Source organism: Ochrobactrum teleogrylli (assembly GCF_006376685.1).
Lineage (GTDB): Bacteria > Pseudomonadota > Alphaproteobacteria > Rhizobiales > Rhizobiaceae > Brucella > Brucella teleogrylli.
Genome location: NZ_VEWL01000009.1, coordinates 115,344 through 171,044 on the forward strand (window position 1 = coordinate 115,344; position 55,701 = coordinate 171,044).

Sequence of the window (55,701 nt, forward strand, 5' to 3'; positions counted from 1 at the left end):
GAATTGCTGTTGAAAAATGGTGTACCTGCGCGCGTTGAACTTGGATTCGATGTAGATCCTCTGGATGCGGCAAGAGATATACTGGCCTTTTTTGCAGGCTTCGTTCCTGTCGTCGGGTCTCTGTTAAAGACGCTCGTGAACACGTTCTGGCCAAAAGACGCGCCGGATGTCTGGGCCCAGATCAAGCAGGAGGTTCAGACGCTTGTTGGTGAAGAGATCGACCAGAGCCAGTGGGGTGTATTGCAGGGCAAAATTGCCGAATGCGGCGATAAGGTCAGAAGCTTTTCCGAGGTGCTCAACGCGGGAGACAAGGAACAAGCTCAAAAATTATATAACACCTACACAGCATATTTTATAGGATTGGAAAAAAACTTTGAACTGAAAGGCCATAAATATGAGTATTTCTTTTCTCCGGCCTATTGTGCTTTAGTCAATATTATCATCGCATTTCGATTGGAAGTTATTCACAACGGAGATAAAGTTTCCATTAGCGATGGGAATATCGAGTATGAAAAAAGAGCTCTCAGAGACCTGATAGATTGTTCAAAGAAATACATTTCTTCCGTAAAAATAAAGCATGATGATTATATAAAAAAATCATTAGAAACTGGAGGAGGTGCTGATTATTATAACTCCTTATTTAAAGTAAATCATTTTTTCCAGGCCGGTGCGATCGTATATTTGCAGATATGGAATATTGAAGCTTTTCTGGAGAAAAAAGATATTGAGGTTGATCTGGCTTTGCCCGGCCTCATTATCCAAATCCCATGGTCCGACGGTGGGGACAATATGAAGGGACCGGCGATATGTCAGTCCATCACCCCGGCATTGAAAGACAACAAGATAAAATCCGTCACTTTGGGGGAAAGTGCCGAAAGCGATACCTATCATGTGCGGCCGACAGGTCTCATGGTCTGCTATGAAAACCACAAGGATCAAATGGGTTATTTCGGACGACCGAGAGATATGCAGGTTCGTGAAAAAGTGCTCGATTGTTCAACGACCAAATGGGACCATCTCAGCAAGATCAGCGGTAACAGCAGCGGTTTCGTGGATCTGTTGGAGTTGACGACTGACGAAGGAAAATCAGTCACAATCGGTCATAACAGGTCTGGCCCGATGAATACCGCCAGTCTGGAACTCAAGTGGCCGTACCGCGTCGGCAAGATTTACGTTCCTGATGATGACGTCGGCTATCGTTACCGTCATTCCGGGCATCAAATGGGTGCGGCGGGTTTTGGCATTGTCTATGATAATGATCTGGCCAGAGAAACTGCGAAGCGCCTTGTGAGCTATTTCTCGAAAATCGATTAACGCAAGCTATTCGCGACTGCGGACTTATTGTCATAATAGCCCGCAGTCACTTTAAGACAGTTTTTGGTCTGCGGCTTACGGCGCTTCCTGAATGTCGGTGATGAAGCGGGTATTATCCACCATATCGTAGATGATGATGACCTTCATGCCCTTGTTGATGGCGCTGTAATCGAATTCGCCGGGCAGTTTGTAAGTCTTGCCGTCATCGAGTGAAAGCGTTTCGCTATCCTTGTTGATGGACGTGATCTTGCCTTCGGCATCGTCGGCCATGGCGACTGTCGAAAACAGCGAGGCGAGAATGAGGATCAATCCGACCAGATACTGCATGGTTTTCCGTTCCTTTGCCCGCTCTTTCGCCCGGTTTCATTGTCGTGAAGCAAGACTTCACCGAATCGACACCACGTCGCCATTTGTTTATTAGCGACTTGCTCTTTGTTGCCCTCAATCTAGCGTGTCGAATGTGTCAAAAAAAATACCGGAACGGGATGATCCGAAGGAAATTTCGGGTCGGCGGTGGCCATGATTTGACCGATCCCGAAAAGCTCAATAAAACGCCCGGTGAAGTAGCTAGTATCCTGCCCGTCAGGGTTCGCCTCCGGGGCGTTCCGGGGTCATTTTAGTCAGGCGTCGCGCATGTCTCATAATAGTTTCGGTCATCTGTTCCGCGTAACCACCTGGGGCGAAAGCCACGGTCTGGCGCTCGGTTGCATCGTGGATGGGTGCCCGCCCGGCATCACCTTTACCGAAGCTGAAATTCAGTCCTATCTCGACAAGCGCAAACCTGGTCAGTCCAAATATACCACCCAGCGTCGCGAGCCGGATCAGGTGCGCGTGCTATCCGGCGTTCTTCTCGGCGAAGACGGCGTGACCATGACCTCCACCGGCACACCCATCTCAATGATGATCGAAAACACCGATCAACGCTCCAAGGATTATGGCGAGATCGCCCGCCAGTACCGTCCGGGTCATGCCGATTACACCTATGACGTCAAATATGGCATTCGCGATTATCGTGGCGGGGGCCGCTCGTCGGCGCGGGAAACGGCGGCCCGTGTGGCGGCTGGCGCCATTGCGCGCAAGATCGTGCCGGGCCTTGAAGTCAAGGGCGCGCTGGTCGCCATGGGCGTACACGGCATCGACCGCCGCCGCTGGAACTGGTCGGAAGTGGACAACAATCCTTTCTTCTCGCCGGATGCCGGGTCGGTCGAATTGTTCGCGGATTATCTCGACGGCATTCGCAAGAGCGGATCGTCGGTCGGCGCGGTGATCGAGATCGTGGCCGAAGGCGTGCCCGCCGGTATAGGCGCGCCGATCTATGGCAAGCTCGATCAGGATATTGCCAGCCTGCTGATGTCGATCAACGCCGTGAAGGGTGTCGAAATCGGCAATGGCTTTGAGGCTGCCCGCCTGACCGGCGAAGAAAATGCCGATGAAATGCGGATGGGCAATGACGGCACGCCGCTGTTCCTGTCCAACCATGCCGGCGGCATTTTGGGGGGCATCGCCACCGGCGCGCCGGTGGTGGCGCGCTTTGCGGTCAAGCCGACGTCTTCCATTTTGACGCCGCGCCGCTCCATCGACAAGGACGGCAAGGAAGTGGACGTGATGACCAAGGGACGTCACGATCCATGCGTGGGCATCCGCGCCGTGCCGATTGGCGAGGCGATGGTCGCTTGCGCCATTGCGGATCATTATCTGCGTCACCGCGGCCAGACTGGCCGCGTCTGAGGAAAATACGGCCAAGGCAGGCGGATTTAACAGAGGTGTATGTCGATGAGCTATAATCAGAAGCAGGTTGTGGATGCATTGCGCGCTTTCGAGCGCGGCGAGATCGTCGTCGTCATGGACGATGATGGCCGCGAAAACGAAGGCGACCTGATCGTTGCCGCCGTGCATTGCACGCCGGAAAAGATGGCCTTCATCGTGCGCCACACATCGGGCATCGTCTGCACGCCGATGCCGCGTGAGGAAGCGAAGCGCCTCAATCTCGCGCCGATGGTCGCCGAGAATGAATCCGCCCACACCACCGCTTTCACGGTCACGGTTGATTATCGCCATGGCACGACCACCGGCATTTCGGCGGAAGACCGCACGCTGACGGCGCGCAATCTGGCGAACCCGAATGCAGGTGCGGATGATTTTGTGCGTCCCGGTCATATTTTCCCGCTGATCGCGCGCGAAGGCGGCGTTTTGATGCGCTCGGGCCATACCGAAGCTGCCGTCGATCTTTGCAAGCTCGCCAATCTGCCGCCCATCGGCGTCATCTGCGAACTGGTCAATGATGACGGCTCGGTCATGCGCGGCCCCGATGTGACCGCTTTCGCCGAAAAACATTCGCTGCACCGCGTGACGGTGGCAGACCTCATCGCCTATCGTCAGCGCAAGGAAACGCTGGTCAAGCGTGTCGGCGATGCGGCGATCAAGACCTGCGCTGGCAATGCCCACGCCTACACTTACGAACTGCCATGGGAGCCGATGCAGCATGTGGCGGTGGTGTTCGGCGATATTCGCGATGGGGAGGAAGTGCCGGTGCGCCTGCATCGCGAAGACGTGCTGAACGACGTGTTCGGCAAGGGTGGCAGCAATCTTGACGCGATCATGGAGCGCATGGGTAAGGAAGGCCGGGGCGTTCTGGTCTATCTGCGTGAAGGTTCGGTCGGTGTTCGCGCCGATCATCACGATGCGCGCGCCCGCGATAATCTGCCAGGCGAGCATGAAAGCCATGCGGAAGCCCGCGCCCGTGAAGAAGAATGGCGTCAGATCGGCCTTGGCGCGCAGATCCTGAAGGATCTGGGCATCACCTCCATCGTGCTGCTGGCCTCGCGCGAGCGTCACTATGTCGGCCTCGAAGGTTTCGGCATCGGCATTGCCCGCACCGAAATCATCTGAAGATTGCAAGCAGGATATGCACAGGGCCGTCATGGTCATGTGCTCGCCTGATGCTATAGTGTACGCATGACGACACGGCTTTACTGGCATCCGATCTATCTGGAACATCTGACACCGTCCGGGCACCCCGAGCGCCCGGATCGCATTCGCGCGCTGATGAGCGAGCTGGAAGGGCCGGATTTCTACCGGCTCGACCGGGTCGAGGCATCGAAGGCGAGCGCAGACGCGATCCTTCTCGCCCATCCGGAAGAGCATCTTGACGCGGTGCGTGCCAAAATCCCGGAGCCGGTCGAGGATGAAGAAGCGCCGCAGCCCGTCGTGAAGCTCGACGGCGACACCTATGTCAGCCCGAAAAGCATGGAGGCGGCACTGACCGCCATCGGCGCGACGATGGGCGCGGTGGATGACGTGTTTTCAGGCACTGCCAGCAACGGCTTTGTCGCTGCACGCCCGCCGGGCCATCATGCCGAGCGTGAGCGCGCCATGGGCTTTTGCCTGTTCAATTCGATTGCCATTGCGGCTCGTCATGCGCAGCGCCGACACGGTGCCGAGCGGGTCGCCATCATCGATTGGGACGTGCATCATGGCAACGGAACGCAGGATATTTTTCAGGACGATCCAAGCGTTCTGTTCTGCTCCACGCATCAGTTTCCGCTCTATCCCGGCACGGGCGCGAAGGATGAAACCGGCGTCGGCAATATCGTCAATGCGCCGCTATCACCCACTACGGGCAGCCGCGAATTTCGCGAAGCATTTAATAGTCGTGTATTGCCCGCTTTGGACAACTTCCGGCCAGATTTGATCCTTATTTCGGCTGGCTTCGATGCTCATTTTCGCGATCCGCTGGCCGAGATCAATCTCGACGAGGCGGACTTCGACTGGGCGACCGGCAAACTCATGGAACGGGCGGAACGCTTCTGCGATCACCGGCTCGTGAGTGTGCTGGAGGGTGGATATGATCTAGAGGGCTTGTCGCAGTCTGCATCTACGCATATTACGCGGCTGTTGAAAGGATGAATCATGGTAACCGAACCGTCCAACGCCGATATTGCGGTCATGAGCTTCGAGGATGCCCTCAAGCAGCTTGAAAAGATCGTCGATGATCTGGAGCGGGGCGATGTGCCGCTGGAAGAATCCATTCGCATCTATGAGCGCGGCGAAGCGCTGAAGAAGCATTGCGACACGCTGCTGAAATCGGCGGAAGACAAGGTCGAAAAAATCCGCATCGGCCGCGATGGTCAGCCTGTCGGCACGGAACCGCTCGACGCGGAATAGTTAGAACAGCGCCCTGAGTTGAGAGACATAGGGCGCGAGCACGCCGCTCAGCAAATAGGGGCCAAGGCCCCAGCAGAGCGTCCACCCGGCAGCGCCGATCACATTTGCAGCCAGAAAATGCAGCGGGTTCATATTCATGGAGCCCGCAACAATGCCGTTGAGCTGGCGCAACAGAACGACGAAGCGCGCCGTCGCGACCACATAAAACCCCTTGCTGTCGAACAGCTTTTCAAATTGATCGAGCCTTTCCGGCGTGAGCTTGACCAGATGGCCATAGCGCAGGATCAGCTTGCGCCCGCCGAAATGCCCGATCAGATAGCCGGTGCAATCGCCCAGCACCGCGCCGATAAACACCGCCAGCAGCACGGCTTCGATATTCAGCGTGCCGTGCAGCGCCAGAAGCGAGCTTGCGATCAGCGCGCTTTCGCCGGGAAGCGGCGCGCCGAACGACTCGAAATAGACGATGACGAACAGCGCCAACGCGCCATAGGCTGTGATGTAGGGTTCGAGAAAGCTCATAAATTCAACATCTTTGCTGAGAAACCGCTGGTCCTGAAACGCAAACGGCTCCGGCGCGGACCGGAGCCGGAAACATATAAATCAAAATATCAGCCGATAGAACGTTTGCCGGTGATGGCGTGATAGGCCCAAAGCACGATGACTGCGCCGACAATGGCGATGATAAGGCTGATCGGATCGAATGCGCCGGTGACGCCGCGCCCGAACAGTGAAGATGAAAGCACGCCGCCGACGATTGCGCCGACAATACCCAATGCGATGTCAAAGAAGACGCCTTGACCGCTTTTATTAACGATTTTGCTGCCGACGAAGCCAGCAATCAGGCCGAGTATGATCCAGCTTATTACAGACATCTTATATCTCCCGAAGCGCAGATAAACATTTGTTTCGCGCTCGCGGAAAATTTTCATATTTATTGCGCAGAGGCAAGTTAATATGCTTGTCAAAACGAGAAATCGTTTTAACTTCAACTTACCGCATGCACGTCAAGCTGCATGGGATAACAGGGAGTATTGCGTCATGGGTAGTTACGACGATAACTCAAACGGTTCGCCGATCCCCGGCGGCAGTCTTGCCAAGCCAATCATGATTGCACTTGGCGCGTTGCTGGTTGGCAAGATGCTCGGCGGCAGCAAGGAAGAACCCGCACCGACGCAGGCGCAGCCGGTGCCTGACCAGTCTCAGGCTGGCGGCGGCTTGGGCGATCTTCTCGGTGGCCTGCTTGGCGGCGGCGCTGCCGGTAATGCTTCGGCTGCACCGTCTGCGGGTCAGGCTGGCGGGCTTGGTGGTGGATTGCTCGGTGGCATTCTCGGCGGGCTTGGTGGCCTGCTTGGTGGCGCTGCTGCGGGCAACGCATCGGCAGCACCTTCCGCGCCGGGTCCGCTCAGCGGTGGCCTTGGCGGCCTGCTGGAACAACTGAACCAGGCAGGTCTTGGTGAAAAGGTTGAATCTTGGGTCGGCCAGGGGCAGAACCACCCCATCGAGCCGGGCCAGCTTGGCGATGCTATTGGCCAGAAGACGCTTAGCGAAATTGCCCAGCATGCAGGCATTGACCAGCAGGAATTGCTGAACCAGCTTTCGCAGGTGTTGCCGGGTCTGGTGGACAAGCTGACCGCCAACGGTCAGGTGCCGGACACCAACGCGCTTTCCAAGCTGTTGCAGGGTCGCTAAAGCATTTCCAGCAAAAGTGCGTAGCGGTTTTGCGTAGGATAATGCGTAGGAAAAAGCTGTTTCCAGCAAAAGTGCGTAGCGCCTACGCGGGGAAATCAGTCCACTGGACTGATTTCTGATCCCGCTTCAATGCGTAGGATAATGCGGCTCTGGAAAAGCGTGGAGCTAGCGCCATATTGATGAATGCGGACCGCACCGGCCTGCCGGTGCGGTTTTGTTTTGAACAGATTTGATCGGCTGGTTTTGCGGCTGATCCGGTTGGAAAGGATGTCTCATGAGCTTTTTCCCCTGTCCCGATCCGGTGCTTGGCGACAAGACGACAGTGGATGCGATTGAGACGCTGGTAATTCCGCGCACAAGCGACATTGGCGGGCTGGAAGTGCGCCGCGCGCTGCCGACCGTTCGCCGCAGGCTGGTGGGGCCGTTCATTTTCTTCGACCGCATGGGACCGGCAGTGCTGCGCGATGGCGATGCGCTCGACGTGCGCCCGCATCCTCATATCGGTCTTTCGACGGTGACCTATCTGTTTGATGGTCATATCCGTCATCGCGACAGCCTCGGCACGGAAATGGTGGTGCGGCCCGGCGATGTGAACCTCATGACAGCCGGGCGCGGTATCGTGCATTCGGAGCGCTCGCCCGAAGAAGAACGCAATGGGCCGCTCTCGATTTCCGGCGTGCAGACATGGCTGGCGCTGCCCGATGCGCTGGAAGAAATCGACCCGCATTTCTATCATACCAATGCGCCCGATCTGCCGTTGATGACGGATCCCGAATTTGACGGTCGCCTGATCATTGGTTCGATGCATGGGCTGAAATCGCCGGTCATCCAGCATGCCGATACGCTTTATGCCGATATCCGCATCAAGCCGCATGGTCGTTTTCCCATCCCGCCGACAGCGGAAGAACGCGCGATCTATACGCTGAGCGGCAATGTGGGCATTGGCGGCGAAGTGTTTCCGCCCGACCGGCTGCTGGCCTTCCGCCCCGGTGACGATATCGTCGTGCAGGCCGGGCCTGAAGGCGCGCATATCATGCTTTTCGGCGGTGCGGCGCTTGGCTCGAAACGTTACATCTGGTGGAATTTCGTTTCATCCTCCAAGGAGCGCATCGAGCAGGCCAAGGAAGAATGGCGCACAGGTCGTTTCGATATCGTGCCGGGCGACGAACAGGATTTCATACCTTTGCCTGAATGATAGCCTTATGGTGTTAGCTTGGGCATATTGGCCCAGATCGGCCTGCGCTGCTTGATCTGGCCGCGATGCTGCTATACCGACGACCAATCCAGATAATCCCAAAGACAGGTTGTTTAGATGTCCCGACCCAACACCCCATTGCTCGACAAGGCGCCGACCCCGGATCGCCTGCGCGCTTTGCCGGAGCAGGACCTGCCGCAACTGACGGCAGAACTGCGCGCCGAGCTGATCGACGCCGTGTCCACCACGGGCGGGCATCTGGGCGCGGGACTGGGCGTGGTCGAGCTGACGGTCGCGCTGCATCATGTCTTCGACACGCCGCATGACCGCATCATCTGGGATGTTGGCCATCAGGCCTATCCGCACAAGATCCTGACCGGTCGTCGCGACCGCATCCGCACGCTGCGGCAGGAAGGCGGCTTGTCCGGTTTCACCAAGCGTTCCGAGAGCGAATATGATCCATTCGGCGCGGCGCATTCCTCGACGTCGATTTCCGCCGGTCTCGGCATGGCGGTGGCCAGCGATCTTTCCGGCGAAAAGCGCAATGTCATTGCCGTCATCGGCGACGGTTCCATGTCGGCGGGCATGGCCTATGAAGCGATGAACAATGCCGGTGCGCTGGATGCGCGGCTGATCGTGATCCTCAACGACAACGACATGTCGATTGCGCCGCCGACCGGCGCGATGAGCGCCTATCTGGCGCGCCTCGTTTCGGGCCGCACCTATCGCAGCGTCCGCGAAGCCGCCAAGCAGGTAGCGCAGAAACTGCCGAAATTCCTTCAGGACAAGGCGCGCAAGTCGGAAGAATATGCCCGCGCATTCTTCACCGGCGGCACGCTGTTCGAAGAGCTGGGCTTCTATTATGTCGGGCCTATCGACGGGCATAATCTCGACCATCTTCTGCCCGTGCTGAAAAATGTTCGTGACACGCAAAAAGGCCCGGTGCTGATCCATGTGGTGACGCAGAAGGGCAAGGGCTACGCGCCTGCGGAAGCTGCTGCCGACAAATATCATGGCGTCAACAAGTTCGATGTCATCACCGGCAAGCAGGCGAAGCCGCCCGCAAATGCGCCGAGCTATACCAAGATTTTCGGCACCAGCCTGATCGAGGAAGCACGTCACGACGACAAGATCGTGGCCATCACCGCCGCCATGCCGACCGGCACCGGGCTTGACCTTTTCGGCGAAGTTTTTCCGCAGCGCACCTTCGATGTGGGCATTGCCGAACAGCACGCGGTTACCTTTGCAGCGGGTCTCGCCAGCGAGGGCTTCAAGCCGTTCTGCGCCATTTATTCGACCTTTCTGCAGCGCGGCTACGATCAGGTCGTGCATGACGTGTCGATCCAGAACCTTCCGGTTCGCTTCCCCATCGATCGCGCCGGTCTGGTGGGTGCCGATGGCGCCACCCATGCAGGCTCCTTCGATACGGGTTTCCTCGCCGCTCTGCCGGGCTTTGTCGTCATGGCGGCTTCCGACGAGGCCGAACTGCGCCATATGGTGCGCACTGCCGCCGAATATGACGAAAGCCCGATTTCCTTCCGCTATCCGCGCGGCGACGGCGTTGGCGTCGATCTGCCGGAGCGCGGCTCGGTGCTGGAAATCGGCAAGGGCCGCATCGTGCGCGAAGGCACCAAAGTAGCGCTGCTATCCTTCGGGACGCGGTTGCAGGAATGCCTTGCCGCCGCCGATGAACTGGGCGCTGCCGGACTTTCGACGACAGTTGCTGATGCGCGCTTTGCCAAGCCGCTCGATCACGATCTCATCCGTCGTCTCGCCCGTGAGCATGAAGTGCTGGTGACGGTCGAAGAGGGTGCGGTAGGCGGCTTTGCCTCGCATGTGCTGCAATTCCTCGCCACCGATGGTTTGCTGGATCGTGGCCTCAAGGTTCGTGCGCTGACGCTGCCCGATCTATATCAGGATCACGGCAAGCCGGATGCGATGTATGCCAGCGCCGGTCTCGACCGCGCCGGTATCGTGCACACGGTGTTTTCCGCGCTTGGTCGCGAAGATATCGCGACACCGTTCCGTGCCTGATTTCAGGGCGCGCCTTGACCAGTTGCTGGTGGAACGCGGATTGTTCGCCACGCGCTCGCGCGCTCGCGATGCGATCCAGCGCGGCACGGTCAAGGTGGATGGCAAAGCCGTCACCAAGCCGGGCCAGACCGTGGCGCACAACGCGGCAGTCGCGGTGGACGATCCTGCCAGCGCCTATGTCTCCCGCGCCGCGTTGAAACTGATTGCGGCGCTTGATCATTTCGACCTCGTTGTGAAAGGGCGCACGGCGCTCGATATTGGCGCATCGACTGGTGGTTTTACACAGGTGCTTCTGGAACGCGGCGCAAGCCATGTCATCGCCATCGATGTCGGACACGACCAGTTGCACGAGCGCCTGCGTGGTAACGCCCAAGTCACCAACAGGGAAGGCGTTAACGCCCGCGCGCTGGAGCTTATCCATCTCGATGGACGCGACATCGACTGCGTCGTTTCGGATGTCAGTTTCATCTCGCTGAAGCTCGCTTTGCCCCCAGCATTGGCCTTTGCGCAAAAAGATGCTATCTGCGCGCTTCTCGTGAAGCCGCAATTCGAGGCAGGACGTGAAGCCATCGGCAAGGGCGGCATTTTGCGCGACACGGCAGACGGCGAACGCATCGCAGAAGAACTCAAACTTTGGCTTGAGACGCAGCCTGGCTGGCGCGCGCTCGGCCTTTGCCCGTCGCCCATCGAAGGTGGTGATGGCAATCGTGAATATCTCTTGGCAGGAAAGAAAGACCAATGACGACGCCAGTAACGGGGCAAGTTAATATCCGCTCGATTGGTGCGGGCGGCGATGGCGTCGCCAATCTTCCCGATGGTCAGATTTATGTGCCTTTCACCCTGCCGGGCGAAGTGGCCAATGTGGCGCGCGACAAGAACCGCGCGACACTGATGGCCTTGCTGGAAGCCTCGCCAGAACGGCAGGACCCGGCCTGCGAGCATTTCGAAGCCTGCGGCGGTTGTGCGCTGCAACACTGGCAGGACGAACCCTATCGCCTTTGGAAGCGCGAACTGGTGGTCTCGGCCCTGAAGGGCAGGGGCATCGACGTAGAGGTTGAACCGTTGGTGGCTTGCGCGCCGCATACGCGCCGCCGGGCCGTTTTTGCGGTGCGCAAGACCGAGAAGGGCGTTCTGCTCGGCTTCAATCGCCATCTCAGCCACGAAATTATCGATATTGTCGAATGCCCGGTCACCGTGCCGGAAATCATCGCGCGCCTCGACGATTTGCGCGATGTCGGCGCTTTGCTGGCCCCCGGTTCCAAACCGTTCAAGCTGGCGGCAACACTGACGGCATCCGGCCTCGATCTGGCGGCAAGCGGCTGCGGTGTGCTGGATGACGACCAGCGCCGCGCCCTGACCGCGCTGGTCATCAAGAAAGGCTTTGCGCGTCTTTCCCACGAGGGCGAAATCATCGTCGAGCCGAAAAAGCCACTGATCCATTTCGGCAAGGTTCCGGTGCCGGTGCCGCCCGGCTGCTTTCTGCAAGCGACGGCTGAAGCCGAGGAAACCATGACGGCGCTGGTGCTGAACCATGTCGGCAAGGCGAAGCGCGTCGCTGATCTCTTCTGCGGCGTCGGCACGTTTGCACTCAGAATCGCAGAGAAAAGCGCTGTCCATGCGGTGGAAAGCGACGCGGCTGCTCTGGCGGCGCTCGATCGTGGCGTGCGCCATGTGCAGGGCTTGAAGCCTGTCTCGGTCGAGCGGCGCGACCTGTTCCGCCGTCCGCTGATGCCGAAGGAATTGCTGCCATACAACGCCGTGGTCTTCGATCCGCCGCGTGCGGGCGCCGAAGAACAGGCGCAGGAACTGGCTAAGTCCAAGGTGGAAAGGGTGGTTGCCGTGTCGTGTAACCCGGTGACGCTCGCCCGCGATCTCGCCATTCTGCTGAAGGGCGGCTATCGCATCCAGCGCGTCACGCCCATCGACCAGTTCCTGTGGTCGCCGCATGTGGAAGCGGTGGCGACGCTGGTGAAGAAATAATGCGATAAATGCCGGGCAGAGCGCCCGGCATTTTTATTTCGATCATCAGGGTCAGTTGGCTAGTCCGTCGAAATTCGTCAGAATGGTGGTCCAGCCTTTGATGTGGCCGTCGCGCGCTTCGGGGCTGCGGAATTTGACCTGCTTCAGCGTGATGTCCGTGGTGTTCGGGTCCACTTCCTTCAGGTCTATCGTCACGACGCTGTCGTCCAGCGAATGCGGCGAATTCCACGTGAACGCCAGATGCGCATGGGGGTCTATTTCCAGATAGGTGCCCGAATGCGGCACGTCGCGGTCGACCATGTGCATCAAAATGGAAAAGCGACCGCCTTTCACCGCATCCGTGCTGACATCGGACGGACCGGTGCTGTCGCTTGATGCGCGCATGAATTTCGCCAGCGTTGCGGGCGAGAGCCATGCATTGAAAACCTTCTCCCGGGGAGCGGCGATCCTGCGATTGACTGTCAGTTCAAGCTCACTCATTTTCCTGTTCCTTCGAAACGAGTACATCCTCCAGCGCCGTCAGGCGCAGTTCCCAGACAGACTTCAGTTCCGCAAACCAGTTTTCCACTTCCCGTACTGGTTCCAGTTCGGCGGCAATGAAATGCTCGCGGCCCAAAGTCTTGCGGGTGACCAATTCTGCCTCCTCCAGCACCTTGATGTGCTTGGAGACCGAGTTGAGCGACATGTCGAAATGAGCGGCGAGCGCAGTCACTCTTGATGGCCCCTCCTGTACGAGCAGCGTCAAGATATGCCGTCGCGTAACGTCTCCGACGGCTTTGAGAATATGTGACAGAGCATCTTCGTTCATTATTCACCCGTAAGGTTGAATATACGTCATCCATGGAAATAGTCAACCATATGGGTGAATGTTTTTCAATGGGCCGTGGTGGCGGTTGCGTGCTTAGAGCGCCGATCTGAATGAATCAGATCGGCGCTCTAAGCTTCTATATTTCAAGCATAATCTTATCGATCCTCGTTTCACTCCGGGCGGATTATGCTTTAAAAACAAAACCATCTGTACGGGTGGTACAGATGGTTCAATGCAAAACGAATAAGAAGGCCGCCCTTGCGAGGGGGAGGGCTCACATCTTTTCGATGATTTCGGGATCGCCTTCGCGCGGCTTACCATTGGCGGCGATGATGGCCGGCACAATGTCTTCCGCCCGGTCGATGACCAGCGGCTGTACCTGATGGGCGGTATGGAGAAACCCTTCTGCGCGCATATGGTCGAGCAGCGACAGCATGGGCTGCCAGAAATTGTTGATATTGGCGAAGACCATCGGCTTGCGATGCTTGCCGAGCTGTCCCCAAGTCATCATCTCGACGATTTCCTCGACCGTGCCGATGCCGCCGGGCAGTGTGACGAATGCATCCGACTTCTGGAACATCAGGTGCTTGCGCTCGTGCATATCGTCAACGACGATCAGTTCGGTCAGCTGTTCCGCCTTTTCGAGGCTTGCTTCCTTGTCGAGCAGGAAAGTCGGGATGATGCCGGTGACTTCGCCGCCAGCTTCCATCACGCCCTGCGACACCGCGCCCATGATGCCGCGTGTGCCGCCGCCATAGACAAGGCGCAGACCATGCTCGGCAATCGAGCGGCCAAGCGCCAGTCCCGCTTCGCGATAGATGGGGTTCTGGCCCATGGAAGAGCCGCAATAAACGCAAATGGATCGAATCTCAGACATAGTGCTTTTTTGGGCTTTTGCTGCGTAAGCGTCAAGTCGGGCGTCACGCCGCAGTGGCGTAAAATCCGTTCATGTCCTGTACATTGGCGGCGGCTATCCTAACTCCTGTATTTCAAATCTAACCGGAGTGAATTTGAAAATGTTGTCACCCATGAAATTGTCCGTCGCACTTTTTGCACTGTCTCTGACCACCTCGGTGGCATCGGCTGCTGAAATTACCATCAAACTGCCGGACGATACGGCGGTGACGACCAATTCCGTCCTTTATAAATGCGGCGAAAAGGACGTGTCCGTTACCTATTACAATGCTGGTGATATTTCGCTTGCCGAGCTTGAGCTGGATGATGAAACCGTCGTCGCTTCCAACGTCATTTCCGGCTCTGGCGCGAAATATGCCGGTGGCGTTTATGTCTGGTGGACCAAGGGCCCGGAGGCCAGTCTCTACAATCTTATGGACGACCCGGAGCAGGAAAAGCCTACAAGCTGTGCAGAACAATAAGCAAGCTAAGAAAAACCCTCGTAGCTTTCGCTAATTCGGTGCAGATTTGTTGTGGGGGGAAGCCAAAAGCTATAAACCCGTTCTAGAGAGCATTTCCAGCAAAAGTGCGAAGCGGTTTTGCGTTGGATAATGCGACAGGGGAAGAAGTTAGCATTTCCAGCAAAACTGCGTAGCGGTTTGTGTTGGATGATGCGCAGAAAAAAAAATAGATAGCGCGGTTCCAAAGTCTCCGTTTTAACCGGAAACGCGCAAGTCTCTGGCGTGGGTTTCGAAACGAAATGCAGAAGAACAGCTTTGGATTGCTCGGCGCTGGCGTGATGGCGGTTATTGTCGGGCTCGGTCTTTATTGGAACGCGAAAAAGACAGAGCCTGATACAACTAAGGCCGGCGTTTCTGCGCCCGCCGCTTCCGGCGGCGGACAACAGGCAGCACAGCCGCAAACGCCCCAGACGGAAACACCCCCAGCGCAATCCGCTGCGGCTGCGCCAAAGGCCGATAAGCCGACCACCCCTGCCGAACAGGCTGCCGTTGAACCGGAACAGCAACACCAGACGCCGATCTTCGACGTCTTGCGCGTAGAACCGGACGGTTCCGTGGTGATTGCAGGCAAGGCCATGCCAAATTCGGATGTCGAAGTCGTGGCGGGCGCCAGTGTTCTCGGCAAGGCCAAGGCAGGCCCCAATGGCGATTTCGTCGTGGTGCTGGACGATCCTTTGAAGCCGGGCGATCATCAGCTGGTGCTGCGCGCCTCGGGGCAGGACAAGGTTGCCACTTCCGCCCAAACCGCCATTGTCTCCGTGCCGGATTCAAAAAGCGGACAGGTTCTGGCGCTGGTTGAAGAGCCGGGCGCAGCAAGCCGCCTGATCACCAAGCCCGAAGCGGCTCCCGCGCAGCCCGCCGACAGCGCTTCCGGTCCGTCGAATGGCGCGGCTACAGCGCCGACACCGGGCGAAAGTTCGCAGGCCAAGCCTGCGGAAGAACTTCCGATTGCCATCGAAGCGGTGGAAATCGAAGGAGACGCCATCTTCGTGGCAGGCAACGCCAAGGGCGGAAACCGCGTGATCGTCCATGCCAACGATATTCTGATCGGCTCCAGCGCCGTTTCGCCGGAAGGCCGTTTCCTCGTGCAGAGCACGCAGCCGCTGGCTGTTGCCGATTACATCATTCGCGCCGATCTTCTCGACAATGCCAATCGTATCGTCGCAACTGCGCGTGTGCCGTTCCGTCGCGAGGCTGGCGCGAATATTTCGGCGGTCGCCCCCGCCGCCAGCGGCGCTGCGCCCGCGGAAGCCGGTGCCGAGGACAAGGCCGCGCTGCAAAAGGTCGATGGTTCGGTGATCATCCGCCGCGGCGATAATCTGTGGACGATTTCCAAGCGCGCTTATGGCAAGGGCACACGCTACACGACGATCTATCTGGCCAATCGCGAGCAGATCAGGAATCCGGACCTCATCTGGCCGGGGCAGGTGTTCCACATGCCCAAAGAGCCACTGGGCGATGAGGAAGTGAAGCGCCAGAGGCAAGAACGTCAAAACTGACCAGTCTTCGTTCTACCACGACAGTTGCATTCTTCGTGATGCCGGTCTGCAACGAGCAATTTCCTGTGCTCCGGTGCTCACGTACCCAAAAGTACGCTCCGCTCCGGTGCTCGAAAATCACTCGTTTCGCCACGGCCTGACGAATTTGCAACTGTCGTGCTACTTAACAATCACGATAGCTTGTTTTTACATTCACGGCGTTTTTTGGAAAAGACGCCGTGAAATCTTGTGCTTTAAGGTATAATCGTTTATCGTCGATATACGATGAAGATTTCCATGAATGATCAGCCCGCAGCCGATCTCGGCACGATGGCGAAAGGCGACGAGGATGCCGCGCGGATCTATGCCGCGCTGGGGCATCCGGTGCGTATCGCCATCTTACGGCAGCTGATCCTTGAGGACGCCTGCTGCTGCAAGGACATTGTCGGCAGGCTGGATCTCGCCCAATCCACCGTTTCGCAGCATTTGAAGGTTCTCGTGACCGCAAGGCTGATCGACTATCGACCCGAACGCCAGTCTTCGCGCTACAGCGTCAACTGGCAGCAAATCAATGCCATTCGCACCCACCTTGCCGCATTCGCCGGTGGTTGTTGCACGTTATGATCTGACCCGAAAGAACGCCTGATGAGCTCCTCCAAAACGGTTTCTGCCGAATCCGGCGAAACATTCAAGACCCTGCGCAATCTCTGGCCCTATATGTGGCCCGAGGGCAGGCCGGACCTGCGGATGCGCGTGGTGTGGGCGACGTTCTATCTGGTCATTTCGAAGATCGTACTCATTCTCGTTCCCTATTTCTTCAAATGGGCGACGAATGCGCTGAACGGGCAGCTGCAAGCGCCGGGCTATGTGCCGCTCTTCCTGACCGGTGCGGTCATGCTGGTGGTGGCCTATAACGGATCGAGGGTCGTGCAGGCCGGTCTCAACCAGCTGCGTGACGCGCTGTTTGCCAGTGTCGGCCAATATGCGGTGCGTCAGCTCGCCTATCGGACGTTCGTGCACATGCACCAGCTTTCGCTGCGCTTTCATCTGGAGCGGCGCACGGGCGGCCTGTCACGCGTGATCGAGCGCGGCACGAAGGGCATCGAAACCATCGTCCGCTTCACCATTCTCAACACTCTGCCGACCATTCTGGAATTTGCAATGACGGCGGTGATCTTCGCCGTCTCCTACGGCATTTCCTATCTGGTCGTCGTCGCGGCGACGGTGTGGCTCTATACGTGGTTCACCATCAAGGCGAGCGATTGGCGCATTAACATCCGTCGCGAGATGAATGATTCCGATACGGACGCCAACACCAAGGCTATCGACTCCCTGCTGAACTTCGAGACCGTGAAATATTTTGGCAATGAGGCGATGGAGGCCAAGCGTTTCGATAGCTCCATGGCGCGTTATGAAAAGGCTGCGACCCAGACCTGGACCTCACTCGGCTGGCTGAACTTCGGTCAGGCGGTGATCTTCGGTGTCGGCATGGCGATCGTCATGGTGATGTCGGCGCTGGAAGTGCGCGCCGGAACGCAATCCATCGGCGATTTCGTGTTCATCAATGCGCTGTTGATGCAGCTTTCCATTCCGCTCAACTTCATCGGCTTCATCTATCGCGAAATCCGTCAGGGTCTGACCGATATCGAACAGATGTTCGACCTGCTCGACGTAAAGCAGGAAGTGAGTGACAAGCCGGGCGCCAAGCCGCTGCAGGTTGACAAGGGCGCGATCCGCTTCGATGACGTGCATTTTGCCTATGATTCCAACCGTCCAATCCTCAAGGGCATCAGTTTTGAAGTTCCGGCAGGCAAGACGGTGGCGATTGTCGGGCCTTCGGGCGCGGGCAAGTCCACGATTTCGCGGCTGCTGTTCCGCTTCTACGATATCCAGTCGGGCTCGGTGACCATCGACGGGCAGGATGTCCGCGATGTGACGCAGGAAAGCCTGCGTAAGGTTATCGGCATGGTGCCGCAGGATACGGTGCTGTTCAACGACACCATCGCCTATAATATCCGCTATGGCCGCACCGATGCGACCGAGGAAGAGGTGGAGAAGGCAGCCGAAATGGCGCAGATCTCCCGTTTCATCCAGCATCTGCCGGACGGCTATAAGTCCATGGTGGGCGAGCGCGGCCTGAAGCTTTCAGGCGGCGAAAAGCAGCGCGTGGCGATTGCGCGCACGATCCTGAAAGCACCGCCGATCCTGATCCTCGATGAAGCGACCTCGGCGCTGGACACGGCGACCGAGCAGGAAATCCAGTCGGCGCTGGATATCGTCAGCCGTGGCCGCACGACGCTGGTTATCGCGCACCGGCTTTCGACGGTGATCGGCGCGGATGAAATCATCGTGTTGAAGGATGGCTTGATCGCCGAGCGCGGCACGCATCGCCAGCTTCTGAAGCACAAAGGCCTTTATGCTTCGATGTGGGATCGCCAGCGTGAGGCTGACGAGGCCGAAGAACGCCTGCGTCAGGTGCGCGAAAGCGACGATATGGGCGTGGTTGTGCGCGGAACGCCTGCGGCGGAGTGATCACGCCACCTGACAGTCGTGCATAAATTGCGAAATGCATTTTGAGATTCTGGAAGGGATGCGCTACATACGGCGAAACGCGAGGAACAAGCGATGAGCCTGACTGACACTATCCGCAACACTTTTGTGCCGATTCACCGGGAAGGCTATCCGTTCATAGCGGGCTTTTTCGTGGTTTCGCTGATCCTTGGCTGGTTGTGGGACCCGCTGTTCTGGATCGGCATGGTGCTGACGGTCTGGTGCATCTATTTCTACCGTGATCCCGAGCGCGTGACGCCGATGGACGACGATCTCGTCATCAGCCCGGCTGACGGCAAGGTATCCTTTGTCGGCCCGGCCATTCCGCCTGCGGAGCTTGATCTCGGTTACGAGCCGCTGACGCGCGTTTCCGTGTTCATGAATGTTTTTTCCGTGCACATCAACCGCTCGCCGGTTCGTGGTCAGATCGTTAAGGTCGAGCATCGCCCGGGCAAGTTCCTCAATGCCGAACTCGACAAGGCCAGCACCGAAAACGAACGCAACAGCGTTCTGATCGAGAGCCCGCATGGCAAGGTCGGCGTGGTGCAGATCGCTGGTCTGGTGGCGCGCCGAATCGTGTGCTGGTCCAATCAGGATGACGATCTGTCGGTCGGAGAACGTTTTGGCCTTATCCGCTTCGGTTCCCGCGTCGATGTCTATCTGCCCGCCGATGCGACTGTGCGCGTTGCCGTCGGTCAGACGGCGGTTGCCGGTGAAACGGTGCTTGCCGATTATGGCAGCAACCGTAGCGAACCCGTCGTCCGGATTGCGTAGCCGATGGGAACACCTTTTCCGCCTTTTGAGCCCAATGGCCGCGTGGATTCATCCCGCGGCCCAAAGCTGTCGCAGATACCGCTGCGTATTGTTATTCCGAACCTCATTACGGTTCTGGCCATTTGCGCTGGTCTGACCGGGATTCGTCTTGCTTTCGAAAACCGCTTCGAGCTGGCCGTCGCTATGGTGCTGGTTGCGGCATTTCTCGACGGCATCGACGGACGTGTCGCGCGCATGATGAAAGGCTCGTCGAAATTCGGCGAGCAGATGGATTCATTGGCCGATATCGTCAATTTCGGCGTTGCGCCCGCGCTGGTGCTTTATGCTTTCATGCTGGATCAGGCGCGTTCCTTCGGCTGGATCGCCGGTCTTCTCTATGCGATTGCCTGCTGCCTTCGTCTTGCGCGCTTCAATGTGATGCTGGAAGACCCGAACCGGCCTGCATGGCAGAGCAATTATTTCATCGGCGTGCCTGCGCCCGCAGGGGCCATGCTGGTGCTGCTGCCGGTCTATCTCGGTTTTCTCGGCCTGACGCCCTCGCGCGGGCTGGCCTTCGGCGTCGCCATCTATACGGTAGCCATCGCGTTCCTGCTGGTGAGCCGCCTGCCAGTCTATAACGGCAAATCGGCGGGCAGCCTCGTGCGCCGCGATATCGTCATGCCGCTGATCCTCTGCGTGGTCGTCTACGTGGCGTTCCTGATGAGCTTCACATGGCAGACGCTGAGCCTGACGGCTTTGGCCTATCTGGCGTTTTTGCCGTTCAGCCTTGCCGCATGGAACCGCCGCGAGGCAGCGGATCGTGCAGCTGCAGCAGAAACCGCGACCGCGAACGAGGAAGAAAAGCCGTCAGCGTCAGAAGAAAACTGACGGCAGCTTTTCCAGAATGAACGCAACGCGCTCCTCAACCGAAGTTTTCGGCAGGAGCGCGATTTCATATCCGAACCGGCGATAGGTTGTTTCCATCGCCGTGAAGGTGCACACAGCCTCGTCGAAATCCTGCTTGCGCTCGGCATCTTGCCCAAAAATATCCGGCCATGGCGGGGCGAGAAACACTGTTTTGTTATAACGAATCTGCTGTGCTGCCGCTTCCATATGCGGCGGTACGGGCAAGTTGCAAAGCGAAAGATAGCCGATCACATCCGGCACGCCGCGATCAAAGAAGACCGGCCCTGTTTGATCTTGCGCCAAGCGGTATGAGCGTATTTCCCACGATAACATGAGCTCGGCGAAGAGAGCGCGGTCGCCCCAGGGCAGGGCCGTGCCGCCAATGGCAACCTGATCCTGAATGATGGCGCGTCCGGCCTCCACGGTGCGGGCGTAGCCGTGCTGTTCGAGTGCGTCGATCAGCGTGCTCTTCCCCGATCCGGGTCCGCCGCTGATGACGATGAAGCGCGTAGTGGCGTCAGTCATTTCGTCCTCATGTTGAAAAAGGCTATTCACCAACTGAAAATTGGTTCATCAATTCGGGATGGGGGCAAAAGCAGCAAGCGCCAAGCCAGCGGGCGCGTCGGGGAGGATGAGCCACCCCGACCCAGGCAGGGGCTTTGCTCTCCTTTTGGAGGTGAACTATGTGGCTGATACCCATCAGGTTCACGCTTAGGATAAAGAAAACCCGCACAGGCTGGCAAGCATATGTGCGGGTCATAATCTTAGCCTAAGTACGCGGCGGCTGGAGTTACAGCTTCAGCCGCCATTCCAAACATAACTATTTTGGATCAGATTTTCAATCCGGCATGTGATAGTCGAGGAAGCGGTCCTGCCGCACGTCGAACAGCTTGCCCGTGACATTGAGCGCCGGATCGGCAAGCTTCACGATTTTTTCGGCCACTTCCTGCGGTGTCGGCAGGGTGTCCGGGTCTTCGCCGGGCATCGCTTGCGCGCGCATGGCGGTGCGGGTTGCGCCGGGATTGACCGAGTTGATGTTCAGCGCCATCTGCCTGGTCTCTTCGGCCCAGCTGCGGGCCATGACCTCGACAGCCGCCTTGGAGGCCGCATAAGGCCCCCAGAAGGCGCGGCAGCTATGCGCAACGCCGGATGAAAGCAGAATAGCGCGCCCGGCATCGGAAAGACGCAGCAGCGGATCGGTAGAGCGGATCAGCCGCCAAACGCTCGTCACGTTGACATTCATGACCTTCTCGAAGGTCTTCGCTTCCACATGGCCGATCGGCGAGATCGTGCCCAGCACGCCCGCATTGGCGACCATGATATCCAGTTTGCCCCAGCGCTCGTGGATCGAGCCGCCAAGGCGGTCGATGGCTTCCATGTCGGTGATGTCGAGCGGCACCAAAGTCGCGTTGCCGCCGAGCTTGCGAATGTCGTCGTCCAGCTCTTCAAGGCCGCCGACAGTGCGCGCCACGGCGATCACATGCGCGCCGCGCTTTGCCAGTTCCAGCGAAAGAAAATAGCCAATGCCGCGCGATGCGCCCGTTACCAAGGCCAGCCGGCCCGTAAGGTCGATTGTCATTCCGTCCCCAATGACTTTTATGAAGAGATTGGAGCGGCCCGGAGGCCGCCCGTTCGCGAATATGCGTCAGCCGTTGCTCGCAAGCAGCGACAGCGTGTGGATGTTGCTTTCGCCTTCCTGATCGAGAAGGCGGGTCGGGTAGTCACCCGTGAAATAGTGATCGGTGAAGGCAGGTGCCTTCGGATCACGAACCTTGCCGCCGACAGCCTTGTAGAGACCGTCGATGGACAGGAAGGCCAGCGAATCCGCACCGATGTAACGGCACATGGATTCCAGATCTTCATGCTGATTGGCCAGAAGCTTGTCGGCATGCGGTGTATCGATGCCGTAGAAATCCGGATGATAGATCATCGGGCTTGCCACGCGAATATGCACTTCCTTCGCACCCGCATCGCGCATCATCTGCACGATCTTGACCGAAGTGGTGCCGCGCACGATGGAATCATCTACCAGCACAACACGCTTGCCTTCGATCATGGCGCGATTGGCCGAATGCTTCAGCTTCACGCCCAGGGCGCGAATCTGCTGCGTCGGCTCAATGAAGGTACGGCCCACATAATGATTGCGGATGATGCCATATTCGAATGGAATGCCGCTTGCCTGCGCAAAGCCGAGCGCCGCAGGCGTACCGCCATCGGGCACCGGCACGATGACATCCGCTTCGACACCGGCTTCACCGGCAAGTTCGATGCCCATGTTCTTGCGCGCCACGTAGACGCTGCGTCCGCCGACGACCGAATCCGGGCGGGCGAAATAGACATATTCGAACAGGCACAGGCGTTCCGGCTGCGGGTTTTCCGCCTTGATGGACTGGGTGGTGATCGAGCCGTCCTGCTGGATTTCGCAGACGATCACTTCGCCATTTTCGACGTCGCGAATATATTTCGCGCCAATGATGTCGAGGGCGCAGGTTTCCGAGCAGAAGATCGGCTTGCCGTCCAGTTCGCCCATGACGAGCGGACGAATGCCGATGCTGTCACGCGCAGCGATCAGCTTGGTGCGGGTCAGCGCCAGCATGGCGTAACCGCCCTCGACCTGACGGATCGCATCCACGAAACGGTCGGAAGACGAGGCGAAACGCGACCGGGCGATCATATGCAAAACGACTTCCGTATCGGAAGTCGCCTGGAAGATCGCACCCGAGGCGATCAGCTGTTTGCGCAGCGAAATGCCGTTGGTGAAATTGCCGTTATGGGCAATCGCAATGCCGCCGACTTCCAGTTCCGCGAAAAGCGGCTGCACATTGCGCAGGATCGTTTCGCCGGTGGTGGAATAGCGCACATGGCCGATGGCGCGGTCGCCGGGCAGGCGGTTCAGCGTGGCGGCGTCGGTGAAATGGTCCCCGACGAGGCCCATATGGCGTTCGGAGTGGAAGCGGCGATTGTGATAGGACACAATACCGGCGGCTTCTTGCCCGCGATGTTGAAGGGCGTGCAGACCGAGCGCTGTCAGCGCTGCGGCGTCTTCATGACCCAAAATGCCGAATACACCACACTCTTCATGCAGGGTGTCGTCATCCAGCATAAAGGAAGTCTCATCATGCGACTGTTGGAACATTGTCCGCAAGGCCTTTCGATTGCGGGTTGTTAAAAACAACATTTACATGAAAGGACGCCGTTTTGAAAGCGATCCCTTGAACCCGCGTCAGTTAAGCTGATCATATAGGCCTTTATTGGGGCCAAAAACAGATGAAACCGGCACAAGCCGGTTTCAATTTTTTAAGTCAGATTGTGATTATTGCTGTGCAGGCGCGTCATCCGGGACAGGCGCTTCTTCCTGCTCGCCAGTGGCCGGAGCATTGTTCTGCTGCGGCTTGAACTTGTCGACCATCTTTTCCGGGTCAGCCGGCAGGAGATTGCGCAACTGTTCGCCGAAGGAATCGAGCATCGGCTTCGATTTGGCGTTGGTGATCCAGGCAGGCTGGTTATCCGGCACCGCCCAGTTGAAGAACAGCATGGCGACGACCATCAGAAGCACGCCGCGGGCCGCACCGAACAGGAAGCCCAGCGTGCGGTCGAGCGCGCCGATGCGGCTGTCGATGATGAAATCCGCGATCTTCATGGTGATCAGCGAAACGATGATCAGCACCACGAGGAAAACCGCAGCCATAGCGGCGATCATGGCCAGCGTGTCGTTATTGATATAGGGCTTTATGTAGGGCAGCACCGGCTTATAGAACAGGAATGCAGCAGCGGCGGCAGCGGCCCAGGATACCAGCGACAGCACTTCGCGGGAAAACCCGCGCACCATCGCCAGAACCGCTGATACCAGCGTTATTCCGAGTAGAATTCCATCAAGTATGGTTATCGGCATTCTGGCCTGTCCTCAGTGTTTCGCGCAAGCCGTTGGGTGCGCAGGGCAGTCAAAGACGCGGAAGCTTAACATCGGAAGGTTGACAGAATCTTCCCGCGTTAAGCCCCTGAATTATTACTTCTTTCCGGCACCCGATGCTGCAATGCGCGCAACGAGGTCGGGCAGGGCGGCGGTTTCCATGAGACGGAAGCTGCGATCTTTCCAAAGTTCGCCGCTGCCGCTTGGCACTTCCGCCTGCCGGAAGCCGAGTTTCTCCGCTTCCTTCAATCTCTGTACTGCATGCGTCACCGCACGAACAGCACCGGAAAGGCTGATTTCGCCGAAATAAACACAATCTGGCGGAAGGGCAATACCGGCCATGGAGGAAACAAGCGCCGAGGCAACGGCAATATCGGCAGCCGGTTCGCTGATCCGATAGCCGCCCGCGACATTCAGATAGACGTCATGCTGGCCGAAGCGAACGCCGCAATGCGATTCGAGCACTGCGAGGATCATGGCGAGACGCCCGCCATCCCAGCCCACGACCGCGCGTCGCGGCGTGCCGAGCGAGGAGGGTGCGACAAGGGCCTGAATTTCCACCAGAACCGGGCGCGTGCCTTCCATCCCGGCGAAAACCGCTGCCCCCGGCGCTTTTTCGTTGCGTTCGCCCAGAAAAAGCTCGGACGGATTGGACACTTCGCGCAAGCCGCCATCGGACATTTCAAAAACGCCGATTTCGTCGGTGGGGCCAAAGCGGTTTTTCACCGTGCGCAGGATGCGGTAATGATGCCCGCCTTCGCCTTCGAAATAGAGAACGCCATCGACCATGTGTTCGACCACGCGGGGACCGGCAATCTGGCCGTCCTTGGTGACATGGCCGACCAGAACAACCGCAGCGCCGGTCTGCTTGGCGTAACGGATCATGGCCTGTGCTGAGGAGCGCACCTGCGTCACCGTGCCGGGCGCGGAATCCGCCATGTCGGTCCAAAGCGTCTGGATCGAATCGATGATGACGAGATCGGGACGTTTGCCGTCGGAAATGGTAGCGATGATGTCTTCGACATTGGTTTCGGCGGCAAGTTCCACTGCCGATGTGGCGACACCGAGACGCTGCGCGCGCAGGCGGATCTGCGCGACGGCTTCTTCGCCTGAAACATAGACGATGCGGTGGCCGCGATTGGCAAGGGCTGCTGCCGCCTGCGTCAAAAGCGTTGACTTGCCGATGCCGGGATCGCCGCCGATCAGCAGCGCCGACCCGCGCACGAAGCCGCCGCCGGTTACACGGTCGAGTTCGCTGATGCCGGAAATAATGCGCGGCGCATCTTCAATGTCGCCGGACAGCGAGGTCAGCGCCACGGCGCGGCCCTTGCGCTTCGACAACATGGCGCCCGGACCGGAACCGATACCGCTATTGGTGCCTTCCTCGACAAGCGTGTTCCACTCGCCGCAGGAATCGCACTTGCCCGCCCAGCGCGTATGCACTGTGCCGCAATTTTGGCAGATGAACTGAATGCGCGCCTTGGCCATCAGAGACGCGCCTTTTTCGAAGAGATATTATTCATACTGTTCGGGAAGATAGGAACCCTCGGCCAGATCTGCAAATCGCGTGAATTCGGACTGGAAGGCGAGCTTGACCGTGCCGGTCGGTCCGTGGCGCTGCTTGGCGATGATGACATCGGCAGTGCCGCGCACTTTTTCAAAATGCTGCTTCCATTCTTCGTATTTCGGGTCGAACTCGTCGCGCGGTTCGAGGTTCTTGACGTAATATTCCTCGCGGAACACGAACAGCACCACGTCGGCGTCCTGCTCGATCGAGCCCGATTCACGAAGATCGGAGAGCTGCGGGCGCTTGTCGTCGCGGCTTTCCACCTGACGCGAGAGCTGGGAAAGCGCGATGATCGGAACGTTCAGTTCCTTGCCGAGCGCCTTCAGGCCGGTGGTGATTTCGGTGATTTCCTGCACGCGGTTCTGTGCCGAGGCCTTGGACGAGCCGGTCATCAGCTGCACGTAGTCGATGACCAGAACATCAAGGCCGCGCTGGCGCTTGAGGCGACGGGCGCGGGCGGCCAGCTGCGCGATGGAAATACCACCGGTCTGGTCGATATAAAGCGGGATTTTCTGCATCACCTGCGAGCAGGCGACCAGCTTTTCGAAATCGGTCTCGGTGATATCACCACGGCGGATTTTCGAGGACGACACTTCCGTCTGCTCGGAAATGATACGGGTGGCGAGCTGTTCCGCCGACATTTCGAGCGAGAAGAAGCCGACTACACCGCCATTCTTGGCTTTCACCGTTCCATCGGCCTGCTGTTCGCCCTCATAGGCATTGGCGATGTTGAAGGCGATATTGGTGGCGAGCGAGGTTTTACCCATGCCCGGACGTCCGGCGAGAATGATCAAGTCGGACGGCTGCAAGCCGCCCATCTTGCCGTCGAGCGTGTGAATGCCGGTGGAGATACCCGACAGGTGGCCATCGCGCATGAAAGCGGCATTGGCCATGTCCACGGCGGTGGTCACGGCGTCCTTGAACGGCAGGAAGCCGCCATCGTAACGACCGGTTTCTGCCAGTTCGAACAGGCGGCGCTCGGCGTCCTCGATCTGCTCCTGCGGCGCGTTGTCGACCGGCGCATCATAGGCGAGATTGACCATGTCCTCACCGATCCCGATTAGCGCGCGGCGGGTCGCCAGATCGTAGATCGCGCGGCCATAATCGGCAGCATTGATGATGGTGACGGCCTCGGTGGCAAGGCGGGTGACATATTGGAAGATCGAAAGATCGCCGACCTTGCCCTCGGGCAGAAAGGTCTTCATCGTAACCGGATTGGCCATCTTACCGACGCGGATCAGATCGGTGGTGATTTCGTAGATACGGCGATGCAGCGGCTCAAAGAAATGGGTCGGCTTCAGGAAGTCCGATATGCGGTAAAAGGCATCGTTGTTGATCAGGATTGCGCCCAGCAATGCCTGTTCCGCTTCGATATTGTGTGGTGCTTCCCGATAGAGTGCGTCCTTCTGATCGCGCACATCCTCGAGTTTGCGTACCGCCGCTTCCGCCATGATTCTTGATCCTGTCCCTGATGCTGCCAGCTAACCGTCATGTGATGCCAAACGCAACGCGGCTTCGGATGATTCCTGCTGGAAGGGATAAGCTATACCATGATTCACACTGATTCACAGTTTGCGCCTGTGCATGAGCGCTATGTTCTTGACGGGCGTTGCCGCGAATAGCAGTGGATATTACTCTGCCTCCCGATCATCAAATTCACCCTGTCCACGGTCGTGCCAGATCCCGGTGACAGGTTCTTCATGCAAAGGTTCATTCATGCGGCATCGTCTGATCGCAGCCGGGCTTTCCTGCCTTGCTTATCTCGCTTCGTTTACGGCACCGGCTACGGCTGCCGAGCCGATCAAGGTCAAGGTCTTCATCGCCGCCATGTTCGAAATCGGACAGAATAGCGGTGATCGCGCCGGTGAATTCCAGTGGTGGTATGACCGTTACTGGAAAGACGCAAAGCCCATCGAAGTGAAGGGCGCGCTGAAGCCGGTCTATTGCAACAATGACGGCGTTTGCGGCTCGGTGCTTGGCATGGGCAAGGTCAATTCCTCCTCCAGCATGCAGGCTATTCTGCTCGATCCGGCCTTCGATTTCTCGAAGAGCTATTATATTCTGTCGGGCGTCGGTGGTACGCCGCCATCGCGCGGCACCATCGGCGATGTCAGCTGGGCGACATGGCTGGTCGATTACGATCTCGGCCATCGCTGGGCGCCGGAAGAAGGCAAGCCCGGCGAGCCGGTTTTCATGCCGCGGAAGGGTTATGAGGATTACCGGGTCTTCAAGCTGAATCCAGATCTGATCGCCGCCGCGCTTCGCCTCGATTCGAAGGTCGAACTGCTTGATTCGCAGGACGCTCAGAACTATCGCATGCGTTATCCCGACAAGGCCGCACAGGCCAAGCCGTCGCTCAAGACAGGCACGCATATGACCGGCGATACGTTCTTCCACGGGCCCGGCCTGTCGAAAGAGGCGCAATATATCGCGCATCTCTACGGTGCGGACGATTATCTGGTGACGGAAATGGAAGCGGCTGCAATTACGCTCGTCATCAAGCGCCAGTTCGGCACGGATCGTATCGCCAGCCTGCGCGGCTCGGTGAACTTCGATCAGGGCAACCCGAACGAAACCACCTTGCAGCATCTTGATCCAGCGCCGGGTCAGACGGCAGGCGGTTTTGCGGAGACGGTGCAGAACATCTATCTCGTCGGTTCGCCGCTGGTCGATGATATCGTTACCCATTGGGACAAGTGGGAAACCGGAGTGCCGAAGGCCGACTAAAACAAGGATGAGTGCCGAAGGTCGAGTGAAAATGCAAAAGGGCTGCCGGAGACGGCAGCCCTTTTTGTGAACCGGTGCTCGCCGGATCAGGCGTTCGCGCTTTTCTTGACGGCGCGGGCCTCGCTATTGGCTCCCTTTGGCGCGCTGTCGAGCCGCTTGAGCCGCTTTTCTTCCGCTTCGATATAGTTGCGCGTCAGCGGAACGGATTCCTGCCGGTGCGCGATCTGGATGTGGAACACCATCATGTTCTGCCAGCGGAAGGCGCTTTCCGATGCGGCCAGATAAAACTCCCACATGCGGCAGAAGCGTTCGTCATAAAGCGCCTTGGCCCGTTCGCGATTGGCCATGAAGGCCTCACGCCAGGCTTTCAGCGTTTCCGCATAATGCAGCCGCAGGATTTCGATGTCGGTGACATAGAGCCCGGCCTTTTCGATATGCGGCAGCACTTCCGACAAAGCAGGAATGTAACCGCCCGGGAAGATATATTTGCGGATGAACGGATTGGTCGCGCCCGGTCCATCGGCACGCCCGATGGCATGCAGCATGAACACACCATCCGGCTTCATCAGTCGCGCCACATGCTGGAAATATTCCGCGAAATGGCCGACACCGACATGCTCGAACATGCCGACCGAAACCAGCCGGTCGAACTTGTCTTCGATATTGCGATAGTCGGTCAGTTCAAACTTAGCGCGGTCCGAAAGCCCTTCATCGGCGGCGCGCTGGTTGGCGATGCCGTGCTGTTCTTCCGACAGGGTCACACCGGTCACATTGGCCTTGAGATGGCGGGCGAGATAAAGCCCCATGCCGCCCCAGCCGCAGCCGATATCGAGCACCTTGTCGCCTTCCTTCACCAGCATTTTTGCGGCGATATGGCGCTTTTTTGCAAGTTGCGCTTCGGCAAGCGTTGCATTCGGTGTTTCGAAATAGGCGCAGGAATACTGCTTGTCCGGGTCGAGAAACAGGTCGTAAAGCTCGCCCGAAAGGTCGTAGTGACTTTTGATATTGTCGGACGAGCGCGCAATCGTGTTCATCTGCTGGAAGCGGCGGAACAGGATGCGCAGTTTCGCCAGCGCCTTCATCCACGGTTCTGTCGCGGCGGTCGGCCCGGTGTTTTCGAACACGATTTGAAGCAGCGTGTAGATATCGCCGTCCAGAAAGTCGATCTCGCCGTCCATGAAACATTCGGCGAGCTTCAGTTCGGGGTCGAGCGCTACGGCGCGCTCGGCGTGCTTCGTCTTGAAGTGTATATGAACCGGCACCCCGGTCTTGTCGCCATACTGCGAACGCGCACCACTAGAATCGGTGACCGTCAGGTCTCCGGTTTTAATCATATGCGAAAGAACAGTACGCATCATTCCATACATCGGCCCCATCTCCTTTTATGGAGTGAGACAGGCGTAGCATCCATGCGGTTGCATGGCAGGCGGCTTGTGTATCCTCTTCTCGAGCCACACTGTCATCAGATTTTCAGGCAGTTTCCGTAAGGTCTACCGGCCCTGGGAACGCTGTCTTAAGCAACGCGGACGTTTCCGTCTGCACCCTCTCCAATACATTACCATGGAGAAGAATAGGCAGTTTTCCCATTCTGGAAAGAGAAAATGCCCGGCGGAGGCCGCCGGGCATGATCATTTAAAGTTTACCACCATTGGAACGCCTGCTGACAAAGCTGGCTTTTCCGGAGGTAAGTGTAACAATTAAGCCTGGTCTTCAGCTTCTTCGTCTTCGTCGAAGATTTCTTCCGAAAGCGGGGCTTCTTCGATGCCGTAGATGGCTTCGATCGAGGTGAGGTCTTCACCCTTTGCCTGACGTTCAGCTTCTTCGTTCGAACGAGCGATGTTGACGGTCACTTCAACCTGAACTTCCGGATGCAGCGAAATCGAAACTTCGTGCAGGCCGATGGTCTTGATCGGATGGTTCAGTTCAACCTGGTTGCGGTGCAGGGTGAAGCCGTTTGCGGTGATGATGTCGGCGATGTCGCGGGTCGAAACCGAACCGTAGAGCTGACCGGTTTCACCAGCCGAACGCACAACGATAAAGCTCTGGCCATTCAGCTTTTCAGCAACGGCGCTTGCTTCGTTCTTGCGTTCCAGGTTCTGGGCTTCGAGCTGAGCGCGCTGGCCTTCGAACTTCTTCTTGTTGGCTTCGTTGGCACGAAGAGCCTTGCCCTGCGGGAGCAGGAAGTTACGGGCATAGCCGTCCTTGACCTTGACGGTTTCGCCCATCTGGCCGAGGCGGCCAATGCGTTCCAGAAGAATGACTTCCATTGGAGTTTCCTTTCGAGTGTTTAATCCGGGTTATTGTTTGTCATTGCCCGGAATTTTCGAGATCGGCGCGCCACGCGACGTATCGAAAAGTCCGAGAACCATGAAGACGAAAAGCAGAAATGCGAAAAGAATGATCGCAAAATAGGCAAACCACAGCGCCACCGGGCGCCATACCTTGCCGCGTGTGCGCATATGCATGATGGCAAGGCCCGCCATCATGAAGCCTGCGCCGAGCGAGCCGACCACGACGGTTGCCACCAGACCGGCGGCGCCCGACAGGAAAGCGACTGCAAGTGCTACTGCGAAAACGATCAGCGCCGTGCGCGGCATGCGCAGCGTTGCGGGCCAGTCGTCACGCGGACGGCGCAGGCGGCCCGACATGGCAGTCAGGCGCAGCGCCAGATAGAGATTGCCGACCAGAATGGCAAGGCACGTGGCGGGCTGGATCGCCGGAAGGGCGAACATCAGCAGCGCCGACATGGTGTTGCGCATTTCATCGCTGGCGGTGAATTGCGGGTCGGCTTCGGCAACGCGGTCGATAACCGCATTGGCAAGTTCGCGCGCCATATCCGGGCCAAAACCCAGAACTGCGCCGATGATGATGAAGGAAACCGCCACCATCAGGGCGAGGCGGAAAACGATATCCGACAGCGGATACCAGACCATCACGCCTTTCGGTCCGCCCAGTTCTTCGGCGGGGCGCGCAAGGCCGGACAGATATGCACCGATGGCCGCAGGAATATAGCTCGTCAGCGCCATCAGGAGGGCCGCCATCGGAACGGCGAATACGCCGACCGCGACAGTTGCTACGGCTGCTGCGACAATACCGGCGGTGGAACCCCAGCCGAGTGCTGCAACGAAAATGGGAAGCGGTGTCAGGAAATACAGGACCATCGCCATGCCCGACTGGACAATGACGCCGGACGACATCAATGCCGAGGCAAGCCCCGCCAATATGCCGACACCAAGTATGGTTCCGTTGAATTTCATCGGTTTCGCTGTCCTGCCCCGGTCTTGCCGGCTCGTGCAGTTAGAGGCAAATGCCCCAACTTGGGTTTTCAGTACGCTCCGTTGCGCCCATCGCAAGGGAGGAAAAGGTCCGGGAGGCAAACTCTGATGAGATGCCTCCCGAAAATCTTGTCTTACTTCACAACGTAAGGCAGCAGGCCGAGGAAACGGGCGCGCTTGATCGCCTTGGCGAGTTCACGCTGCTTCTTCTGGCTGACAGCCGTAATACGGGAAGGAACGATCTTGCCGCGTTCGGAAATGTAACGCTGCAGAAGCTTGATGTCCTTGTAGTCGATCTTCGGTGCGTTTGCGCCGGAGAACGGGCACGTCTTGCGACGGCGATGGAAAGGACGGCGGGTCGGGATCTGATTGATATCAACCATGATTATGCTCCTTCACCAGCTTCGTTGTCGCGCGGGCGACGTGGGCCGCGATCACCGCGATCGCCACGATCACCGCGGTCGAAACCACCTTCACGGCGGCGCGGACGGTCATCACCATCACGCTCGCGACGGTCGTCACGGCGGGTCAGCATAGCCGACTGGCCTTCTTCGTGTTCTTCAACGCGAATGGTCATGAAGCGCAGGACGTCTTCATTGATGCGCATCTGACGTTCCATTTCAGCAACGGCAGCAGCCGGAGCGTCGATGTTCAGAAGCGTATAATACGCCTTACGGTTTTTGTTGATACGGTAGGTGAGGGGACGCAGACCCCAAGCTTCAACCTTACCGACCTTGCCGCCATTAGCTTCGAGGACACCCTTGTACTGTTCGACGAGAGCGTCGACCTGCTGCTGGGAAATGTCCTGGCGGGCAAGAAGCACATGTTCATAAAGAGCCATTGGCTTTGCCTTTCTTCGTTATATCACGCCGACACCAGCGGCTAAGCCCCTGCGACTTCTCTTTTGCCGGAAACCGGTGAAGAAAGGACGCGTATTTGAGACGGTCGAGAGCGGAGACACGGGAGGCAGAAGCGCTTATGACTTCCAACGTGCTATCCTGCTTTTAACGGCAAGAAGACACGGCCCTCCGTTCAGCCCCCAGCTGGTGCCGAACAATGAACGGGCGGCTATTACGTGTTTTTCCCCTTGTTTGCAAGCGCGATATCCCCGAAAAACCGACAAATGCTTGACTTTTCGCCCAAGGCTAAGGCACATCGCGCCAAATTGTGCATTTCATTGCAGGCATGGCGGCGAAAACGGATACCGGTTTCACCTTTATCATATGCATAGAACCAGAACGAGGCATCAATGGCGGTAGCATTTACCTTTCCCGGACAGGGCAGCCAGGCGGTAGGCATGGGCAAAGCCCTGGCCGAACAGTTCGCGGAAGCGCGCGCCGTCTTCGACGAAGTGGACGCAGCGCTTGGCGAAAAGCTGTCCGCCACCATGTTCGAAGGCCCGGAAGACGTTCTGACGCTTACCGCCAATGCCCAGCCCGCGCTGATGGCCGTGTCGATGGCCGTCCTGCGCGTCATGGAAGCGCGTGGCTTCTCGCTGAAGGAAAAGGTTTCCTATGTGGCCGGTCATTCGCTGGGCGAGTATTCCGCACTTTGCGCTGCTGGCACCTTCTCGCTTGCCGATACGGCGCGCCTCCTGCGCATTCGCGGCAATGCGATGCAGAAGGCTGTTCCGGTTGGCGAAGGCGCGATGGCTGCCATCATCGGTCTGGAACATGGCGATGTGGAAGCAATCTGCACGGAAGCAAAGGCTTCCGGTTCTGTTCAGATCGCCAATGACAATGGCGGCGGCCAGCTGGTAATTTCCGGCTCCAAGGCTGCGGTCGAACTGGCGGCAAAGCTTGCTTCGGAAAAGGGCGCAAAGCGCGCCATCATGCTGCCGGTTTCCGCACCCTTCCATTCGACTCTGATGGCTCCGGCTGCTGAAGCAATGCGCGAAGCGCTGGCCAGTGTCGAGAAGCACAATCCGGTTGTCCCGCTCATCGCCAATGTGCGCGCCGCGCCGGTGACGGACGCCAGTGAAATCGCCGATCTGCTGGTTGAGCAGGTGACGGGTCAGGTGCGATGGCGCGAGACCGTGGAATGGTTTGCCGCCAATGGCGTGACCTCGCTTTATGAAGTAGGTTCGGGCAAGGTTCTGACCGGTCTGGCGCGCCGCATCTCCAAGGATGTGTCGGGCGCCGCTGTTGGTTCGGCTGAAGAAATCGAAGCAGCGCTTGCTGCTCTGGCATAAAAGCTCATTAGCTAAAAGGATCCGATATGTTTGATCTGACTGGCCGCAAGGCTCTCGTAACCGGTGCGACCGGCGGTCTGGGTGAAGCGATTGCTCGCGCTATCCATGCACAGGGCGCTATTGTCGGCCTGCACGGTACGCGCGAAGAAAAGCTGAAGGAACTGGCCGCGGAACTCGGCGATCGTGTTTTCATCTTCCCGGCCAATCTGTCGGACCGCGAAGCCGTCAAGGCGCTCGGCCAGAAGGCGGAAGAAGAGCTGGGCGGCGTCGATATTCTGGTCAACAATGCCGGTATCACCCGTGACGGCCTGTTCGTGCGCATGAGCGATGAAGACTGGGATGCCGTTCTGAATGTCAATCTCACCTCGGTTTTCAACCTGACGCGTGAGCTGACCCATCCGATGATGCGCCGCCGCAATGGCCGCATCATCAACATCACCTCCATCGTCGGCGTGACCGGCAATCCGGGGCAGGCGAATTATTGCGCGTCGAAGGCGGGCCTCATCGGCTTCTCCAAGTCGCTGGCGCAGGAAATCGCAAGCCGCAATGTGACGGTGAACTGCATTGCGCCGGGCTTTATCGAATCGGCCATGACCGACAAGCTGAACGACAAGCAAAAAGAAGCGATCATGGCCAATATTCCCATGAAGCGCATGGGTGTTGGCGCCGATATTGCCGCTGCCGTGGTCTATCTCGCCAGCGATCAGGCCGGCTACGTGACGGGTCAGACGCTGCACATCAATGGCGGCATGGCCATGATTTAAGCCCCTTCACGCCGCCAGTTTATGGTATAAAACACCTTAATACATGGGGCGTGACGGGAAAAGGCGCTTTGCCTTGCTCAAGAAGCATGGTAATGCGCCCATCGAGAGTTGTGGCATTTCGTAGAATTTGCCGCGATCCTGTTCCGAAAGGAATATCCACAGGATGACTGTCCGAGCGGCTTCGCTCGAAACTGGCAGTCATCTTAGAACTTGATTACAATCCTGCATGCCGCTAACCAAGGCAGAGCAACAAACAAACAGGTCGAGGTTCCGACATGAGCGATACCGCAGAGCGCGTCAAGAAAATCGTTGTTGAACATCTGGGCGTAGATGCCGACAAGGTCACGGAAGGCGCAAGCTTCATTGATGATCTCGGCGCAGACAGCCTCGACACCGTCGAGCTGGTCATGGCTTTCGAAGAAGAATTCGGCGTTGAAATTCCTGACGACGCTGCAGAAACGATCCTCACGGTCGGCGACGCTGTGAAGTTCATCGACAAGGCTTCGGCCTAATCAGGACCAGAGCTGAGGGCTGGGCTCTTCGGAACCCGGCCCTGCCTGTATTCTGAGCTCTATTCCGACATTGCCGGATGCTGCGCCTTTGTAATGAAGGTTGCCTCGCATCCGGGAATGGTCGGGAATAAAGCGTGTAGAAAATACAGTGTACAGACATGTCTGTACGGGCCGTTTCGGCATCCAAGTGAATTTGCCGGCATGCCGGTGTCGGATCGTTTCGACAGGCTCTTGCGGCAGACTCCGATTTAACGATTGGAGCATCATCCCTTTCAAAGTCAGGCCCGGACATTGCATCTGCCGGTGAAAGCCTGCGGGTAGATGCTCGTGACATAACAGTTTTAAGGGGTGGATATGAGGCGTGTCGTCATCACCGGTCTCGGTCTGGTGTCACCGCTTGCAAGCGGTGTGGAAGAGTCCTGGAAGCGGCTTCTGGCTGGCGAAAGCGGGGCTCGCCGCATCACGGAATTCGAGGTTGACGATCTGGCCTGCCAGATTGCCTGCCGCATTCCGGTTGGCGACGGCACCAACGGCACGTTCAATGCCGATCTCCACATGGAGCCCAAGGAGCAGCGCAAGGTCGATCCGTTCATCGTCTATGCCGTCGGCGCGGCCGATCAGGCACTGGATGACGCGAACTGGCATCCCGAAAGCGATGAAGATCAGGTGCGCACCGGCGTTCTGATCGGTTCCGGCATTGGCGGCATCGAAGGCATTGTCGAAGCGGGCTACACGCTGCGCGACAAGGGCCCGCGCCGCATTTCCCCGTTCTTCATTCCCGGCCGTCTGATCAACCTGGCTTCCGGCCATGTGTCGATCAAGCACAATCTGCGTGGCCCGAACCATTCGGTCGTCACCGCCTGCGCAACAGGCACGCACGCCATTGGCGATGCCGCCCGCCTGATCGCTTTCGGCGACGCCGAGGTGATGGTTGCCGGTGGCACGGAATCGCCGGTCAGCCGCATTTCGCTGGCGGGCTTTGCCGCCTGCAAGGCGCTGTCCACCAAGCGCAACGACGATCCGACCGCCGCATCGCGTCCTTATGACGATGACCGTGACGGCTTCGTCATGGGCGAAGGTGCAGGCGTTGTGGTTCTGGAAGAACTCGAACACGCGCTGGCGCGTGGCGCGAAGATCTATGCCGAAGTGATCGGCTACGGCCTTTCGGGCGATGCCTACCACATCACGGCTCCGACCGAGAGCGGCGAAGGTGCGGAGCGCTGCATGGTTGCGGCTCTCAAGCGCGCTGAAATCACGCCGGACCAGATCGACTACATCAACGCCCATGGCACATCGACCATGGCCGATACGATCGAACTGGGCGCTGTCGAGCGCGTGGTCGGCGATGCGGCTTCGAAGATTTCCATGTCCTCGACCAAGTCGTCCATCGGCCATCTTCTGGGTGCCGCCGGTGCTGCCGAAGCGATTTTCTCGACGCTGGCCATTCGCGACAATATCGCACCTGCGACGCTCAATCTCGACAATCCGGCTGTCTCGACCAAGATCGATCTGGTGCCGCACAAGGCGCGCGAACGCAAGATCGACGTGGCTCTTTCGAACTCCTTCGGATTCGGTGGAACCAACGCTTCGCTGGTGTTGCGTCGCTATTCCTGACCGGCATTTCTGGCCGGGCAGACCAAATCTGATAGGAATAAATAAAAACGCGGGGATTTCTCCGCGTTTTTGTCAAAATATAACCGGATGCGATATTTAAAATCGCTAATAGTGGTTAGGGTGAGCACGCTCGAATTGACGGAAGGCTTCGGCCTGAGCGGATTTGGGCATCAAGTGCGGAGAGCCGCTCGGGACAGGTCGTTGACGCCTCTTGGCGGCAAGGCTGGTCAAGGCTACAAGACCGAGGTGACGGAGTGAATTCAGAGGTACAGCCCGGGGCACAACCCGGAACCAACTCTGCTGAAGAGCAAGCCAAGGCTGGCAAGCCGGAGACGCCAACGGAAGCGCCGGCGGAAACGGCTGCGGCCACAAAGCCGTTTGTTCCCAAATCTGCGTCGGAAGCTCTGCGTCCTGAACCCGGCACGCCGCCGCCGCGCAAGCGTTCGCGCCATGCGCGTAGCCAGATCGTCGTCTTCATGAATTTCATGCTGTCGCTGGTCGTGCTCGCTTTGCTGGGCGCGTCGGCGCTGTTTTATTTCGGCAAGATGCAATTTGACGGGCAGGGCCCGCTGGCAAGCGAGACGACTTTCGTGGTCAAGCGCGGCGCGGGCATTTCCGAAGTCGCCAACAGCCTCGAAGCACGCGATATCGTCAGCGATGGACGTATTTTCCGTTTCGGCATGCGCGCCTATGGTCACGAAAACGACCTCAAGGCCGGTGAATATGCCATTCCAGCGGGTGCAACCATGCGCGACGTGATGAATATTCTCATCAGCGGCAAGTCGATCATGTATCCGCTGACGGTGCCCGAAGGGCTGACGGTCAAGCAGATTTTCGATCGTATTTCGTCCGATCCGATTCTGGTCGGCGATATGCCGAAAGACATGCCGCCGGAAGGTTCGCTCTTCACCGACACGTTGCATTTCACGCGTGGCACCACGCGGACCGAAATCATCGACCGCATGATCGCTTCGCAAAAGAAGCTGGTTGACGATATCTGGGCGAAGCGCGGCCCCGACCTGCCGGTCAAGGACCGCAATGAATTCGTGACGCTCGCTTCCATCGTCGAGAAGGAAACGGGTATCGCGTCGGAGCGTCCGCATGTCGCTTCGGTTTTCGTCAATCGTCTGAACAAGGGCATGCGCCTGCAATCGGACCCGACGATCATCTATGGCTTGTTCGGTGGTGCGGGCAAACCGTCCGACCGTCCGATCTTCAAGTCGGATATCGAAAAGCCGACGCCCTATAACACCTATGTCATCAACGGATTGCCACCGGCGCCGATTGCCAATCCGGGCAAGGCGGCACTGGAAGCGGTCGCCAATCCACTTGCGACCGAGGATTTGTATTTCGTTGCCGATGGCACCGGCGGGCATGTCTTCTCGAAGACCTTGCAGGAACACAATGCCAATGTCCGCAAGTGGCGCAATGTCGAACAGCAGAACAGCGCCGGTGGCGCTGCTGGCAGCCAGAAGGTTGCGCAGTGACCTGACTGCCAGACATATCTGTGTGTGATTCGACAGAGCCGGTTGCTGAAAAGCGCCGGCTCTGTATGTCTAAAGGAATGCAGCATTCCGCGTATTGGAGTGCATGATTGAGTTTCGGTGCACGGGCGGCGAACTATCGCTTCCGGGCTCAGGTTGAGGGGAAGGGACGCATGGCGCTCCAGAGCATGACCGGATTTGCGCGCTATGCCGCGCAGCATGACGGCGCCAATGGCGAAGCGCGTATCGTTTGGGAAGTGCGCTCGGTCAATGGCAAGGGGCTTGATCTGCGCCTGCGTCTGCCGCAGGGGCTGGAAGCGGTCGAGCATCCGGTGCGTTCCATGCTGGCGCGTCATTTTTCCCGCGGCAATTTTCAGGCGAGCCTGAGTGTCGAACGGACCGACGAGCAGGCCAATTTCGTCATCAACCACGCCATGCTGTCCGAGGTGCTGAAACTCGGTGCCGAATTGCAGGAAAAGCACGGTCTGACACCTGCTAGCGTCGATGGTGTTCTGTCGCTGCGCGGCATGATCGATCAGGCGCAGGTCTCGGAAGACGACGATGCCCGGGCAGGACTGGAAGCAGCCGTCGTGGCAGCCTTTGAAGGCGCGCTGAAGGCCATTGCCGAGGCGCGGGCGCAGGAAGGCAAGGCGCTGTTCACGATCCTGTCGGGTCATGTCGATACGATTGGCCGTCTCACCGAAGCGGCGCGGCAGGATCCGTCGCGAAGCACGGATGCCATCAAGGCGCGGCTCGCGACGCAGGTTGCGCTGCTGCTTGACGGCCCGCGTGAACTGGATGAGGCCCGGCTTTATCAGGAAGCGGCTTTCCTTGCGACCAAGGCGGATATTCAGGAAGAGCTGGACCGGCTCGACACCCATGTCGCCTCCGCCCATCAATTGCTTGCCGATGGCGGCCCGGTTGGGCGCAAGCTCGATTTTCTTTCACAGGAATTTAATCGTGAAGCGAATACACTGTGTTCCAAATCGAACGCGGCGTCGATCACGGCCATCGGGCTGGAACTGAAAGCGGTCGTCGATCAGTTTCGCGAACAAGTACAGAATCTGGAGTAAGAGTAACATGGCCATCACTTCAGTTGAAAATGGCGTCGCGCGCAGAGGCTTGATGGTGGTGATCTCGTCGCCATCGGGCGCTGGAAAATCCACGATTGCCCGGCTGTTGCTGGAAGACAAGAAGATGGACCTTTCGCTGTCGATCAGCGTGACGACGCGCCAGCGCCGTCCGAGCGAGATCGAAGGGGTGCATTATCACTTCAAGACCATTCGCGAGTTCGAGCGTCTGCGCGACAATGACGAACTGATCGAATGGGCGGAAGTGCACGGCAATTTTTACGGCACTCTGCGCGAAACCGCCGAGATTGCACTGGCCGATGGTCAGGATATGCTGTTCGATATCGACTGGCAGGGCGCGGACCAGCTTCAGGCCAAGATGCCCGCCGATGTGGTGTCGATCTTCATCCTGCCGCCAACGATGCGCGAATTGCAGCAACGCCTCAACCGCCGTGCGGAAGACACGCCGGAAGTCATCGAGACACGCTTGCAGAATGCTCGTTTTGAAATCCAGAAATGGGTGAAATACGACTATATTGTCATCAATGAAGATCTCGACCGCTCCTTTGCGGCGATCAAGTCGATCATTGAGGCCGAGCGCCTGCGTCGTGACCGCCGCCCCGGTCTGTTCGATTTCGTGACCGGCCTGCTCGAAGAAGAGCCGGGCATCTGAGCATTCTGCTGAACAATAAAACCGCCTTTTGAGGCGGTTTTATTTTTATGGATGCCAGACTGAAAATTGTCAGGCGAGGGCACGCTTCGCGGCGTTTCCCACATCTTCACCGCAATGCGGGGCAATTCTTCTATGCGCGCATTTCGCGAGGCGGGGTGCCGTAGGCGCGGCGATAATCGCGGCTGAACTGCGTCGGGCTTTCATAGCCGACAGCAAAAGCAACCGATGAAACCGGCACGGCGGTCTCGCTCAGCTGGCGGCGCGCTTCCAGAAGCCGCAACGCCTTTTGATATTGCAGTGGCGTGGTGGCCATGACGGATTTGAAATGCTCGTGAAAGCTGGAAGGGCTCATTCCGGCAATATCCGCCAGCTCTTCCGTGCGGATCGGATTGTTCCAGTGCTGCTTGATATGGGTGATTGCTTTAGCGATGCGGCTTGCCGGGCTGCCCGGCTGGGCAAGCTGACGCAACATCGCGCCGTTGCGGGTCAGAAGCACGCGGAAATGCAGTTCCTTGCGGATCATCGGCTCAAGAACGCGGCGTTCCAGCGGCTTGTCGCGCAGATCGAGCAAACGCGTCATGGCATCGGTCACGCCTGCATCCGCCCTGCCGGTGGCCACGGCTTCGCTACGCGCCGCCGCGATCATCTCCGGCTCAATCTCGCCCTGAAGGGCGCGCAAAATCTCCAGATCGATCCGGCAAGCAAGGGCTATATAGGGATTATCGGGGCTGGCTTCGACAATGCGCGCACCTGTGATCAATTCGTGCGAGACGATCGCCGTCATGCCCGCATCGAAACGAACGGCCCGTTCGCCATGCAGGATTTCTTTGGCGCCCTGGAGGACCAGGCAAATCATCGGCTGATACATATCGGGCCGAATGGCCGATATGGCCGGGGAGCAGACCACGGTTACGCCGTCGATGCCGGTCGGTGCAGGATAAGGCCCCACCCCAGTTTCGCGGACAATTTCGATGCAGCGGGCTGCGAGATTTGAAGCGTGTTCGGACATGGGAAAAGCATAGCAAGCCTTTGTTTTCCGTGACACAGAAATCGGAGCCTTCGGAGGAATGGGCATGTTTCATGGAGAATGTGGCAGGCCGAACGAACGGGAAAGCGGCAATATAGAAACCAGAATTCGTTGAGCGAAAGGAAACTGACATGACGATTGCACTCATCACGGGCGGTAGCCGGGGCCTTGGCCGCAGCGCAGCGCTGCATCTGGCCAGACAGGGCGTCGGCATCGTCCTGACCTATCAGAGCAATGCGAAAGCCGCGGAAGAGGCGGTTTCTGAAATTGCAGCCGAGGGCGGCACCGCCATTGCCCTGCCGCTCGACACGGGGAAGGTGGCAAGTTTTGCTGCCTTTGCTGAAAAGTTGCAGCAGGCGCTTCAGGAAAAATGGGGCCGCACAACCTTCGACTATCTGGTGAACAATGCCGGTCATGGCGTTCACAAGCCATTTGCCGAAACCACGGAAGAAGATTTCGACGGTCTGGTGAATGTGCATCTGAAAGGCGTCTTCTTCCTGACGCAGTCCCTGCTGCCACTGATCAAGGATGGCGGCAAGATCTTGAACGTCTCGACCGGTCTCGCGCGTTTCGCGCTGCCGGGCTATTCGGCCTATGCCACCATGAAGGGCGGCATCGAGGTTCTGACCCGCTATCTCGCTCGCGAGCTTGGCCCGCGCGGCATTGCGGTGAACGCGATTGCGCCGGGCGCCATCGAAACGGATTTCGGCGGTGGCGTGGTGCGCGACATGCCGGAAGTCAACAAGATGGTGGCGAACTCCACTGCCATGGGTCGCGTGGGACGTCCGAATGATATTGGCGGTGCAGTAGCGGCCATTCTGTCGGGCGGCACGGGCTGGATCACCGGCCAGCGCATCGAAGTGTCCGGCGGTCAGAATATCTGACGATCTAGTTTAGCCTTATCGAAATGCGGCTGGTGTCATGCACCAGCCGTCTGAAGGCTTCCAGAAAAGGCTTGCCTCCGAGCGTGCGCAATTTGCTTAGCGCTTCTGTGTTTTTAAACACAAGCTCGCATTCGCCGGGCCAACCTGGCCCTTGCCATTGCACCGCATCCCAGAAAGAATCGAGCGTATAGCCGAAGGATTGCACATCCTGCGCCGGGACCGCGGCAAGGTAGCGTCGCCAGAGTTCGTCTGGCGTTGTCACACCTGCGCAGTCGATTTCGTAAACGGGCACCATCAACCCAGCAGGATCAAAAGTCCGTCCACCATGCCCAATAGCAGGATGAGCGCGCCCATCGTGATCGCCGTGATGATGAGCATGCGCTTTTGCCGGTTGCGCTTGTCGGGCTGCTTCCCTGTCCAGTCATATGAAGAACCAGGCATATGCATCTCCAGATCGGCCTATATTTTCTATAAGCCTTCAGAGAGCTTTATAAACGCCTTCTGTGCGGTTTATCAAATGCGCCGCGTTTCTGGCTAAACGACGGTCCTCAGACCGCCGTACCGCCGACGGTGACCTGATCCATACGCAGATGCGGCTGGCCGACGCCAACAGGAACCCACTGGCCGCCCTTGCCGCAATTGCCGCTGCCGGTATCGAGCTTCATGTCGTTGCCGATCATCGAAATGCGCTGCATGGCATCCGGGCCGTTGCCGATCAGCATGGCGCCCTTGATTGGCGCGGCAATCTTGCCGTCCTCGATCATATAGGCTTCCGTGCAGCCGAACACGAACTTGCCGGAGGTGATGTCCACCTGTCCGCCGCCGAACGAAACAGCATAGATGCCTTTCTTCATGGAGGCGATGATCTCTTCCGGTGTCTTGTCGCCCGACAGCATATAGGTATTGGTCATGCGGGGCATCGGCGCATGGGCATAGGATTCACGGCGTCCGTTGCCGGTCGCCTCCATGCCCATCAGGCGGGCGTTCTGGCGGTCCTGCATGTAATTGACCAGCTTGCCGTCGTCGATCAGCACCGTGCGATTGGTCGGCGTGCCTTCATCATCGATGGTCAGCGAACCGCGACGCTCGGCAATCGTTCCGTCATCCACGACGGTCACGCCCTTGGATGCCACTTGCTGGCCGAGCAGCCCGGCAAAGGCCGAGGTCTTCTTGCGGTTGAAGTCGCCTTCAAGCCCGTGACCAACCGCTTCGTGCAGCATGACGCCCGGCCAGCCATTGGCGAGTACAATGTCGAACGTGCCCGCCGGGGCAGGGATCGCTTCCAGATTGACCAGCGCCTGCCGCAGCGCCTCGTCGGCGGCATGCTGCCAGCTTTCAACGGTGATGAATTCGCCAAAACCCTTGCGCCCACCCAGCGTATGCGAGCCGGATTCCTGACGGTCGCCGTTGCCTGCCACGACCGAAACGGTGAGCCGCACCATGGGGCGGATATCGCGCACGAAATGGCCGTCGGCGCGCAGGATTTCAACCTGCTGCCATGAACCGGCCAGCGAGACGGAAACCTGACGAACTTTCGGGTCCTTGGCACGCAGATAGCCATCGATCTGCTGCAAAAGCTGCACTTTCGCATCGAAGGTCGGCGAGCCGATGGGATTTTCGTCGGTATAGAGATGGCGATTGGTGCCCGCCGGTGCGGCGGCATAGGAACCCCCATAGCCCTTGATGGTCGCGGAAACCGCATCGGAGGCGCGCTTCAGCGCAGCCATCGAAAGGTCGCCCGCATGGGCATAGCCGATGGCTTCACCGGCAACCGAGCGCAGGCCAAAACCCTGATCCTGATTGAAGGAACCGGTCTTGAGGCGGCCATTGTCGAAAACGAGCGCTTCAGCTTCGCGATATTCGATGAAGAGTTCGCCGTCGTCGCTGCCCTTGAGGCTCGCGGCGATGAGGCGTTCGATATCGTCGCGTCCGGTATCGAAACTGTCGATCAGGCTTTTCATAAAAACAAATCCTGCAGCATGGGTCTGCTGCAGGATGTAAGCCTTAAAACGGTTGAGAACAACCACGCGATGAAGAACTGTTGAGATTCTGGTGATGGTGAGGCGAAAACCGTAGGCCGCGAGAACCGGAGCGGAATGTACTTAAGGGTACATGAGCACCGGAAGCGCAGCGGGATGCGGTTTGCAGCCCGCCAGCGCCGGAATATCGATAGTTCTTAGGGCAGGGCGTCGAAGCCCTCACCAAACCCCTTCAAATCCACGGGAATGCCGACGCCTTCTTCCGGTGTCTGGAAGACGATGAAGGTTGCGGCCTTGCCGGAACGCAGCGTCTTCAACAGCTCGTCTTCGAGAATGACTTCCGCATAGCAGCCGTCTTCGAAGCACCGCACGAAATAGGCGCGGCCAATATCCTTGCCGTCGACGTTGAGGCCGAGGCCGTTCGGCAGCAGAACGCCGAGCGGGGCCAGCACGCGCAGAATGCGCGCCTTGTTATCTGCGGTCTTCAGAACCACGACCGAAAGGCCGAGTTCCGGACGCTTGGCGGCAACCACATTCTGGATTAGCGCGCATTGCTCGGTCTTGGCGCCAGCGGGCGTATCGCAAAGCACAGCCCAAGCGCCGTGCTGCGACTTCAGCTTGCCGCTTTGCTGCGGGTTGGACGGGGCCGCCTGCGACTGCGCAGCCGGGGCCTGATCCGGTGTCTGCAACGGCGCGGGCGTATTCTGCGCGGCGGACGGCAGGGTTGCGGCTGCGAGCGACAGGCTGACGCCAGCGGCAAGAGCCATCAGGCGCTGAAGAATCGGGCGGTTGGCAAGCATGCGGACAGTCATGAAATCTCCAGATCGAATCCCTGATCGAATCAGTGGGACGTTAACGCGCAGCATCAGCCATGAAAAGCAATCAGAGACGCGATTATCAGTCATCGTCAATCATAGCTATCATTGCAACGGTGATATCGCCTGTTGGATCGATTGTCACGTAGCACGTGCGGCGAAACCTCTTTTCAAATCATGGCTTCATTATGAGATTTACAGGTTTTTCCCAAGTTTTTGCCGGTTTACGGATGCGCAGGCATAAGGCTAGAAATCCGGGCGGAATTGGGAGTGGTTCCGTCGGCGGGCAAAAGCTGCGCGCAAAAATGCCGCACAGGAACATATTCGCCTTCCTTGCGGTGTGCGTTAAGGTGTGATTTGAACGCCGACGGGGGATGCGGCCGTCATTTGCGTCCGGCGTCCAGCCTGAAAGGGCGAAAAGGGAGAGAGTTCTGGTGGATAAGATTGTTGCCACAACGAAGGGCGCCGTCGTTGGTGCTCTTGCAGTGCTGTGGATGACCGGTGCCGCTTTTGCGGATCAGCCGCGTCCATGGGAATGGAGATTTCAGGACGCTGCAACGGGTATTGCCGAGCAGATTCATTGGTTTGAGCGCTATACGCTCTGGTTCATTATTCCGGTTACGTTGCTGGTTCTGGCGTTGCTGGTTATCGTCGTGCTTCGCTTCCGGGCGAGCGTCAATCCGGAACCATCGAAGACCAGCCACAATACGATGATCGAAGTGATCTGGACCGTCGGTCCCGTGATCATTCTTCTGTTCCTGGCTGTGCCGTCGTTCCAGCTTCTGACCGCGCAATATTCGCCGGAAGACCCGTCCCTGACGGTCAAGGCAACCGGCTACCAGTGGTATTGGGGCTATGAATATCAGGTCGACAATCCGGTCAGCTTTGACGCCCTTCTTCTGAAGGATGCCGATCGCGCCGCCGCGGGCAAAGAGGATAAGTCCCGCTATCCGCGCCTTCTGGCCGTCGACAATGAAGTGGTTGTTCCGGTCGGTGAAACCGTTCGCCTTCTGGTAACCGCCGCCGACGTGATCCATTCTTGGACCATTCCCGCCTTCGGCGTGAAGATGGATGCCGTTCCCGGCCGTATCAACGAAGCCTGGTTCAAGGCTGACAAGGAAGGCCTCTATTACGGTCAGTGCTCGGAGCTTTGCGGCAAGGATCATGGCTTCATGCCAATCGCCGTGCGCGTTGTCTCGAAAGAGCAGTACCAGACATGGCTCGCCGCTGCGGGCTCGGATCTGAACGGCGCGAACAAGGCGCTGCAGGCTGCCGTCGAAGGTGGCGCAAACAATAAAGTGGCTGCGGCGGGTCTCTGATCCCGAACGCCAAACTGTTGAAAAACGGGAGCGAATTCCATGGCTGGCACAGCAGCTCACGAGGGTGCCCATGACGACCACAAGCCGCACGGCTGGGTTCGTTGGGTTTACTCGACCAATCATAAAGACATCGGTACGCTGTACCTGATCTTCGCAATCATCGCCGGTATCATCGGCGGCGCGCTGTCCATCGCGATGCGCGCCGAACTGCAGGAACCGGGCATTCAGATTTTCCATGGCCTTGCGTCCATGGTCTACGGTGTCGAGGGCGATGCCGCACTTGATGCCGGCAAGCAGATGTTCAACGTGTTCACCTCGGCGCACGCGCTGGTCATGATCTTCTTCATGGTCATGCCTGCGCTGATCGGTGGTTTCGCCAACTGGATGGTGCCGCTGATGATCGGCGCGCCGGACATGGCGTTCCCGCGCATGAACAATATTTCGTTCTGGCTTCTGCCGCCTGCGCTGATGCTGCTGATGATCTCGCTGTTCATGCCTTCGGCACCAGGCGGCTGGGGTCCTGGCGGCGGCTGGACACTGTATCCGCCGCTTTCGACGAGCGGTCAGCCGGGTCCGGCAATCGATTTCGCCATTCTGGCGCTGCACATTTCGGGTGCATCGTCGATCCTCGGTGCAATCAACTTCATCACCACGATCCTGAACATGCGCGCGCCGGGCATGACGCTGCACAAGATGCCGCTCTTCGCGTGGGCTGTTCTGGTCACGGCATTCCTGCTTCTGCTTTCGCTGCCGGTTCTGGCAGGCGGCATCACCATGCTGCTGACCGACCGTAACTTCGGCACGACCTTCTTCGCGCCGGATGGCGGTGGTGACCCGATCCTCTACCAGCATCTGTTCTGGTTCTTCGGTCACCCGGAAGTGTACATCCTTATCCTGCCGGGCTTCGGCATCGTCAGCCACATCGTGTCGACCTTCTCGCGCAAGCCGATCTTCGGCTATCTCGGCATGGCCTACGCCATGGTCGCCATCGGTGTCGTCGGCTTCGTGGTATGGGCGCACCATATGTACACGGTCGGCCTGTCCCTCGACACCCAGCGCTATTTCGTGTTCGCCACGATGGTCATCGCGGTTCCCACAGGCATCAAGATCTTCTCATGGATCGCGACCATGTGGGGTGGTTCGATCACCTTCCGCGCGCCGATGCTGTGGGCAATCGGCTTCATCTTCCTGTTCACGGTTGGTGGTGTGACGGGCGTTCAGCTCGCCAATGCCGGTCTCGACCGTGCACTGCACGACACCTATTACGTGGTGGCGCATTTCCATTACGTTCTGTCGTTGGGCGCTGTCTTTGCGATCTTCGCGGGCTGGTACTACTGGTTCCCGAAGATGAGCGGCTACATGTATAACGAGTTCACCGCGAAGCTGCATTTCTGGGTCACCTTCATCGGTGTGAACCTGATCTTCTTCCCGCAGCATTTCCTCGGTCTCGCCGGCATGCCGCGCCGTTACATCGACTATCCGGATGCCTATGCAGGCTGGAACATGGTGTCGTCCTACGGCTCCTATATTTCGGGCTTCGCCGTGCTGATCTTCCTCTACAATGTCTTCGAGGCATTCGCGAAGAAGCGTGAAGCGGGTGCAAACCCATGGGGCGAAGGCGCAACCACGCTGGAATGGCAGCTTCCTTCACCGCCGCCGTACCACCAGTGGGAACAGCTGCCGCGCATCAAGTAATCGCGCGAAGGGCATGAGCATTTCCAGCAAAAGTGCGAAGCGGTTTTGCGTAGGATAATGCGACAGGGAAAAGTGAGCATTTCCAGCAAAAGTGCGAAGCGGTTTTGCGTAGGATGATGCGATGGGGAGGGGGAGGTCTGCAAAAGGCTTCGCCCTTTCCAACAAATTGTGCTAAAGGCGGGCGACATTCTGTTCCGCCCATCGCGTTATGACCGTACTGGCAGGTTTGGCCTGCCGACAATTGCACGGCATTTCCGGCAGGAACGGATGTTCTCCGGGAGGGACAAGTTGTGTTGGTTGTCGAACTGCATCGAACAAGATGCGGTGGTCGGACCGGTGAATTTGAGGTTGTTGAAGTCTAATGTCGCTGGTGGAAAAAAACGTAAGCGTTTCAGGCCCGAATGACGCAGCCGCGTTCTCGGAAGCAACGGCGCGGGACTATCTGGTTCTGCTGAAGCCGCGTGTCATGTCGCTTGTGGTGTTCACGGGGCTGGTCGGCCTTGTCCTTGCTCCGGGCACGATGAACCCGGTTCTGGCTGCCATCAGCATTCTCTGCATCGCGGTTGGTGCGGGCGCATCCGGCGCGCTGAACATGTGGTACGACGCCGATATCGACGCGGTGATGAAGCGCACCCGCAGCCGCCCGATTCCAGCTGGTGTGATTGCACCCAATCAGGTTCTGGCTTTCGGTCTGACGCTGTCGGTCTTTTCGGTGCTGACGCTCGGCCTGATGGTCAATTGGCTGTCGGCAGCGCTTCTGGCCTTCACAATCTTCTTCTATGCCGTCATCTACACGATGTGGCTCAAGCGCTCGACGCCGCAGAATATCGTCATTGGCGGTGCTGCGGGCGCGTTCCCGCCGATGATCGGGTGGGCTGCGGCAACGGGTGAGATCACCTGGGACAGCGTCGTGCTGTTCATGATCATTTTCCTCTGGACACCGCCGCATTTCTGGGCGCTGTCGCTGTTTTCGACCAATGATTACGAAGCCGCGCGCATTCCGATGATGCCGAATGTGAGGGGCGAGCTTTCGACCCGCCGTCAGGCGATGTTCTATACGCTGCTCATGGCGCCGGTCGGCGTGCTGCCATGGGTGATGGGCTTTGCAGGCCCGGTCTACGGTGCCGTATCGGTGCTGCTGGGCGGAGCCTTCATCTATTATGCCTGGCGCATGTGGATGGCCGCATCGCAGCCGGAAATGCTGATTGCCGCGCGCAAGCTGTTTCGCTTTTCGCTGGTGTATCTGTCCGGCCTGTTCGCGGTTATGCTGGTCGAGGCGCTGACGTTGAAGGTGCTTCACGCCTTTGGAGTGTTGTAATGGATAAAACGGCAGAAAATCCGGTTCATGAGAAGCTGGAACTGGTCGTGCCGACCGAGCAGCAGAAGAAAGCCCAGCGCAACCGGTCCTGGGGACTGGCAATTGCCTTGGCGCTGTTCGTGCTGCTCGTCTATGTCGGCACGATAGCAAAACTGGGTGCCAATATTCTGGTGCGGCCGCTCTGACAAACAGTTCGGGTTAGGCTGTTTCGGGAGGGAAACTGGGAGGAGACCATGGCAGATCAGCAGAACAAAGACGATAAGCTCAAGCGGCAGCAGCGTTCCAACCGGACGATTGCGATTGCCTGCGTGTCTTTCTTCGTCTGCATGATCGGTGCGGCCTATGCGTCCGTCCCGCTTTACACGCTGTTCTGTCAGGTCACGGGCTATGGCGGCACGACGCAGCGCGTTGAGCAATATTCCGATACGATTCTCGACAAGACCATCAAGGTGCGTTTCGACGCCAATACGGCTAATGGCCTGCCCTGGGATTTCAAGCCGGTGCAGCGCGAAGTGACGGTGCGTATCGGCGAAACCACCATGATCAAGTATGAAGCGCGCAACCTGTTCGATGAAGCGACCTTTGGTCGTGCGAGCTTCAATGTCTCGCCGGGCCGGGCAGGCGCCTATTTCAACAAGGTCCAGTGCTTCTGCTTCACGGATACAACGCTGAAGCCGGGCGAAGACATGGAAATGCCGGTGGTTTTCTTCGTCGATCCGGAGATCGTCAACGATCCCGATCTGAAGGATGTGAAGACCATCACACTTTCCTACACATTTTTCCCGATCGACAAGCCGAAGCCGGTTGCCGATGCAAAGGCCGCAACGAAGCCGGATGATGCGGCGAGCAATGGGGGATAACGGGACGCCAGTTCCGAGGCGGCACATAATGCCGCAAAGACAAATGCGAAGACTGGTTTTATTGTCGGAATCAAACCGTTGGTAAAACCGCTTGAATATTGACGGTATGCGGCATCTGGTCAGGGAGCCATCTGACGCAAAACATAGTCGCGCTTGCTTGTGTCCCTTGGCGGATTTCAGCAGGCAGGCACGAGAGAGGAGCCCCTCAGGGGATTACGGGGAGAGACATGGCGGACGTACACGAGAAGAACCACGATTATCACATCATAGCGCCCAGCCCTTGGCCGTTCCTGAGCTCGATGGGCGCTTTTGTGCTCGCAATCGGCGGCATCGCCTGGATGCGTTACATCAATGCGGGTGAGGTGCCGTTCTTCGGCCTGAACCTCGTCACGCCGTGGATTTTCTTCATCGGCCTCGCAATCGTGCTGTACTGCATGTATGGCTGGTGGGCGGATACCATCAAGGAAGGCAAGGAAGGTCATCATACCCGCGTCGTGTCGCTGCATCTGCGCTACGGCATGATCATGTTCATCGCTTCGGAAGTGATGTTCTTCGTGGCATGGTTCTGGGCCTTCTTCGATGCAAGCCTCTTCCCGAACGAAGTTCATCAGGTGGCGCGCGCCACGTTTACGGGCGGCGTCTGGCCTCCGAAGGGCATCGAGGTTCTCGACCCGCTGCACCTGCCGCTCTACAACACTGTCATTCTGCTCCTGTCGGGCACGACGCTCACCTGGTCGCACCACGCGCTGCTGCACAACGACCGCAAGGGCATGATCACCGGCCTCGCTATCACCGTGGTGCTGGGCATTATCTTCTCGTTCGTGCAGGCCTATGAATACATGCACGCTCCGTTCGCGTTCAAGGACTCGATCTACGGCGCGACCTTCTTCATGGCCACCGGTTTCCACGGTTTCCACGTGATCATCGGCACGATTTTCCTTCTGGTCTGCCTGTTCCGCGCAATCGGTGGTGATTTCACGCCAAAGCAGCATTTCGGCTTCGAAGCCGCCGCCTGGTACTGGCACTTCGTTGACGTGGTCTGGCTGTTCCTGTTCTTCGCCATCTATGTCTGGGGTGGTTGGGGCGCGCCGATGCACGCCGGCTGATTGGCCGTAATCTGAGTTTCAAGGCGGCCCTGGCAACATGGCCGCCTTTTGTTTTGAAACACCGTCAAGATCTTGGAGCGCGCGATGCCTGATGCCAATCTCTATCCGCCGGTCGATCCGATCAAAAGCGGTATCGCCGGGCGCTGCCCGCGCTGCGGCGAGGGCAAGCTGTTCAACGGCTTTCTGACGGTCGCGCCGCGTTGCAATGCCTGCGGGCTGGATTATGCGTTTGCGGATTCCGGCGACGGTCCCGCGGCCTTCGTGATCCTGATCATCGGCTTTATCGTCGTCGGGCTGGCGCTTTGGATGGAAGTCAATATCGGCCCGCCGCTCTGGGTGCATTTCATTCTTTGGGTGCCGCTGGCGATCATTCTCAGCCTCGTCGCGATGCGATGGATGAAGGGTATTCTCATCAATATGCAATATCGCAACAAGGCCGCGCCCGGCACGATACAAAGAGGTGCCGATAGCCATCCGGATACCAAAGAATGACTGAGCGTCACGCATCGCGCCGCTTTCCATGGGGCGTTCTCATCGCATCGGGTATCGCGCTCGTCATCCTTCTGGCGCTTGGCACCTGGCAGGTGGAGCGGCTCTATTGGAAGGAAGCGCTGATCGCTTCCACCAATGAGCGCATCAAGGAACCGCCTTTGCCGCTGGTGGAGATGGAAAAGCTCTATAAGGAAAAGGGCACGGTCGAATATCTGCCTATGACCGTTTCCGGCACCTTCATGCATCAGGGCGAACGGCATTTCCTGTCCACCTATGAAGGTGCGGCAGGCTATAATGTCTATACGCCGCTGATGCTGGAAGACGGACGCTTCGTGCTGGTCAATCGCGGCTTCGTTCCCTACGAGAAGAAGGACCCGGCCACCCGCGCCGATGGCCAGCTGGACGGGCCGGTGAGCATAACCGGGCTGGCGCGCGACCCGCTATCCGCAAAGCCCGGTTTCTTCCTGCCCGAAAACGATATCGCCAAAAATATCTTCTACTGGAAAGACTGGGCGGCGATGGCCGAAAGCGCCGATCTGCCGGATCTCAATCAGGTGGTGCCTTTCTTCATCGATGCCGACAGCAAGCCCAATCCGGGCGGTCTACCCATCGGCGGCGTGACGATCATCGATTTTCCCAACAATCATCTGCAATATGCTGTGACGTGGTACGGCCTCGCTCTGGCGCTGATGGGGGTTGTCGGAACGTGGCTCTGGCGCTATCGAAAATCGCCAAGGGGTTGACATTGGCCGCGTTGCGGCCCAACTCGGAGGCTAAAGATCTTAAGTATTTCGTCACGCCGAACCTGCGAGCTTCTTCATGACCGATCAGCGCCCCCCATTGGAAATTCGCCTTTGCGGTCCGCGCGGCTTTTGCGCTGGTGTTGACCGGGCGATCCAGATCGTCGTGCTGGCGCTGAAGAAATACGGCGCGCCGGTCTATGTCCGCCATGAGATCGTGCATAACCGCTATGTGGTCGAAGGGCTGCAATCGCGCGGCGCGATCTTTGTCGAAGAGCTTGATGAAATCCCGGCGGAGCATCGCGATCAGCCGGTGGTTTTCTCGGCCCATGGCGTTCCGAAATCCGTGCCTGCCGATGCGGAATCGAAGAACCTCTTCTATCTCGATGCGACATGCCCGCTGGTTTCCAAGGTGCACAAGCAGGCCATGCGCCATCAGCGGCTTGGACGCCATGTCATCCTGATTGGCCACTCCGGCCATCCGGAAGTCATCGGCACGATGGGCCAGCTGCCGGAAGGCGCTGTCACGCTGATCGAAACGGTCGAGGACGCCCGCAACTGCCATTTTGCTGATGAGGATAATCTCGGTTTCGTCACGCAGACGACGCTCTCGGTGGACGATACCGCAGGCATTATCGAGGAATTGCAGGCGCGCTTCCCCAATCTTTCGGCTCCGGCTGCGGAATCGATCTGCTATGCCACCACCAACCGTCAGGATGCGGTTCGCGCGGCAGCGCCCGGCTGCGACCTGTTCCTGATTGTCGGTGCGCCGAATTCGTCCAATTCGAAACGTCTGGTCGAAGTAGCGGAAAAGGCGGGCGCGCGCATGTCCATGCTGGTGCAACGCGCGGCTGATATCGAGTGGGACAAGATCGGCGATATTTCGGTCGTCGGTCTTTCGGCGGGTGCTTCCGCCCCGGAAATCATCGTTGACGAAATCATCGCATCGTTCCGCGACCGCTTCGATGTGCGCATCGAACTGGCGGAAACGGCAGTGGAAACGGAAAACTTCCTTGTGAATCGTGAAATTCGCGATGTGGAACTGACGGTGCAGGATATGGCATTCGTCAATGGCGAGAACAGGGTTGTCGGCATTCCGAAACTGGCGCCCAAAATAATGCCCAAGGTCATATAGGGGAAATAAGCGGCATGGCCGTCTATACTGATATCAACGAAATCGAACTTGGCGCATTCCTGCAGCAATACGATATCGGCACGCTGACGTCCTATAAGGGCATTGCCGAGGGCGTGGAGAATACCAATTATCTCCTGCACACGACCTCCGGTTCCTTCATTCTGACGCTTTATGAAAAGCGCACCAACCGCGAAGACTTGCCGTTCTTTCTGGGCCTGATGCAGCATCTGGCCCGGCATGGCGTGGATTGCCCGCAGCCGGTGATACGCAGCGACGGCGAAACGATCGGCGAACTGGCCGGGCGTCCGGCGGCCATCGTCACCTTTCTGGAAGGCATGTGGATGCGCAAGCCGACCGTGGCGCATTGCGAGGCCGTGGGCGAGGGACTGGCGCGCATGCATCTGGCAGGCGAGGATTTCGCCATGCGCCGCCGCAACGGTCTGACGCTGCCCGACTGGCGCCCGCTGTGGAACCTGTCGCGCGAACGCGCCGATACGGTCGAACCGGGGCTGGTCGAAGAAGCCGAAGCCGATCTCGACTTTCTGGAAAAGCATTGGCCTGCCGAACTGCCGCACGGTGTGATCCATGCCGACCTGTTCCCGGACAATGTCTTTTTCCTCGGCGACAAGCTGTCGGGCTTCATCGATTTCTATTTCGCCTGCACCGATATTCTGGCCTATGACGTTGCCGTCTGCCTGAATGCGTGGTGCTTCGAAAAAGACTTTTCCTATAATCGCACCAAGGGCGCAGCGCTGTTGCGTGGTTACACATCGATCCGTCCGCTTTCGACGGCGGAGGCCGATGCGCTGCCGGTCCTCTCGCGGGGGGCTGCGGTGCGCTTCATGCTGACACGGCTTTATGACTGGCTGACCGTTCCCGACGGCAGCTTCGTCATGAAGAAGGACCCGATGGAATATGTGCGCAAGATGCGCTTCCACCGCCAAATCGTTTCGGCTGCCGAATATGGGCTGGAACCGCAGGGAGCGGCTGCGTGAAGCGGATCGAAGCCTATACGGACGGCGCTTGCTCCGGCAATCCCGGCCCCGGCGGCTGGGGGGCGGTGCTGCGCTGGAACGGCAATGAGAAAGAGCTGAAGGGCGGCGAGGCCGAGACCACCAACAACCGCATGGAGTTGATGGCGGCAATTTCGGCACTGTCGGCGCTGAAGGAACCTTGCGAAGTCGATCTCTATACGGACTCGGTCTATGTGCGCGACGGTATTTCCGGCTGGATTGAAGGCTGGAAGCGCAATGGCTGGAAAACAGCGGCCAAGAAACCGGTGAAGAACGCCGAGCTATGGCAATTGCTGGATGAGGCGCGCAAGCCGCACAAGGTCAACTGGCACTGGGTCAAGGGCCATGCCGGGCACCCGGAAAACGAACGGGCCGACGAACTGGCCCGCGCCGGTATGGAGCCGTTCAAATATGGCGGCCACAAATCCTTGAAGGTGCTTTAGACATCATTCTGGATACTAAAAAGGGCGGTTTTCACCGCCCTTTTTTGCATTGGATCAAAGCTGTTCGAGAATTCCGGCAGCAGCGGAGGTCACGGCCTGACCGGCCTGTTCCTCGATATTGAGCGTCTTGACCACGCCATCTTCGACGATGGCCGAATAGCGCTTGGAGCGAATGCCAAGGCCGCCCGCGGTGGCGTCGAGTTCAAGGCCTGCTGCCTTGGTGAAAGTGGCCGAACCGTCTGCGAGATAAAGAATCTTGCCTTCGCCGCCGGTGCTCTGCGCCCATGCGCCCATGACGAAGGCGTCATTGACGGCGACGACCGCGATCTGGTCCACGCCCTTGGCGAGAATTGCATCGCGATTGTCGAGATAGCCCGGCAGGTGGTTGAGGCTGCAGGTCGGCGTGAAAGCGCCCGGAACGGCAAAGAGGACGACCTTCTTGCCTTTGAAGACTTCGTCGGTCGTCACTTCCTTGACACCGTCCGCAGTCTTGACCTTGAAGGTTGCTGCGGGAAGCGTGTCGCCAACTTTGATCGTCATCTGTTCTCTCCTGAGGGAAGGGGATAAATCGCCGTCTGATCCGCTGCCTGATTTTAAAACTGTCATTGCCGCACCGCGAAGTGCAGGCAGCGACAGTTAAACCGATAACGGGGCGCTCGACAATTTCAAAACGTTGATATTGCCATCAAAAAGGGCGAGGGCGCACACGCCTTCAGTCGAGCGTGACCTGTCCCGATACAGCCTTGCCGTTCTGCACGACGGTATAGTCGACTGTTGCATAGCGCGCATTGCCCTTGATCGT

The 55,701-nt window shown here is 58.3% G+C and carries 59 protein-coding genes and 1 pseudogene (2 of these 60 running past the window's edge); 36 read left to right on the forward strand and 24 right to left on the reverse strand.

Annotated features, from left to right (window positions below; genetic code table 11):
- Positions 1-1,314 carry the 3' portion of an insecticidal delta-endotoxin domain-containing protein gene (locus tag FIC94_RS14950; RefSeq protein WP_140025433.1) on the forward strand. It extends 6 nt beyond the left edge of the window, so 1,314 of the gene's 1,320 nt are visible here — the last part of the coding sequence; its start codon lies beyond the left edge, outside the window; it ends in the stop codon at positions 1,312-1,314.
- A gap of 75 nt (positions 1,315-1,389) precedes the next feature.
- Here the strand turns inward: FIC94_RS14950 and FIC94_RS14955 are convergent, their stop codons facing one another.
- Positions 1,390-1,641, reverse strand: a complete 252-nt coding sequence (locus FIC94_RS14955) for a DUF1344 domain-containing protein (RefSeq protein ID WP_109368449.1) — start codon at positions 1,639-1,641, stop codon at positions 1,390-1,392.
- Positions 1,642-1,947: 306 nt separating this feature from the next.
- Between FIC94_RS14955 and aroC the strand changes: the two genes are divergently transcribed.
- The 4 genes from aroC to FIC94_RS14975 all read left to right on the forward strand — a co-directional run bounded on the left by aroC (position 1,948) and on the right by FIC94_RS14975 (position 5,478).
- Positions 1,948-3,042 (forward strand): chorismate synthase, encoded by a 1,095-nt coding sequence (gene aroC, locus FIC94_RS14960; RefSeq protein ID WP_109368450.1) that lies wholly within the window; start codon positions 1,948-1,950, stop codon positions 3,040-3,042.
- Between the two features lie 45 nt (positions 3,043-3,087).
- Entirely contained in the window at positions 3,088-4,203 is a 1,116-nt protein-coding gene (ribB, locus tag FIC94_RS14965) for a 3,4-dihydroxy-2-butanone-4-phosphate synthase (protein ID WP_109370180.1), read from the forward strand.
- A gap of 66 nt (positions 4,204-4,269) precedes the next feature.
- Positions 4,270-5,220, forward strand: coding sequence for a histone deacetylase family protein (locus FIC94_RS14970; protein ID WP_140025434.1), 951 nt, complete (start codon positions 4,270-4,272; stop codon positions 5,218-5,220).
- A 3-nt stretch (positions 5,221-5,223) separates the two neighbouring features.
- Complete coding sequence (locus FIC94_RS14975; protein ID WP_078338030.1) at positions 5,224-5,478, forward strand: exodeoxyribonuclease VII small subunit; 255 nt, start codon at positions 5,224-5,226, stop codon at positions 5,476-5,478.
- Here the strand turns inward: FIC94_RS14975 and FIC94_RS14980 are convergent, their stop codons facing one another.
- Positions 5,479-5,997: a DedA family protein gene (locus tag FIC94_RS14980; protein WP_109368452.1), complete on the reverse strand. Its 519-nt coding sequence runs from the start codon at positions 5,995-5,997 to the stop codon at positions 5,479-5,481.
- 89 nt (positions 5,998-6,086) lie between these two features.
- Positions 6,087-6,350, reverse strand: a complete 264-nt coding sequence (locus FIC94_RS14985) for a GlsB/YeaQ/YmgE family stress response membrane protein (RefSeq protein WP_109370181.1) — start codon at positions 6,348-6,350, stop codon at positions 6,087-6,089.
- 166 nt (positions 6,351-6,516) lie between these two features.
- Here FIC94_RS14985 and FIC94_RS14990 point away from each other — a divergent pair, with 166 nt between their 5' ends.
- The 5 genes from FIC94_RS14990 to FIC94_RS15010 all read left to right on the forward strand — a co-directional run bounded on the left by FIC94_RS14990 (position 6,517) and on the right by FIC94_RS15010 (position 12,376).
- The gene (locus FIC94_RS14990) at positions 6,517-7,167 is read left to right on the forward strand and encodes a YidB family protein (protein ID WP_109368453.1); all 651 of its coding nucleotides are present in this window, start codon (positions 6,517-6,519) and stop codon (positions 7,165-7,167) included.
- Between the two features lie 274 nt (positions 7,168-7,441).
- Positions 7,442-8,362, forward strand: a complete 921-nt coding sequence (locus tag FIC94_RS14995) for a pirin family protein (protein WP_109368455.1) — start codon at positions 7,442-7,444, stop codon at positions 8,360-8,362.
- A 117-nt stretch (positions 8,363-8,479) separates the two neighbouring features.
- A complete protein-coding gene (gene dxs / locus FIC94_RS15000; RefSeq protein ID WP_109368456.1) occupies positions 8,480-10,396 on the forward strand; it encodes a 1-deoxy-D-xylulose-5-phosphate synthase in 1,917 nt (638 codons plus the stop codon).
- Positions 10,389-11,138: a TlyA family RNA methyltransferase gene (locus FIC94_RS15005; RefSeq protein WP_235892022.1), complete on the forward strand. Its 750-nt coding sequence runs from the start codon at positions 10,389-10,391 to the stop codon at positions 11,136-11,138. The genes dxs and FIC94_RS15005 overlap by 8 nt, the downstream gene beginning before the upstream one ends.
- On the forward strand, positions 11,135-12,376 hold the full coding sequence (locus tag FIC94_RS15010) for a class I SAM-dependent RNA methyltransferase (protein ID WP_109368458.1): 1,242 nt from the start codon (positions 11,135-11,137) through the stop codon (positions 12,374-12,376). Before FIC94_RS15005 ends, FIC94_RS15010 begins: the two co-directional genes overlap by 4 nt.
- A gap of 51 nt (positions 12,377-12,427) precedes the next feature.
- Here FIC94_RS15010 and FIC94_RS15015 read toward each other — a convergent pair whose 3' ends face one another.
- The 3 genes from FIC94_RS15015 to FIC94_RS15025 all read right to left on the reverse strand — a co-directional run bounded on the left by FIC94_RS15015 (position 12,428) and on the right by FIC94_RS15025 (position 14,061).
- Positions 12,428-12,856 (reverse strand): SRPBCC family protein, encoded by a 429-nt coding sequence (locus FIC94_RS15015; protein WP_109368459.1) that lies wholly within the window; start codon positions 12,854-12,856, stop codon positions 12,428-12,430.
- Entirely contained in the window at positions 12,849-13,184 is a 336-nt protein-coding gene (locus FIC94_RS15020) for an ArsR/SmtB family transcription factor (RefSeq protein ID WP_140025436.1), read from the reverse strand. The genes FIC94_RS15015 and FIC94_RS15020 overlap by 8 nt, the downstream gene beginning before the upstream one ends.
- Before the next feature lie 274 nt (positions 13,185-13,458).
- Positions 13,459-14,061, reverse strand: coding sequence for an LOG family protein (locus FIC94_RS15025; protein WP_109368461.1), 603 nt, complete (start codon positions 14,059-14,061; stop codon positions 13,459-13,461).
- 151 nt (positions 14,062-14,212) lie between these two features.
- Here FIC94_RS15025 and FIC94_RS15030 point away from each other — a divergent pair, with 151 nt between their 5' ends.
- From FIC94_RS15030 to pssA, 6 genes and pseudogenes are all read left to right on the forward strand, one after another.
- Positions 14,213-14,560, forward strand: a complete 348-nt coding sequence (locus FIC94_RS15030; protein WP_109368462.1) for an MliC family protein — start codon at positions 14,213-14,215, stop codon at positions 14,558-14,560.
- A 278-nt stretch (positions 14,561-14,838) separates the two neighbouring features.
- On the forward strand, positions 14,839-16,098 hold the full coding sequence (locus FIC94_RS15035) for a LysM peptidoglycan-binding domain-containing protein (protein WP_140025437.1): 1,260 nt from the start codon (positions 14,839-14,841) through the stop codon (positions 16,096-16,098).
- A 276-nt stretch (positions 16,099-16,374) separates the two neighbouring features.
- Positions 16,375-16,701 carry an ArsR/SmtB family transcription factor gene (locus tag FIC94_RS15040; RefSeq protein WP_349496900.1) on the forward strand — a complete coding sequence of 109 codons (327 nt, stop codon included), beginning with the start codon at positions 16,375-16,377 and terminating at the stop codon, positions 16,699-16,701.
- Between the two features lie 21 nt (positions 16,702-16,722).
- On the forward strand, positions 16,723-18,609 hold the full coding sequence (locus tag FIC94_RS15045) for an ABCB family ABC transporter ATP-binding protein/permease (RefSeq protein ID WP_140025438.1): 1,887 nt from the start codon (positions 16,723-16,725) through the stop codon (positions 18,607-18,609).
- A gap of 87 nt (positions 18,610-18,696) precedes the next feature.
- Positions 18,697-19,401, forward strand: a pseudogene (locus tag FIC94_RS15050) (phosphatidylserine decarboxylase); the annotation flags it as partial.
- Positions 19,402-19,404: 3 nt separating this feature from the next.
- Positions 19,405-20,268, forward strand: coding sequence for a CDP-diacylglycerol--serine O-phosphatidyltransferase (gene pssA / locus FIC94_RS15055; RefSeq protein ID WP_140025439.1), 864 nt, complete (start codon positions 19,405-19,407; stop codon positions 20,266-20,268).
- Here the strand turns inward: pssA and FIC94_RS15060 are convergent.
- The 6 genes from FIC94_RS15060 to FIC94_RS15085 form a co-directional block, all read right to left on the reverse strand.
- Positions 20,254-20,811 (reverse strand): AAA family ATPase, encoded by a 558-nt coding sequence (locus tag FIC94_RS15060; protein ID WP_140025440.1) that lies wholly within the window; start codon positions 20,809-20,811, stop codon positions 20,254-20,256. The two genes, pssA and FIC94_RS15060, sit on opposite strands and share 15 nt — an antisense overlap.
- Positions 20,812-21,124: 313 nt before the next feature.
- Positions 21,125-21,865, reverse strand: a complete 741-nt coding sequence (locus FIC94_RS15065; protein WP_140025441.1) for an SDR family NAD(P)-dependent oxidoreductase — start codon at positions 21,863-21,865, stop codon at positions 21,125-21,127.
- A 66-nt stretch (positions 21,866-21,931) separates the two neighbouring features.
- Complete coding sequence (gene purF, locus FIC94_RS15070; RefSeq protein WP_109368470.1) at positions 21,932-23,422, reverse strand: amidophosphoribosyltransferase; 1,491 nt, start codon at positions 23,420-23,422, stop codon at positions 21,932-21,934.
- 177 nt (positions 23,423-23,599) lie between these two features.
- On the reverse strand, positions 23,600-24,178 hold the full coding sequence (locus FIC94_RS15075; RefSeq protein WP_109368471.1) for a CvpA family protein: 579 nt from the start codon (positions 24,176-24,178) through the stop codon (positions 23,600-23,602).
- Positions 24,179-24,292: 114 nt separating this feature from the next.
- A complete protein-coding gene (radA, locus tag FIC94_RS15080) occupies positions 24,293-25,684 on the reverse strand; it encodes a DNA repair protein RadA (RefSeq protein ID WP_109368472.1) in 1,392 nt (463 codons plus the stop codon).
- A 27-nt stretch (positions 25,685-25,711) separates the two neighbouring features.
- A complete protein-coding gene (locus FIC94_RS15085) occupies positions 25,712-27,214 on the reverse strand; it encodes a replicative DNA helicase (protein ID WP_109368473.1) in 1,503 nt (500 codons plus the stop codon).
- A 265-nt stretch (positions 27,215-27,479) separates the two neighbouring features.
- Here FIC94_RS15085 and FIC94_RS15090 point away from each other — a divergent pair, with 265 nt between their 5' ends.
- Positions 27,480-28,490: a purine-nucleoside phosphorylase gene (locus FIC94_RS15090; protein WP_121537347.1), complete on the forward strand. Its 1,011-nt coding sequence runs from the start codon at positions 27,480-27,482 to the stop codon at positions 28,488-28,490.
- Between the two features lie 86 nt (positions 28,491-28,576).
- Here FIC94_RS15090 and FIC94_RS15095 read toward each other — a convergent pair whose 3' ends face one another.
- The 5 genes from FIC94_RS15095 to rpsF form a co-directional block, all read right to left on the reverse strand.
- Positions 28,577-29,857: a cyclopropane fatty acid synthase gene (locus FIC94_RS15095; protein WP_109368475.1), complete on the reverse strand. Its 1,281-nt coding sequence runs from the start codon at positions 29,855-29,857 to the stop codon at positions 28,577-28,579.
- Between the two features lie 330 nt (positions 29,858-30,187).
- Positions 30,188-30,757, reverse strand: a complete 570-nt coding sequence (gene rplI, locus FIC94_RS15100) for a 50S ribosomal protein L9 (protein ID WP_109368476.1) — start codon at positions 30,755-30,757, stop codon at positions 30,188-30,190.
- Between the two features lie 30 nt (positions 30,758-30,787).
- A complete protein-coding gene (locus FIC94_RS15105; RefSeq protein ID WP_140025442.1) occupies positions 30,788-31,747 on the reverse strand; it encodes a DUF2232 domain-containing protein in 960 nt (319 codons plus the stop codon).
- 152 nt (positions 31,748-31,899) lie between these two features.
- Positions 31,900-32,148 carry a 30S ribosomal protein S18 gene (rpsR, locus tag FIC94_RS15110; protein ID WP_006466219.1) on the reverse strand — a complete coding sequence of 83 codons (249 nt, stop codon included), beginning with the start codon at positions 32,146-32,148 and terminating at the stop codon, positions 31,900-31,902.
- A gap of 2 nt (positions 32,149-32,150) precedes the next feature.
- Positions 32,151-32,606 carry a 30S ribosomal protein S6 gene (gene rpsF, locus FIC94_RS15115; protein WP_121537353.1) on the reverse strand — a complete coding sequence of 152 codons (456 nt, stop codon included), beginning with the start codon at positions 32,604-32,606 and terminating at the stop codon, positions 32,151-32,153.
- Positions 32,607-33,014: 408 nt separating this feature from the next.
- Between rpsF and fabD the strand changes: the two genes are divergently transcribed.
- From fabD to gmk, 7 genes are all read left to right on the forward strand, one after another.
- Positions 33,015-33,956, forward strand: coding sequence for an ACP S-malonyltransferase (fabD, locus tag FIC94_RS15120; protein WP_109368479.1), 942 nt, complete (start codon positions 33,015-33,017; stop codon positions 33,954-33,956).
- Positions 33,957-33,982: 26 nt separating this feature from the next.
- Positions 33,983-34,720, forward strand: coding sequence for a 3-oxoacyl-[acyl-carrier-protein] reductase (gene fabG / locus FIC94_RS15125; protein ID WP_140025443.1), 738 nt, complete (start codon positions 33,983-33,985; stop codon positions 34,718-34,720).
- 275 nt (positions 34,721-34,995) lie between these two features.
- Complete coding sequence (locus FIC94_RS15135; protein WP_002963616.1) at positions 34,996-35,232, forward strand: acyl carrier protein; 237 nt, start codon at positions 34,996-34,998, stop codon at positions 35,230-35,232.
- 354 nt (positions 35,233-35,586) lie between these two features.
- Positions 35,587-36,846, forward strand: coding sequence for a beta-ketoacyl-ACP synthase II (fabF, locus tag FIC94_RS15140; RefSeq protein ID WP_109368481.1), 1,260 nt, complete (start codon positions 35,587-35,589; stop codon positions 36,844-36,846).
- 254 nt (positions 36,847-37,100) lie between these two features.
- Entirely contained in the window at positions 37,101-38,333 is a 1,233-nt protein-coding gene (mltG, locus tag FIC94_RS15145; RefSeq protein ID WP_109368482.1) for an endolytic transglycosylase MltG, read from the forward strand.
- Between the two features lie 170 nt (positions 38,334-38,503).
- Complete coding sequence (locus FIC94_RS15150) at positions 38,504-39,403, forward strand: YicC/YloC family endoribonuclease (RefSeq protein ID WP_140025466.1); 900 nt, start codon at positions 38,504-38,506, stop codon at positions 39,401-39,403.
- Positions 39,404-39,410: 7 nt separating this feature from the next.
- The gene (gene gmk / locus FIC94_RS15155) at positions 39,411-40,073 is read left to right on the forward strand and encodes a guanylate kinase (protein ID WP_109368484.1); all 663 of its coding nucleotides are present in this window, start codon (positions 39,411-39,413) and stop codon (positions 40,071-40,073) included.
- A gap of 130 nt (positions 40,074-40,203) precedes the next feature.
- On the opposite strand, the gene FIC94_RS15160 is transcribed toward gmk, so the two are convergent.
- Positions 40,204-41,082 carry an AraC family transcriptional regulator gene (locus FIC94_RS15160; RefSeq protein ID WP_180917997.1) on the reverse strand — a complete coding sequence of 293 codons (879 nt, stop codon included), beginning with the start codon at positions 41,080-41,082 and terminating at the stop codon, positions 40,204-40,206.
- Between the two features lie 149 nt (positions 41,083-41,231).
- On the opposite strand from FIC94_RS15160, the gene FIC94_RS15165 reads away from it, so the two are divergent.
- Positions 41,232-41,984, forward strand: coding sequence for an SDR family NAD(P)-dependent oxidoreductase (locus FIC94_RS15165; protein WP_140025445.1), 753 nt, complete (start codon positions 41,232-41,234; stop codon positions 41,982-41,984).
- A gap of 4 nt (positions 41,985-41,988) precedes the next feature.
- On the opposite strand, the gene FIC94_RS15170 is transcribed toward FIC94_RS15165, so the two are convergent.
- The 4 genes from FIC94_RS15170 to FIC94_RS15180 all read right to left on the reverse strand — a co-directional run bounded on the left by FIC94_RS15170 (position 41,989) and on the right by FIC94_RS15180 (position 44,775).
- On the reverse strand, positions 41,989-42,279 hold the full coding sequence (locus tag FIC94_RS15170) for a barstar family protein (protein ID WP_140025446.1): 291 nt from the start codon (positions 42,277-42,279) through the stop codon (positions 41,989-41,991).
- Positions 42,279-42,425, reverse strand: a complete 147-nt coding sequence (locus FIC94_RS22460; RefSeq protein WP_167836051.1) for a hypothetical protein — start codon at positions 42,423-42,425, stop codon at positions 42,279-42,281. Before FIC94_RS22460 ends, FIC94_RS15170 begins: the two co-directional genes overlap by 1 nt.
- Positions 42,426-42,532: 107 nt before the next feature.
- Entirely contained in the window at positions 42,533-43,945 is a 1,413-nt protein-coding gene (tldD, locus tag FIC94_RS15175; RefSeq protein ID WP_140025447.1) for a metalloprotease TldD, read from the reverse strand.
- 215 nt (positions 43,946-44,160) lie between these two features.
- On the reverse strand, positions 44,161-44,775 hold the full coding sequence (locus FIC94_RS15180; RefSeq protein ID WP_109368489.1) for an invasion associated locus B family protein: 615 nt from the start codon (positions 44,773-44,775) through the stop codon (positions 44,161-44,163).
- A gap of 437 nt (positions 44,776-45,212) precedes the next feature.
- On the opposite strand from FIC94_RS15180, the gene coxB reads away from it, so the two are divergent.
- The 11 genes from coxB (at position 45,213) to rnhA (ending at position 54,899) form a co-directional block, all read left to right on the forward strand.
- Complete coding sequence (gene coxB, locus FIC94_RS15185) at positions 45,213-46,097, forward strand: cytochrome c oxidase subunit II (protein ID WP_109368490.1); 885 nt, start codon at positions 45,213-45,215, stop codon at positions 46,095-46,097.
- Between the two features lie 39 nt (positions 46,098-46,136).
- On the forward strand, positions 46,137-47,792 hold the full coding sequence (ctaD, locus tag FIC94_RS15190; protein WP_109368491.1) for a cytochrome c oxidase subunit I: 1,656 nt from the start codon (positions 46,137-46,139) through the stop codon (positions 47,790-47,792).
- 361 nt (positions 47,793-48,153) lie between these two features.
- A complete protein-coding gene (locus FIC94_RS15200) occupies positions 48,154-49,110 on the forward strand; it encodes a heme o synthase (protein ID WP_140025449.1) in 957 nt (318 codons plus the stop codon).
- Positions 49,110-49,295: a cytochrome c oxidase system small membrane protein gene (locus FIC94_RS15205; RefSeq protein WP_109368493.1), complete on the forward strand. Its 186-nt coding sequence runs from the start codon at positions 49,110-49,112 to the stop codon at positions 49,293-49,295. Before FIC94_RS15200 ends, FIC94_RS15205 begins: the two co-directional genes overlap by 1 nt.
- Positions 49,296-49,343: 48 nt before the next feature.
- The gene (locus tag FIC94_RS15210) at positions 49,344-49,970 is read left to right on the forward strand and encodes a cytochrome c oxidase assembly protein (RefSeq protein WP_109368494.1); all 627 of its coding nucleotides are present in this window, start codon (positions 49,344-49,346) and stop codon (positions 49,968-49,970) included.
- Between the two features lie 227 nt (positions 49,971-50,197).
- Positions 50,198-51,076: a cytochrome c oxidase subunit 3 gene (locus tag FIC94_RS15215; protein ID WP_109368495.1), complete on the forward strand. Its 879-nt coding sequence runs from the start codon at positions 50,198-50,200 to the stop codon at positions 51,074-51,076.
- A gap of 84 nt (positions 51,077-51,160) precedes the next feature.
- Positions 51,161-51,568 (forward strand): DUF983 domain-containing protein, encoded by a 408-nt coding sequence (locus FIC94_RS15220; protein WP_109368496.1) that lies wholly within the window; start codon positions 51,161-51,163, stop codon positions 51,566-51,568.
- Positions 51,565-52,311 (forward strand): SURF1 family protein, encoded by a 747-nt coding sequence (locus tag FIC94_RS15225; protein WP_140025450.1) that lies wholly within the window; start codon positions 51,565-51,567, stop codon positions 52,309-52,311. The genes FIC94_RS15220 and FIC94_RS15225 overlap by 4 nt, the downstream gene beginning before the upstream one ends.
- 76 nt (positions 52,312-52,387) lie before the next feature.
- Positions 52,388-53,443 carry a 4-hydroxy-3-methylbut-2-enyl diphosphate reductase gene (gene ispH / locus FIC94_RS15230; RefSeq protein ID WP_109368498.1) on the forward strand — a complete coding sequence of 352 codons (1,056 nt, stop codon included), beginning with the start codon at positions 52,388-52,390 and terminating at the stop codon, positions 53,441-53,443.
- Between the two features lie 14 nt (positions 53,444-53,457).
- Positions 53,458-54,438, forward strand: coding sequence for a homoserine kinase (locus FIC94_RS15235; protein WP_124915213.1), 981 nt, complete (start codon positions 53,458-53,460; stop codon positions 54,436-54,438).
- The gene (gene rnhA / locus FIC94_RS15240; protein ID WP_121537375.1) at positions 54,435-54,899 is read left to right on the forward strand and encodes a ribonuclease HI; all 465 of its coding nucleotides are present in this window, start codon (positions 54,435-54,437) and stop codon (positions 54,897-54,899) included. Before FIC94_RS15235 ends, rnhA begins: the two co-directional genes overlap by 4 nt.
- Positions 54,900-54,953: 54 nt before the next feature.
- Here rnhA and FIC94_RS15245 read toward each other — a convergent pair whose 3' ends face one another.
- Both FIC94_RS15245 and FIC94_RS15250 read right to left on the reverse strand, forming a co-directional pair.
- Positions 54,954-55,439 (reverse strand): peroxiredoxin, encoded by a 486-nt coding sequence (locus tag FIC94_RS15245; RefSeq protein WP_109368501.1) that lies wholly within the window; start codon positions 55,437-55,439, stop codon positions 54,954-54,956.
- Between the two features lie 172 nt (positions 55,440-55,611).
- Positions 55,612-55,701, reverse strand: partial view of a protein-disulfide reductase DsbD domain-containing protein gene (locus tag FIC94_RS15250; protein WP_140025451.1) — the 3' end only. Its footprint extends 702 nt past the window's final position; the window shows 90 of its 792 coding nt (coding positions 703-792); its start codon lies off the right edge, out of view; it ends in the stop codon at positions 55,612-55,614.

Excerpts from the sequence above, each read along its gene's own strand:
- FIC94_RS15030 (WP_109368462.1), top strand. The coding sequence starts at position 14,213 with ATGAAATTGTCCGTCGCACTTTTTGCACTGTCTCTGACCACCTCGGTG.
- FIC94_RS15085 (WP_109368473.1), bottom strand. The coding sequence starts at position 27,214 with ATGGCGGAAGCGGCGGTACGCAAACTCGAGGATGTGCGCGATCAGAAG.
- FIC94_RS15160 (WP_180917997.1), bottom strand. The coding sequence starts at position 41,082 with ATGTCCGAACACGCTTCAAATCTCGCAGCCCGCTGCATCGAAATTGTC.
- FIC94_RS15065 (WP_140025441.1), bottom strand. The coding sequence starts at position 21,865 with ATGACAATCGACCTTACGGGCCGGCTGGCCTTGGTAACGGGCGCATCG.
- FIC94_RS15200 (WP_140025449.1), top strand. The coding sequence starts at position 48,154 with ATGTCGCTGGTGGAAAAAAACGTAAGCGTTTCAGGCCCGAATGACGCA.
- FIC94_RS15215 (WP_109368495.1), top strand. The coding sequence starts at position 50,198 with ATGGCGGACGTACACGAGAAGAACCACGATTATCACATCATAGCGCCC.
- tldD (WP_140025447.1), bottom strand. The coding sequence starts at position 43,945 with ATGAAAAGCCTGATCGACAGTTTCGATACCGGACGCGACGATATCGAA.
- fabG (WP_140025443.1), top strand. The coding sequence starts at position 33,983 with ATGTTTGATCTGACTGGCCGCAAGGCTCTCGTAACCGGTGCGACCGGC.
- fabD (WP_109368479.1), top strand. The coding sequence starts at position 33,015 with ATGGCGGTAGCATTTACCTTTCCCGGACAGGGCAGCCAGGCGGTAGGC.
- FIC94_RS15105 (WP_140025442.1), bottom strand. The coding sequence starts at position 31,747 with ATGAAATTCAACGGAACCATACTTGGTGTCGGCATATTGGCGGGGCTT.
- FIC94_RS14975 (WP_078338030.1), top strand. The coding sequence starts at position 5,224 with ATGGTAACCGAACCGTCCAACGCCGATATTGCGGTCATGAGCTTCGAG.
- rplI (WP_109368476.1), bottom strand. The coding sequence starts at position 30,757 with ATGGAAGTCATTCTTCTGGAACGCATTGGCCGCCTCGGCCAGATGGGC.
- FIC94_RS15060 (WP_140025440.1), bottom strand. The coding sequence starts at position 20,811 with ATGACTGACGCCACTACGCGCTTCATCGTCATCAGCGGCGGACCCGGA.
- FIC94_RS15040 (WP_349496900.1), top strand. The coding sequence starts at position 16,375 with ATGAATGATCAGCCCGCAGCCGATCTCGGCACGATGGCGAAAGGCGAC.
- FIC94_RS14990 (WP_109368453.1), top strand. The coding sequence starts at position 6,517 with ATGGGTAGTTACGACGATAACTCAAACGGTTCGCCGATCCCCGGCGGC.
- purF (WP_109368470.1), bottom strand. The coding sequence starts at position 23,422 with ATGTTCCAACAGTCGCATGATGAGACTTCCTTTATGCTGGATGACGAC.
- FIC94_RS15220 (WP_109368496.1), top strand. The coding sequence starts at position 51,161 with ATGCCTGATGCCAATCTCTATCCGCCGGTCGATCCGATCAAAAGCGGT.
- ispH (WP_109368498.1), top strand. The coding sequence starts at position 52,388 with ATGACCGATCAGCGCCCCCCATTGGAAATTCGCCTTTGCGGTCCGCGC.
- FIC94_RS15025 (WP_109368461.1), bottom strand. The coding sequence starts at position 14,061 with ATGTCTGAGATTCGATCCATTTGCGTTTATTGCGGCTCTTCCATGGGC.
- FIC94_RS14980 (WP_109368452.1), bottom strand. The coding sequence starts at position 5,997 with ATGAGCTTTCTCGAACCCTACATCACAGCCTATGGCGCGTTGGCGCTG.
- FIC94_RS15035 (WP_140025437.1), top strand. The coding sequence starts at position 14,839 with ATGCAGAAGAACAGCTTTGGATTGCTCGGCGCTGGCGTGATGGCGGTT.
- gmk (WP_109368484.1), top strand. The coding sequence starts at position 39,411 with ATGGCCATCACTTCAGTTGAAAATGGCGTCGCGCGCAGAGGCTTGATG.
- radA (WP_109368472.1), bottom strand. The coding sequence starts at position 25,684 with ATGGCCAAGGCGCGCATTCAGTTCATCTGCCAAAATTGCGGCACAGTG.
- FIC94_RS15075 (WP_109368471.1), bottom strand. The coding sequence starts at position 24,178 with ATGCCGATAACCATACTTGATGGAATTCTACTCGGAATAACGCTGGTA.
- FIC94_RS15020 (WP_140025436.1), bottom strand. The coding sequence starts at position 13,184 with ATGAACGAAGATGCTCTGTCACATATTCTCAAAGCCGTCGGAGACGTT.
- FIC94_RS22460 (WP_167836051.1), bottom strand. The coding sequence starts at position 42,425 with ATGCCTGGTTCTTCATATGACTGGACAGGGAAGCAGCCCGACAAGCGC.
- FIC94_RS15170 (WP_140025446.1), bottom strand. The coding sequence starts at position 42,279 with ATGGTGCCCGTTTACGAAATCGACTGCGCAGGTGTGACAACGCCAGAC.
- FIC94_RS15135 (WP_002963616.1), top strand. The coding sequence starts at position 34,996 with ATGAGCGATACCGCAGAGCGCGTCAAGAAAATCGTTGTTGAACATCTG.
- FIC94_RS15165 (WP_140025445.1), top strand. The coding sequence starts at position 41,232 with ATGACGATTGCACTCATCACGGGCGGTAGCCGGGGCCTTGGCCGCAGC.
- FIC94_RS15245 (WP_109368501.1), bottom strand. The coding sequence starts at position 55,439 with ATGACGATCAAAGTTGGCGACACGCTTCCCGCAGCAACCTTCAAGGTC.
- FIC94_RS15045 (WP_140025438.1), top strand. The coding sequence starts at position 16,723 with ATGAGCTCCTCCAAAACGGTTTCTGCCGAATCCGGCGAAACATTCAAG.
- FIC94_RS15010 (WP_109368458.1), top strand. The coding sequence starts at position 11,135 with ATGACGACGCCAGTAACGGGGCAAGTTAATATCCGCTCGATTGGTGCG.
- FIC94_RS15015 (WP_109368459.1), bottom strand. The coding sequence starts at position 12,856 with ATGAGTGAGCTTGAACTGACAGTCAATCGCAGGATCGCCGCTCCCCGG.
- ribB (WP_109370180.1), top strand. The coding sequence starts at position 3,088 with ATGAGCTATAATCAGAAGCAGGTTGTGGATGCATTGCGCGCTTTCGAG.
- FIC94_RS14985 (WP_109370181.1), bottom strand. The coding sequence starts at position 6,350 with ATGTCTGTAATAAGCTGGATCATACTCGGCCTGATTGCTGGCTTCGTC.
- FIC94_RS15180 (WP_109368489.1), bottom strand. The coding sequence starts at position 44,775 with ATGACTGTCCGCATGCTTGCCAACCGCCCGATTCTTCAGCGCCTGATG.
- FIC94_RS15235 (WP_124915213.1), top strand. The coding sequence starts at position 53,458 with ATGGCCGTCTATACTGATATCAACGAAATCGAACTTGGCGCATTCCTG.
- FIC94_RS14955 (WP_109368449.1), bottom strand. The coding sequence starts at position 1,641 with ATGCAGTATCTGGTCGGATTGATCCTCATTCTCGCCTCGCTGTTTTCG.
- fabF (WP_109368481.1), top strand. The coding sequence starts at position 35,587 with ATGAGGCGTGTCGTCATCACCGGTCTCGGTCTGGTGTCACCGCTTGCA.
- dxs (WP_109368456.1), top strand. The coding sequence starts at position 8,480 with ATGTCCCGACCCAACACCCCATTGCTCGACAAGGCGCCGACCCCGGAT.
- aroC (WP_109368450.1), top strand. The coding sequence starts at position 1,948 with ATGTCTCATAATAGTTTCGGTCATCTGTTCCGCGTAACCACCTGGGGC.
- FIC94_RS15225 (WP_140025450.1), top strand. The coding sequence starts at position 51,565 with ATGACTGAGCGTCACGCATCGCGCCGCTTTCCATGGGGCGTTCTCATC.
- FIC94_RS15150 (WP_140025466.1), top strand. The coding sequence starts at position 38,504 with ATGGCGCTCCAGAGCATGACCGGATTTGCGCGCTATGCCGCGCAGCAT.
- rpsR (WP_006466219.1), bottom strand. The coding sequence starts at position 32,148 with ATGGTTGATATCAATCAGATCCCGACCCGCCGTCCTTTCCATCGCCGT.
- FIC94_RS15090 (WP_121537347.1), top strand. The coding sequence starts at position 27,480 with ATGCGGCATCGTCTGATCGCAGCCGGGCTTTCCTGCCTTGCTTATCTC.
- FIC94_RS15095 (WP_109368475.1), bottom strand. The coding sequence starts at position 29,857 with ATGTATGGAATGATGCGTACTGTTCTTTCGCATATGATTAAAACCGGA.
- FIC94_RS15210 (WP_109368494.1), top strand. The coding sequence starts at position 49,344 with ATGGCAGATCAGCAGAACAAAGACGATAAGCTCAAGCGGCAGCAGCGT.
- FIC94_RS14995 (WP_109368455.1), top strand. The coding sequence starts at position 7,442 with ATGAGCTTTTTCCCCTGTCCCGATCCGGTGCTTGGCGACAAGACGACA.
- FIC94_RS14970 (WP_140025434.1), top strand. The coding sequence starts at position 4,270 with ATGACGACACGGCTTTACTGGCATCCGATCTATCTGGAACATCTGACA.
- ctaD (WP_109368491.1), top strand. The coding sequence starts at position 46,137 with ATGGCTGGCACAGCAGCTCACGAGGGTGCCCATGACGACCACAAGCCG.
- FIC94_RS15205 (WP_109368493.1), top strand. The coding sequence starts at position 49,110 with ATGGATAAAACGGCAGAAAATCCGGTTCATGAGAAGCTGGAACTGGTC.
- pssA (WP_140025439.1), top strand. The coding sequence starts at position 19,405 with ATGGGAACACCTTTTCCGCCTTTTGAGCCCAATGGCCGCGTGGATTCA.
- rpsF (WP_121537353.1), bottom strand. The coding sequence starts at position 32,606 with ATGGCTCTTTATGAACATGTGCTTCTTGCCCGCCAGGACATTTCCCAG.